The sequence below is a fragment of the Mycobacterium sp. D16Q13 genome, from assembly GCF_002013375.1.
Lineage (GTDB): Bacteria > Actinomycetota > Actinomycetes > Mycobacteriales > Mycobacteriaceae > Mycobacterium.
Window position 1 is genome coordinate 172,704 of the sequence record NZ_MAEW01000008.1, and the last position, 56,341, is coordinate 229,044.

Genomic DNA, 56,341 nt, shown 5'->3' on the forward strand with positions numbered 1-56,341 from the left:
GCGCGACCAGCACCGGGTGCGCGGCACGACGGCGTCTGCTGTCGATGCCGTCCGCAATCCTCCGGGCACGGGTGCGTACCTCCGGCTCGCGCCAGCAGAGGTCGACTCCGACGTTGCGGAAGTTGTTGCGTGCTAAAGATTCCCCAGAATCGGCGACGGTCACCTCCGCGCCCAGCCTGTCCGGAACCCACTGACCATGATCGCGCAGATACTGCGGCAGCGCCGTGGCGATCGCCGTCATGACGGCGACGGTCACACTGACATCGTCAGTGCGAAGTTCCTCGCGCGGCCGCACGATCATTCGGATCTCCCGGTGCTCATCGGGCCGGGCATTGAGCGAGATCAGCGGAAAACCTTGTGGTTCGGGCTCCAGCTCGCCCGCCGCGACGAGCTCTTGCTGCTGACGGTAGGCCAGATACCCAGCGCGGCTCGCACTCAGCAGCCGGCCCAGCTTCATCGGAAAACCGGTCAGCCCGCGCAGCGCGGCATACCCGGGCACGTCCGGCAGCGCGCCGCCCACCGCCACGTCATCGCCGAACAACGCCCGTGCGGCAGCGGTAGCCCGCTGACCATCGGCCAACGCATGCGATACCTGCAGTACCGCGACGAGAGCCTGGCCCGATGTCTGCGGGGCGCCATGCACCTCAGGAAAAAGATGTAAATGCCAAGGGCTTTCGCGGATGTCGACGGTACTCGTGAGCAGCGCGGCGATCGCCGATCGGCACTGCGGCCAACTGGACTCCGGCAGCGCGTGCACGGTCAACGGCACCTGAGATTCGTCGCGCGGCGCCCAGTACGGGTAGTCGAGGTGCCCGGCGACGTCGGCGGCCCGCACGCGCAGGTCCGCGATGTGGGTCGCACGTTCGGCGATCGTGTCCCGCACGGCGGCGACATCCATCGTCGGAGAGTCGAAGCAGAACAACAGGAACTGATCGTTCGGGATCCTGGTCGACATCCAGTACATCTGGGCGTCGCGGGGTGCCATCTGTTCGACGGATGAGCCGCTGGCGCGAAGAGCATTGAACATCGTCATGCGACGCCTACTTGTAGGTGCGCCAGGTGTCCCACAGCTGTTGCCACGGCACAATTCTGCCGTAGTAGCGATAGACGTGTGCCTCGTCCTCGTCGGGAGCATGCAACAGCTCGATCCGCTGCACCCCCTGGAAACCTTGAGCAAGTGCGGGATCCGGATCGTCGACGCCGATGTACATCATGTCCGTCATGGATTCCGGCGGCGTCCCAAAGTAGTAGTACCCGCGGTGGAAGCTGTAGGCACGGGACACTCCCTCACGTCCGGCTTCGACGTCATAGGCGGCGGCCATGGGATAGATCTGCAGCACCAGAGCCGTACGGTCGCGTACGTCCTGCGGCATCGAATCGTAGGTGTCGCGGGCCACCTGGCGCAGGCCCTCCGTGGAGTGATCGCCGCCGGCAAGCATGGTGGGCCCCATCTCGCCCGCCCAGGAAAACCAGCGTGCGGCAGTAGTTTCGGACACAATGGGCAGCCTGACGATCGCCATGATCACGGATGCGGCCGTCACCAGCCCCATGAACCCGTAGACCACGCCCCGCACCGCAGGCCGGGAAGGGCGCCACCGGGAAAGTCCCACCGCACCCGCGGCGATCAGCAGGGCGTACAGCCCCATGGCGTAATAGGCACGTCCGTGAGAGGCGAACATGAACGCTCCCACCAGGAGGGCGGCCACGCCCAGGTATCGGTAGGGCCGCAACGACGGCGCTGCCAGTAGCGCCACAACCCCGGCCAGCAGCAGCACCGGTCCGATGACCGCGGCGCCGACGAGCATGCCCCCCAACAGGGCCGCCCCGCGTTCGGACTCCGCCGCCACGATCCCAGCCATCCGCAGGTACGGCCACCCGTGGGTGGCCTGCCAGATGAGGGTCGGGAGGGTGGCCACGACGGTGAAACCCGCCCCGATCCACAATTGCCGGCGGCGCAGCAGCGCACGCGGCCCGAGGACCGCCGCACCCAGCAGCACCGCAATCCACAGCGCCGGGATCAGGAATTTGGTCTGCATGCTGATGGCGGTGACGATTCCCGCCCACAGCAACAGCCGATCGTCAGGCAGCTGTTCCCGGAGGCCGCGGGTCCAGCGCACCAGCAGCCAGCACACCACCGACCAGAGCGCCGGATCGATGGCCGGCGTCTGCAGCCAATGGGCCAGGATCTGGAACATCGCGGTGGCGTAGGCGATCGCCGACAGAGACTGTGTCAGGCGGCCCCCACCGAGCTCCGCCGCGATCAAGCCGCACATCAACGTCCCGATCGCCACCGCCGCGGTCGCGGCGAGGCGCAGCACCCACAACGACCCGGGCGCGATGTCGTCGGCCATGCCCGCGATGAACGGCACCAGTGGGGGTTGGTCGAAATATCCCCAGGACAGGTGGTCGCGTCCGGCGACAACGAAATAGGCCTCGTCGAAGAAGTACCCGTATCCCCTGCTGGCCCACCCGAACACGAGGGCCGTCAGCGCCGTAATCGCTGTCAGGTCGGCACGCGCGACCCGCACGGGCGGTATGCCGGGGATGTCGTTGCCGTCGTCGTACCGGGAAGTGACCGCCGCCATAGCGGATTCACCATAGCCCCCATGCCATAGACTTCCGCGGTGCCGAGCGCCAGTAAGTACAGCGATCCATTGACCCGCAACGATATTGGACTTTTTATTCTGCGTGTCGCGGTGGGAGTGACGCTGTGCTGGAATGGGCTGAACATCGTGTTCGCCTCCGGCCAGCTCGTGCAACTCGGCTCGTTACCGATCGACGTGCATCCCGATCTGCCGACCCGTGTGCTCGCAGGTATCTACAGCATCGGCGGCGCCATGCTGGTCGCCGGACTCCTCACTCCCTTCGGCGCCTGCGCGGTGCTCGGTTCGATGCTCTATGCCGCGGTCCAGACCTATTCGGTGCGAAACGACCTCTTTCCATCTAGTCCAGCTCTGCAGTTCCCCCTTATTCTCGGCGCGGCCGCACTGGCGGTTCTGCTGCTTGGCCCGGGACGCATTTCTGTGGACGGGCGATTTGGCCGCGACGAGTGGCCAGCAGCTGTCTCATCGGTGCTGGTCATAGCGGGAATCGGGGGCGCGATTGCGGCCTGGGTGCTCGTCAAGGGCACAAATCCATTTTCTTAAGAGTTCAGCAAGGCCGGTCATGGTCTATGACCTGGGCCGATGCGTCTAGCGAAAATTGCCAGACTTTTCCGATTCGTGACTCAATGATTTCTTAATAGTGACCCCTACTGTTCAGTACATGACGAACGAGGAATTCGGTGCCACGGTCATCGAGATCGACTTCGAAGCCATCTACAGCGGCGAGATGCTGGTTGAGGGCGACAACTCGGAGCAGACCGATGAGTGGTTCCCGCTAGCCGTATAACGGCAGGTAGGCGAACCCCAAAGGGGGGACGCATCGGCGAGGCGCGTAGCGCATCGCATGCCGGGCCCAGTCCCGGATGATTCTCACTCATCCATCCAGTTGTAGGCGAGGGCAGTCAGATGACTGCCCTCGCTTTTTTACGAGCCAGTCGTTAAGGACTGCGTCCCGAGCTATTCGAGCTCTTCGGCGAGCTCCATCCACTGCACCTCGGCCGCGTCCTTCTCGGCGACGACGGCATTGAGCTCGGCGGTCAAGGTCACCACCCGGTCCGGGTCGGTGGCGTGCTCGGCAAGCCGCGCGTGCAGCGCGGCCTCCCGCTCCCCCAGCTTGGCAACGGACCGTTCGAGTCGTCCGAGCTCCTTCTGCGCGTTCCGCAGTGCCGCGCCATCGCGACCGCGATCGGATACGGGTTTCGCCGGAGCGGCAGCCGGTTGGGCGTGCCGACGCAGATACTCCTCGATGCCTCCGGGCAGGTTGGTCAGCTTGCCGTCACCAAGTAGCGCCCACGTCGAATCGCAGACCCGCTCGATGAGATACCGGTCGTGGCTGACCACAACCAAGGTGCCCGCCCAGCCGTCCAGCAGATCCTCCACCTGCTGCAGGGTTTCGATGTCCAGGTCGTTGGTGGGCTCGTCGAGAAGAAGCACGTTCGGCTCGGCCATCAGCACACGAGTCAGCTGCAGGCGCCGACGCTCACCACCGGAGAGGTCGGCGACCGGTGTGCGTTGACGCGCCGGGCTGAACCCGAGCATCTCGGCTACCTGGGAGGCCGACATTTCCTTATCGCCCAGCACAATCCGGAGAGCGACCTCCTCGATCGCATCGAGCACCCGGATGTCCCCCGGCAAGTCGTCGAGTTCCTGGCGCAGCCAGCCGATGCTGACCGTCTTGCCTTCCTTGCGATGCCCGGCCGCCAGGGGCACGGCGCCTGCCAGCACGCGCAACAGGGTCGTCTTCCCGGATCCGTTGACCCCCACCAGGCCGATGCGCTCGCCCGGGGCCAGGCGCCAGGTCAGATCACTCACCAGCTCCTCACCGATGGGTGTGGTCACCGTCGCATCCTCAAGCTCGATGACGATTCGCCCCAGACGTCGACGCGCGAATGCGCTGAGCGCCACCGAGTCTCGCGGTGGCGGGACATCGGCGATCAAGGCTTCGGCCGCCTCGATCCGGTAACGGGGTTTGGAGGTGCGCGCGGGTGGGCCGCGCCGCAACCAGGCCAGCTCCTTGCGCGCGAGGTTGCGGCGACGTGCCTCCGCGGCGTCCGCCTGCCGGCCCCGTTCGGCACGCGCGAACGTCCAGTCCGCATATCCGCCTTCGTACGATTCGACGCCGCCGTCGACGACCTCCCAGGTGCGGGTGGCGACGGTATCCAGGAACCACCGATCGTGTGTCACCACCACCAGCGCGGTGCGCCGCGCCAGGAGGTGCTCGGCGAGCCACTGCACGCCTTCGACGTCCAGGTGGTTCGTCGGCTCGTCAAGAATCAATAGGTCAAGATCGCGAACGAGTGCGGCGGCGAGCCCCACTCGGCGCCGCTGGCCACCAGACAGCTGGTCTACGCGTCTGTCGAGCCCAAGGGCCGCAACCCCAAGCCCGTCGAGAATCGAACGGATCCGGGCATCCCCGGCCCATTCGTGTTCGGCGACGCCCAGGGGCGCGATCACCACATCGAACACAGTGGCGCCGACAAGGTCTTCGCGCTGGGTGACGACGGCCTGGCGCAGGTCCCCGGTCCGGCTCACTCTGCCCTGATCCGCCGGCTCGACGCCCGCGAGCACCTCCAGCAGCGTGGTCTTGCCTCCGCCGTTGAGGCCCACCACCCCGATGCGATCTCCCGCTTGCACCCCGAGGCTCACATTCGAGAGCAACGGCTTGACGCCGTACGACTTCGAGACGCTCTCGAGGTTGACGAGGTTGATGGCTTTGGCAGGGGAGGTCATGGCCTCCACAAACTACTCAGGCACTGGCAGCCGGCGCCACTTCGCTGCCGCGGTCGAGGAGCCCCGACCGCCGCAATGCGAACAATGCCGCGGCACACACCAGCCCAATACCGGTAAGCGATACCCACAGCAAGGCAGGCGTACCGTGCTGCTGGCTGTAGCCGAATATCGATCCGGTCAGCAGATTCCCCGCCAGAATGCCGACACCGACGATCGTGTTGTACAGCCCGTAGTGAGTGGCAACTAGCCGGTGACGCGCCAACCTGACGACGGTGTCCATCTCGAACGGGAAGGTCGCGATAGTGCCCACGGCCAGCAGGGCCGCCGCCAGCAGCAGCGCAGCGATCGCCGGGACTGATCCGGCCACTGCCCCCGTGGGGAGCAGTATCAGCGGCACAAAGGCTGCCGCGATGACCAGCATCCCGAGCACCAGGCTGCGACTGGGGCCGAACCGCGCGGACAACCACCCGGTGAGCCGCACTTGCCCGGCGATAGCCACCAGTCCGGAAACCACGAAGATGCCTGTCACCAAAACCGTTTCGGATTTCTTGTCGCTGGTCAGCAGCGCCGCCTGGAACGGCAACGCCAGGTACACCTGGAATGTCAGCACGTACGAGCCGATCATGGCGCCGGAGAACAACAGAAAGGCCTTGTTGGACACCACCGAGCGCCAGTCGGCGAGTACGGGCTGTCTGTCCGCATCCTGCTCGACGCGGTTCGGCGGCAGCGCCATCAATTGGATCACCGTCAGCACCGCGAAAACCGCTGCGGCGACGGCGCACGTGATCCGAAAATCCCACGCCGTCAATGCCAGACCGACGATCGGCCCGAAGAGGATTCCCGCCTGGTAGAAGACGTTGAAGACCGCGAACGCCTCCACCCGGCGCTCCCCCGAATCCGCCGCCAGGTAGGCGCGCACCGCAGGATTGAAGAGGGCACCCGCGAAACCCGTTGCCGCCGAGGCGATCAATATCGCCGGTAGAGAGCCGACGAAGGCCAGCATCAGGAATCCGGCAGTGCGCAACAGACATCCGGCCACAATCAGTGGCTTGTATCCGAATCTGTCGGCCAGGGTGCCGCCGACCAGAAACATGCCTTGTTGGGAGAAGTTCCGGACGCCCAGCACCAGCCCGACCATCCACGCCGCCAAACCCAATGGCCCGGCAAGGTATCCGGCGAGGTACGGCATCAGCATGTAGAAGCCCACGTTGATGGCGAATTGGTTCACCATCAGGATCTGGCTGGGGCGATCGAAAGACCGGAACTGCCGGAAGGTCTCGATCACGCGGGGCGTCCTATCGGGTCGATCACATGGGTCAGCCTGGTCCATCGGTCTACCACCCGATCCGACGGATCGTCGATCACATCGGGATCCTGCGCCGGTGGGCGATCCAACAGGTCGTGGTCACGGCAGTAATCGTCATCGTAAATGGTGCCGTGGTAGCGCATCGGGCCGTCGGGGAAGATGGCGGCGACGCGCGATTCGGGCGCCGACGTTCGCGCTACCCACCCCGCGACCAATGCCACCGCCCCGACGCTCCATCCACCGCTGGCATGGTAGGTGGAGGCCAGGGTGCGGGCCGCCCACACGGCCTCATTCGGTGCGACCCAATGAGCTTCGTCGAATGCGGTGTAATCGACATTGCCCGGGTAGATGCTCGATCCGAGGCCGCGCATCAGCCGCGAGCTGGCCGGCTGCCCGAATATCGTGGAGCCGATAGTGTCGACACCGACCAGTCGTAGGTTTGGATTATGTTCCCGCAGTACACGTCCCACACCTGAGGAGTGCCCACCGGTTCCCACCGAGCAGACCAGGGTGTCCACGGTTCCGAGCTGATCGATCAACTCTTCAGCGAGCCCGCGATAGGCGTCCACGTTGTCGGGGTTCTGGTATTGATCGGGGCACCACGAATCCGTTTCGGCGGCAAGTATTTCGGCGACACGATCCTTACGTGCCTGCTGCCAGCCCCCTATCGGATGCGGCTCGGTCACGGTGACCACCCGCGCACCATAGGCCGTCAGCATGCTGCTCACGATGGGCTCCAGACCCGGATCGGTGACGAGGGTGACCGGGTGTCGGTAAATGATTCCGGCTAGGGCCAGTCCCAGGCCCAGTGTTCCGCTGGTTGATTCGACGATCATGGCACCGGGCTTGAGTTCTCCGCGCGCCCTGGCCTGTTCGATCATGTGCAGCGCGGGCCGGTCTTTCATGCCGTTGGGGTTATGTCCTTCGAGCTTGGCCCAGAAGCCGGTGCCCGGCGTCGCGAACGGCTCCGATACCCACAGCACCGGGGTGTTGCCCACCAGCGTGTTGGGGTCGTGGAACTTCGGTCCTAAGTGTGTGCAGCTACGACGAGATGACAGAGCAATGCTGTTGTTCATGGAGAATCCCTGCGTGGGGGCCGCACGGCGCGGCCGGGAAGCTGATGACGGCGTGTGGGCATGGCGGAACTCCGCTTTACCCGAGGTGCCGATCAGCGCCGAATGACGCAGAGCTTGGTGAGAATGTCGCGGCCCGTTCGGGCCCCGTGATAGCCAACGGCAAGTGGCGGACCGCGCGAGAGTTGGGCGGCCACGGGCTGGAACACCAGCATGGCGAGAGCAAACGCAGCCAGCACGAAGAGAATCCGCAGTGGATTGAGACCCCTGGCCAGTGCAACCAGCCCGTCCGCGGTCTGACATGCCATCTCATGGACCGCGTTGTCGAGGTGTGCATGGGTAGCCGACGGCCCGTGCCCCTGGAGTGCGGCATGCGTTGCCTGATGGTGCGGCGCCTCACCGCCACCGTGACCGGCGGAAACACAGTGCAAGACCGGCAGGCTCGCGACCATGGCGACCAGGACTGCGACCAGCCACAGCCGCCCACGGCGACTCGTGCGGCGCACTCCGGTCAGCATGACGCGAGGTTAGCACGATTTTACATACCCTCATGGGGTATGTGACCTGATCGCTACCTACCTGTGCTCAGCAGTCCACGTTGACATGCATGACCCGATAGTCCAGTACCTGAACGAGCGGACTCGTGGGATCGGCCGAACGTACGCGCTGCCAGCGATACTCCGACCGCCCCTCACGCACGGAGGTCGCGACACATTCGGCCAGTGGCGCACTGCCGCGACGATTGATGACGACCCTGTCACCCCTGGCCTTCAGGGAGGTGATGACGAGGTCGGCATTCCCAAGGTCTTTGGGACCCGCGTCGGCATGCGGAGCACCAACAGCGAGGAGAGCACCAGCAGCGGCCGCGGCCATACAGAGGCCGCCGAGGCGGTGGAAGATGAGGCGTCCGTACATAACGATTCCCAACGTCTGCGCCACATCGGTGTGGCGAGTCTTCACTGACAGTCCCGACCACTCCCCATCGCCGAAGACGCACGTCGGCGCGGTGGCGTGCGCGTGACAGCCACCCGCACAAGGTGCAGCGACAAGAACAGGGGCACGATCAGCGCCGCCGCCCAGAGCATTCGGAATGCACCGCCGGATCGGATCTTTCCGGCGATCACGTCAAAGATCTGGCTAGAGAAGTTCACGGCTGCCCGCCCCATGCGCTGCCCTACGTCCTCAACTGAGCCGGGCACAGCAGCAGCGGAATGATGTGAGACGACCGGGGGCGCGGCGTCGGCCATCACCGTGCAGTGCAGAACTGGGAGGGCAGCGATCACGCCCGCGGCGAGCAGTGCAATCCATCGCCGTCTCGACTGGCGACGACTCAGCACGTCGATGCCCGCGCAAGAAACAGCCGACACGACGCAGCTTCGCCGCACCGGTTGCAGTTCGCCATCGGACGGCAACACATCGTGACCGTAGCACGCAATTGCCTTTATATACCCCTACGGGGTATATATGACGTCATGACAACGAGCAATTCACCACTGCTTGACCGCCGCGGACTCCTCCGTCTGGGTATGACAGTTGCCGCGGCAGGATTTCTCGCGTCCTGCACCAAGAACTCGCCCGCGGCCGCCATAGCGCAACGCATTAACCCTGATTCGGCCCGAGTCGGCGCAGTGGAAGCTGCCCGGCGGAGCCAGGGGGCTCCGGTCAGACAATTCGCCCTGAATGCCGGACCCGCCCAGATTGACCTTGCCGGAACCCGAGTATCAACATGGGCATACGGAGGACGGGTACCCGGTCAGGAGATCCGCGTCCGCAAGGGCGAAATCCTCCGCATGCAAACTGTCAACAACCTCCCGGCGCCCACCACAGTGCATTGGCACGGGCTCGCCCTGCGCAACGACATGGACGGTGTGCCCGGCCTCACCCAGCCGGAGATCCCGCCGACGGGGGTGTTCGACTACGAGTTCGCAGTGCCCCACGCGGGGACGTACTGGTTCCACCCCCATGTCGGTACGCAAATCGATCGCGGACTGTATGCACCGCTGATCATCGAAGACCCCGACGAGCGCACCGAATACGACGAGGAGTTGGTGGTGGCGCTCGATGACTGGATCGACGGTACCGGCACCGATCCCGACCAAGTGCTCGAAGGATTGCGTGCCAAGGGCATGCCCCCGATGGATCACTCCATGGGTGGCATGGGAATGGACCCGACCGCGCCACTGGGTATGGACGCCGGCGATGTGAAGTACCCCCACTATCTGATCAACGGGCGGGTGGCCGCCGATCCGCAGACCGTCACCTATCGCGCCGGACAGCGGGTGCGGCTGCGCATCGTCAACGCCGGCGGCGACACGGCGTTCCGGGTCAGCATTCCCGGCGTGCCGATGACGGTCACGCACACCGACGGCTTCCCGGTGCAGCCCTACCAGGCCGACACCGTCCTGGTCACCATGGGCGAGCGGGTCGATGCCGTCGTTACCATGCCGGGTTCCTCAGTGCCGCTAGTGGCCGTGCCCGAGGGGAAAAATGGCTTCGCACAATTGATTCTGCGTTCGGGCGATACTCCGGTGCGCGGGCGCGCCGAAGATGCCGCGATGCTGATGATGTCCCAGGTGCCACTGGACACCGCGACGCTCAGCGCTACCCCCGAAGTTCAACTGAGCCAGCGCAACGCGGACGTCATTCACGATGTGCGGTTGGCCGGTCCCGTCGGTAAGTACACGTGGACCATCAACGGCAAGACCTACGACCCGCGCGACGGGCTGCCGGTGCGCGAGGGGCAACGGGTACGTCTGCGTTTCATCAACGACTCGATGATGTTCCATCCCATGCACCTACATGGACACACCTTCTCGGTCCGGGATGCGAAGGGGGCCTTCCGCGCCCGGAAGGACACGGTCCTCGTGGCTCCCATGAAGACCGTCGAGGTCGACTTCGACGCCGACAATCCCGGGCAGTGGCTTACCCACTGCCACAACATCTATCACGGCGAAGCAGGAATGATGGCGGTCGTGTCCTACGTACAGGACTAACGCACGCAGGAGATTCCCGACACACCACGACGTGCCCGGCTATAAGCGACAACTCCGGTTGGTCGGTTAACAATGAGCTGGTGACGAATCGCTGGATGGGGCTAACGATCGACTGCGCGAACCCCGCGCGGCTCTCGTCGTTCTGGGGCGCGCTGCTCGAGCTCACACCCTCCACCGAGCATGGTGATGACCCGGATTGGGCGACGCTAGGCACACGCACCGGCGATCAACCGCGGCTTACCTTTCAGCGTGTGCCGGAGGCGAAGACCTCGAAGGTGCGCCTACATCTCGATGTTGAGGTCAATGACATCGTTGTCGCGCGCGCTGATGTCGAGCGCTTGGGTGGATCCTGGTCGGGCGATCGTCATGACCATGACGAGGGGGTTGTGCTCGTCATGTTCGATCCTGAGGGGAATGAGTTCCGCCTCGTCCAGTTCTACGACTGACGGCAGGTCATACTCCGAACTTGGCGCGCGCCGCGTCGCTGACCGGGGTGAACAGATTGACGAGATTCCCGTCGGGGTCCCGGAACAGCAAGGCGCGATTCCCCCACGGCATTGTTGTCGGCTCGGTGACCACCTCGGTGAGCTGCTGACGAAGCCTGGCATATTCGGCGTCCACGTCATCCACGATGAACTCCAGAATGGCTGTGCGGTTGGCCGCCGGCTCAGCAGATCCTTGCCCGAACAGCGGAACGGTTTTCTCGCTGCCGATCGCCAGCGTGCCGACTGGAGTCGGAATCTCCGCGAAGAGTTCGTTCCCCCAGACCGCCTCTGCTTCGGTGACCATCTCGTAGAACGTGACTAACCGATCGACATCGGCTGTGATGATCCGCGTCGAAACGAATCTCATGGGCAGACCTTCCTGGGGATGCCGCCGACGCTCGGCGGATTGCGCGCTGAGCCAGATGCTAGGTGCGCACCCCGACAAGTCCGGGACACTGGAAGCATCTGATCGAAGAAAGGTCGCCATGAACGACATGGATCTGCGAAGCGCGCTCGAAGCCCACTGGGCAGCCTCCGACGCGAACGACTTCGATACAGAACATCGTCTCTACCGACGTGATGCGGTTCTCGAGTACCCACAGTCCGGTGAGCGAATCCGGGGCCGCGCCAACATTCAAGCCTCGCGCGAAGCGCAACCGGACAAGAAACGGTTCACGGTGCGACGAATCACCGGTGGCGGCGATCTATGGGTCAGCGAGCTCGTCACGACCTACGACGCGAAACCCTTCCATGTGGTGAGCATCATGGAGTTCGACGACGGCGAGGTCGTGCGCGAAACGCAGTACTTCGGCGAGCCCTTCGAAGCGGGGCCATCCCGCCCTCAGTGGGTTGAACCCATCGGGTGATCAGACGTTGAGGCGGAACTCCACCACGTCGCCGCTCATCGACGAGTCGACCTCATCTCGCGAAGCCAACTGTGAGGCCAGCATTGCCCATTGGCGTGATAGGACCAGACATGGTCCAAGTCATCACGGATCTCCACCGTCACCGTATATCGCCACATACGGACTGCCGTCGGATCCGGTTCGAACCGCACGGATATCCCAGCGGCCACTACCCAATCGCTCGGGATGCGTCGAGCCTGCAATTGCCGGACTAACTGTCCGCCGTACTTACGGACCAACGGATCACCATCGAAATCGGCGCACAAATCTAGGTTGATACCGGGTGTCCCAGGCGTGCGGCAAAGCACGCCAATCCCCCACCAGCCAGCGATATCGTTGTTCCGGCTGCTGAAACTGGTCGCGATCCCTCGGCAAACGTCCCGAAGTTCACGACGTCGCGGCATCGCCCCACACCTCCCGCTGAAATGTCGACCTGGGACCTACCGCCGACGGAGCGTGTTCAGTGATCAGACATTAAAGCCGAAACCGACCACGTCGAACTTTATCGAACGAGTTTCCACCAGGTAGGCCGCCACCAGTAGAGGACGGTCATGTCGTCAGGCCAATCTGGCCTCGGCTCGGCTTCCCAAGCCTCGAAACGGTCACGCTCCTCGTCTATTGGCCGCCACCCGGCCTCGATCTCTTCGTCATCCCGCGGCAGGCGCACGTGCCGGATCAATCGGGATTCGCACGAACCAAACTCGCGATAGTTCGCTTGCCCCTCGACCAGCGACACCGTGTTCGCGCCGCCGCTGATGGCTGGCCAACGAAGCTGAACGGCATCGTCTTCCCAGAAACAGATCGGACAGATCTCGTAGTTGCCCGGCGGTCCCGAAGCCGTCAGGTGGCCGCAGCACACGCAGGGATACACCGATGGATGCCTACTACTTTGCCCTTGCTCCTAGACGTTGAAGCGGAACTCCACTACGTCGCCATCGACCATGACGTACTCCTTGCCTTCCATGCGGACCTTCCCCGCAGCCTTCGCCGCGGCCATCGAGCCGGCCTCGACGAGATCCTCGTAAGACACCACCTCGGCCTTGATGAAGCCCTTCTCGAAGTCGGTGTGGATGACACCGGCAGCCTTCGGCGCGGTGTCGCCCTGGTGAATCGTCCACGCCCGCGCCTCTTTTGGCCCGGCGGTCAGGTACGTCTGCAGCTTGAGCGTGTGGAAACCCGCATGCGCCAACGCATCCAGGCCCCGTTCGCTCTGCCCGATCGACTCCAGCAGCTCGGCAGCGGACTCCTCGTCCAGCTCCTGCAGCTCGGACTCGATCTTCGCATCCAGGAACACCGCGTCGGCCGGGGCCACCAGCTGCCGCAGCTGAGCGACCCGCGCCTCATCACCGAGCACGGACTCGTCGGCGTTGAACACGTACAGGAAGGGCTTGGTGGTCATCAGGTTCAGCTCGCGCACCACCGACCAGTCCTGTCCCGTGGAGAACAGCGTCTTGCCGCTGTCGAGCACCTCTTGCGCGGCCTTGGCGGCATCGGCAAGCGGCTGACGTTCCTTCTTGGTCTTGGCTTCCTTCTCCAGCCGCGGCACCGCCTTCTCTAGCGTCTGCATGTCGGCGAGAATCAGCTCGGTCTCGATCACCTCGATATCGGCGGCCGGATCCACCCGGCCATCGACGTGGACGACATCGTCATCGGCGAACACCCGCACCACCTGACAGATGGCATCGCATTCGCGAATGTTGGCCAGGAACTTGTTCCCCAGCCCCGCCCCTTCCGAGGCACCCTTGACGATTCCGGCGATGTCCACCAACGTGACGGTCGCGGGCAGCGTCCGCGCCGAGCCGAATACCTCCGCCAGCTTGTCCAGGCGCGGGTCCGGCAGCGGCACCACGCCCTCGTTCGGTTCGATGGTCGCAAACGGGTAGTTGGCCGCCAGCACGTTGTTGCGCGTTAGCGCGTTGAACAGCGTCGACTTTCCGACGTTCGGCAGACCAACGATTCCCAAGTTCAGGCTCACGAGATGGTGAGTCTACGGACCCCCGCAGATAAGAATGCTCAGGTGACCTTTTCCACCAAGCGGATCTACGAGACTCCCGACCCGTCGGACGGTTATCGCGTGCTGGTCGACCGGCTGTGGCCGCGCGGCGTGAGCAAGGCCGCCGCGCAGGTCGACCTCTGGTTCAAGGACATCGCACCGAACCCCGACCTGCGGGTCCGCTGGCATCACGCCCCCGCCGAGGATTGGGGCACCTACGCCGACGAGTACCGCGCCGAGCTGGCCGCCAACCCGGCGGTGGAGACCGCGCATGAGCTTGAACGCGAACACGGCACCGTCACGCTGCTCTACGCCGCAAAGGATCCAGAGCACAATCACGCGATCGTGCTGCTGGAATTCCTTAGTGGTTAGTCAGTGGCCGATCTCAGCAGGCGATGTCGACGTGCATGACCCGGTGATTCGACAGGATGGAGCCACCCCAGCTGGCTCCCGGCGCATTGATCGACGCCCCGGGCGCCAATAGCCGACCAGGACGGACGGCGGTCGCCTTGCAGTCGGCCATGGGACCGCTACCTACGCGGTTGACCACCACGATGTTGCCGCGTGACTCCAGGTCGGCGATCACGTCGGCGGCGCTCTCCCCATCGGGGCCAGCGTGCGCCGTCGGCGCGGTGAGAAGTGTCGCTGCGACAGCCAGCGCGGATACCGCAAAACGAGAAATCATGGATGCTCCTGTGTAGAACCGCGATATCGCGGCATGACTGATATGAGGTCGGGTTAGCCGACCCCGTCAGCACCGATTCACACAGCCTTTGAGTAGCAGCACCCGGCCACCTCGAGCGATAATTCGTTGCGACCCAGGCGATCCACGTGTCGCCGTGAACAGCAAGAAGACCACCACGAACGCCAGCACCACGAGCATCGCCCCCGCGGGGATACCCCGGCACATCTTGGCGATCTGTACGACCTGCGCGAAGGCATCGACCTGGGGCTCGTGCGCCGGCGAGGCATTCGCCCCATCTTCATCGAGGGCGTGTGCCGTGGCCCCCGATCCTGGCTGACCTACGACGCTTCCAGGGTTGACCCCCACGAAGCACAGCACTGCGGCGACAAGGACCAGCACGGTAACCCTTAGGGGGTAATCGTATGGCCGCATGCCCGCACACTAGCTCACGATTTGCCCCTGTGCCGAGATCTATACACCCGGTGGTTACGAAAAATTAACTTAACGCCCGCTGTCGGGCTCACTGCTCCCGCGGAATGAGGGCCCACAACACCAGGTAGGCCAGGACCTGTGGCCCTGGGAGCAGGATCGACGCGACCGTGAGCACCCGGACGATGGTCACGTCCCATCCGAAGCGCTGGGCGATTGCCGCGCACACCCCGCCGATCATCTTCCCGGCCTGGGGACGTCGCAGTGCAGTAGTCATGTCATCACGGTAGGCCACCGAAACACCGTGGCGCATCGGGGAAGTCCCTGATCTTTTCCTGGTCTTCGCGACTCAGCATTTCAGGTCCACGTAATAGGTTCCGTGATCCAGCGTCTTCTGAACCGACTTGCGGTGAGCGCCGACAGGATGCTCCTCTCGGTACACGGAAGTGCCCTGCCGCACTCCGGTCACCACGCAATCCTCCAATGGCCAAGTACCCGTTCGGTTCAGCATGACGTAATTTCCTTGTTCTTCAAGGGAACTGATCACAGTCTCGGGGTCGCCATAGTCCTGCGGACGCGCATGCGCAACGGCCGACAGTGCCACCGCCGCAATCGGGAACACCACGATGGCACCCAAAGCCTTTGTAAACCACACTGTTTTGGTCATACCCCAACGCTATGAATCAAGATCACGAGCCACATCAGGGATCGCCCCGATCTATCCCTGAACTTGAGCAGACACTCGATGTACGACAGGGCGCCACAGCGGGCACCTAAGGTAACGCGCATGGCCACTGATGCGGCGCAAGATCTGACTCCCCCACCCGGCGTCGAGCTGCTGCGCACCGACCCCGACCTCCCGCCCGTCGGCGTCGTCGACAACCGGGCGCCCTCGCCCACAGCGCGTGTGGTGCTGGTACTGGTGGCACTGCTGGGAGCCTTCGCCTGGACGATGATCGCGCTGTTGCGTGGGGAGCACGTCAACGCGGTGTGGTTCGTGGTCGCCGCGATCTGCACGTACCTGATCGCCTACCGGTTCTACGCCAAGCTGATTGAACGCAAACTGGTCAGACCGCGCGATGACCGCGCCACCCCCGCGGAGGCACTCGACAACGGTAAGGACTTCGTCCCCACCGACCGGCGGGTGCTGTTCGGTCACCACTTCGCCGCCATCGCCGGGGCCGGCCCCTTGGTGGGTCCGGTGCTAGCCGCCCAGATGGGGTATCTGCCCGGAATCATCTGGATCGTGGTCGGCGTCGTTCTGGCCGGGGCTGTTCAGGACTACCTGGTGCTGGTGATCTCGACCCGGCGCGGCGGTCGCAGTCTGGGCCAGATGGCCCGCGACGAGATGGGAACCGTCGGCGGAGTGGCGGCGATGGTGGCGATTTTCGTCATCATGATCATCCTGATCGCGGTGCTGGGCCTGGTCGTGGTCAACGCCCTCGGCGAAAGCCCGTGGGGTGTGTTCTCGATCGCGATGACGATTCCCATCGCACTGTTCATGGGTGTGTACCTGCGCTATCTGCGACCCGGGAAGGTCACCGAGGTCACCGTCATCGGTGTGGCACTCCTGCTCGCCGCCATCATCTCGGGCCGCTGGGTCGCCGAATCGGGCTGGGGCGAAACACTGTTCAGCCTCGACAAGACCACCATCGCCTGGCTGATGATGTTCTACGGATTCGCCGCGTCGGTGCTGCCGGTGTGGCTGCTCCTCGCTCCCCGCGACTACCTGTCAACCTTCATGAAGGTCGGGACCATCGCGATGCTGGCCGTCGGCATCCTGATCGCCCGGCCGGTGGCGCAACTACCGGCGGTCAGCCAGTTCGCCTTCAACAGTTCGGGACCGGCCTTCGCCGGATCGCTGTTCCCCTTCCTGTTCATCACCATCGCCTGCGGGGCGCTGTCGGGCTTTCACTCACTGATCGCCTCCGGTACCACTCCCAAGCTGCTGCAGAAGGAGAGCCAGGCCCGCTTCATCGGATACGGCGGCATGCTCACGGAGTCCTTCGTCGCCGTCATGGCATTGGTCACCGCGGCGATCCTCAATCAGCACTTGTACTTTGCGATCAATGCCCCTACCGCGGCAACCGGCGGTACCGCGGAGACAGCGGCGGCCTACGTCAACGCGCTGCCGATCGGCGGGCCAGACATCACCGGCGCGCAGCTGACCCAAACCGCCAAGGACATCGGCGAGACATCGATCGTCTCGCGCACGGGCGGTGCCCCCACCCTGGCCATCGGAATCTCACACGTCATGTCGGATGTATTCGGCGGCAGCGGTTTCAAGGCGTTCTGGTACCACTTCGCGATCATGTTCGAGGCACTGTTCATCCTCACCACCGTCGACGCCGGTACCCGGGTCGCCCGGTTCATGTTGTCCGACTCCCTGGGGAACCTGGGTGGGCCGCTGCGCCGCTTCAAGGACGCCTCCTGGCGTGCCGGGGCGTGGATCTGCTCGGCGATCGTCGTCGGTGGCTGGGGTTCGATCCTGCTGATGGGTGTCACGGACCCTCTGGGCGGTATCAACACCCTGTTCCCGCTGTTCGGCATCGCGAACCAGCTGCTGGCCGCGATCGCGCTGACGGTGGTGCTCACGGTCACCGTCAAACAGCGGCTCTACACATGGGCGTGGATTCCGGGCATCCCGCTGGCCTGGGACCTGATCGTCACCATGACCGCGTCCTGGCAGAAGATCTTCTCCTCGGACCCGGCCGTGGGGTACTTCACACAGCACCGGCTCTACGCGGCGGCCCGCGACGCGGGTTTGACGACGTTCAAGACCGCCAAGACGCCCGAAGCCATCGACGCCGTGATTCGCAACACGTTGATCCAGGGGACGTTGTCGGTTGTCTTCGCTTCGTTGGTGCTGGTCGTCGTTTCGGCCGGCGCCTGGACATGTCTACGCGCGCTTCGGTCTGGAGGTCTGCCCACGACCGAAGATCCGGCAGTGCCTTCCAGGCTCTTCGCACCCAGCGGCGTCCTGCCCACCGATGTGGAAAAGGAAGTCGAAAAACAATGGGCAGCGCGTGAACTGGCCGCGACCCGGACATGAAGGTGATCAAGGGGCTGGTGTGGTGGTTCACCTCACTCATGGGTGACCACGACTACCAGCGGTACGTCGAGCACCTGCAGCGCCGCCATCCAGGCAATCCGGTGCCCACCGAAGCCGAATTCTGGCGCGCGCGATACGCCGACGCCGACGCGAATCCCGCTGCGCGATGCTGCTGACACAAGCGCGCTGACGGGCACCGTTACCGAACATCCGGCTCGGCACCGGTACCTTTCAACATGTGACAGGTCAACGCGCCCGCTCATCGGTGGAAGCCGATCACCGGTCGGCGCACCCCGATATTCCGGGTGTGCCATGGTGGGGTGCCATCCTGATCGCGGTCGCTGGTACCGCTCTTGGTTTTGCGATTGACGCGATGACCAATGGCGAGAAGCTGACCGGCGCGTTTGCCGGATGCTACGCGGCGGGATGTGTCGTGGCGGTTTTCGCGGTGCGGTACTCATCGATTTTCACCGCCGTCGTGCAGCCCCCGCTCATCCTGTTCGCGAGCATTCCCCTGGCCTACATGGTCATGTCGCAGGCGCCACTATCCGGCGGAAAGTCGACGGCGATCACCATCGGGTACCCGCTGATCGAACGTTTTCCATTGATGATCAGCACGGCGCTGGGCGTGCTGATCATCGGGGTGGTGCGCTGGTACTGGGGGATTTTCACCGGCAGGCCCGCCAAGGAAAAGGCGGCCAAGCCCGCCAGGACGAAGACCACCAAGACCACCAAGGCGAGGTCTTCCGCGCGGACGCGGGTGCAGGCGCTGGTGGATGCCGACGCCGACGCAACCGGTAGGGCCGCGGGAAGTACCGCGCGGACCCGCCGCCCCCGCACTGACGAGGCCGCCACACGCACACGCCACGGACGGCATGAATCTGGAGTCCGTCGCCGTCCCCCACTCGATTCCGAGCCCGTCTCACGGCGGACGTCGGCGGTGGGCACACCGTGGGAGGACGAGCGCCCGATGCGGACCGAACGCCGTCCCGCGCGTCGGGCCCGCGACGAATATGACGAGTACGGATACGAACCGCGGCCCCGCTACCGGGAGCCTCTGGCGGAACCCACACGCGAACCGCACCGCCCGGCGGTCAGGTACCGAGACGAACGCCCGGCAGCGCCACGGCGTCGTCAGGACCGATACGACGACGCCTGGGACTACGACCGCTAGCTAGCGACGTGCCGCCCGCAGCTCTCGCGGCAGCGAGAACACCAGCGTTTCATTGGCCGTGGTGACCGGCTGCACCTCGCCGTAGCCGTACTCCGCGAGCCGATCCAGAACGCCGCGCACCAGTACTTCCGGTACTGAAGCACCCGAGGTGACCCCGACCGTCGTCACATCCTGAAGCCAGGCCGGGTCGATGTCTTCGGCGTAATCAACCAGGTACGAGGCGTGCGAACCCGCGCCGAGGGCAACCTCCACCAGGCGCACCGAGTTCGACGAGTTGCGCGAACCGACAACGATCACGAGCTCACATTCGGGAGCCATCGCCTTCACCGCGACCTGGCGGTTCTGGGTGGCGTAGCAGATATCGTCGCTCGGCGGGTCCTGCAGCGTCGGGAATCGCTCGCGCAGGCGCTGGACCGTCTCCATGGTCTCGTCCACGCTCAGCGTCGTCTGGGACAGCCAAATGACCTTGTTCTCGTCACGCACGGTGACCTTGTCCACCGAGCCGGGACCGTCGACCAACTGCACGTGATCGGGAGCCTCACCGGCGGTGCCGACGACCTCCTCATGCCCCTCGTGACCGATGAGCAGAATGTCGTAGTCGTCGCGCGCGAAACGCTTGGCCTCCTGATGCACCTTGGTGACCAGCGGGCAGGTGGCGTCGATGGTCTTCAGGTTGCGCGCCGCGGCGTCCACGTGGACGGTCGGAGCCACCCCGTGAGCGGAGAACACCACGATGGCTCCCTCGGGGACCTGGTCGGTCTCGTCGACGAAGATCGCCCCGGCCTTGGCCAGCGTGTCCACCACGTAGCGGTTGTGCACGATCTCGTGACGGACGTAGACGGGGGCGCCGTGTTTCTCCAGCGCACGCTCCACGGTCTCGACCGCACGATCGACACCCGCGCAGTAACCGCGCGGCTCAGCCAGCAGCACTCGCTTGCTCGTCGCCGGGCCGACGACGGCGCTCACCATCCCCGGAGTGCCCATATCGACTGCAGCCATGCTCACCAGCTTACGGCCCAGCCTTTCGCTGCACGACCGATGTAAGGCAAGCTTGGACCCATGATTCGTCCTCCGTTCGGCGTCCGGTTGCTTCTTGGGGTCGCCGCTACCGTTCTCGAAGAGACCCGCAAGCTGCCGCAGGCGGTACTGACCTATCCCATGACGGCCGCCAGCCAGACCGTGCAGAACTTCATGCGGTTCCAGCAGACGGTCACGGAATTGGCTATCAAGGGCGACGAGACCTGGGAAAACATCTTCCCGCCCACCGACGAGCAGCCGGAGTGGGCAACGTTCGACGAGGATCTGGACGAGCTCGACGCACCCGAACCCGACGAGACGCAGGCCAACGCCGTCTACGAGGACGCTGCCGAGCGGATGACGCAGGGGCGGTTTGCGCTGTACTCCTCGGAGCCCACGGCGCCGACGGCTGCCGAACCCGCGGCGGCGCCGCCGGCCGAGACCGAGCCGGAGATCACTGAGGCCGCACCGCGCAAGACGCCCGTGAAGAAGGCCGCCGCGAAGAAGGCCCCAGCCAAAAAGGCGGCACCGGCGGCGCCCGCCGAACCCGCGGATCCGAACGCCCCCGACGTCGTCGTCGAGCTGGGCTACCACGACCTGACGCTGGCTCAGCTGCGGGCGCGGTTGCAGTCGTTGTCGGTGAGCGAGCTCGAAGAGCTGCTGACCTACGAAGACGCGCACAAGGCACGGGCGCCGTATCAGACCCTGCTCGCGAACAGGATCACCCGCGCCGCAGCCCGTGGCTGATCCGGGTACCAGCCCCGAAAACCCCTGGCCGGTCCGGGCTGTCGCCACCCGGGTAGCCAAGTGGATCGACCGCCTGGGCCAGGTGTGGGTGGAAGGTCAGCTGACGCAGATCGACGTCCGGCCCGGCAGCAAGACCGTGTTCATGGTGCTGCGCGACCCGGCCGCCGACATGTCGCTGACCGTGACATGCCCACCCGACATGGTGCGCAACGCGCCGGTAAAGCTGACCGAAGGCACCCAAGTGGTGGTGTGCGGTAAGCCCACTTTCTACACGGTTCGTGGATCTTTCTCGTTGCGGCTCAGCGAGATTCGTGCTGTAGGCATCGGTGAGCTGCTGGCCCGGATCGAGCGGCTGCGTCAGCTACTGGCCGCCGAGGGATTGTTCGATGCCCGGTTGAAGCGCCCGGTTCCGTTTCTGCCTGCCCGCATCGGGCTGATCACTGGCCGCGCGAGCGCCGCCGAGCACGATGTGACCTCCGTGGCCTTGGCACGTTGGCCCGCAGTGCAATTCGAGGTCCGCAACACCCCGGTACAGGGCCCCCACGCGGTGGCCGAAATCGTGGCGGCGCTGCAAGCCCTGGACGCCGACCCGTCGGTGGATGTGATCGTGCTGGCCCGCGGCGGTGGCAGCGTGGAGGATCTGCTGCCGTTCTCCGATGAGACGCTGTGCCGCGCGATTTCGGCTTGCCGCACCCCGGTGGTGAGCGCCGTGGGGCATGAGCCAGACAACCCGTTGTCCGATCTGGTGGCAGACCTGCGCGCGGCAACACCCACCGATGCGGCCAAAAAGCTGGTGCCCGATGCGGCCGCCGAGCAGGCGCTGATCCTGGACTTGCGGCGACGTTCGGCCCAAGCGTTACGCAACTGGGTACAGCGCGAGCAGCGCGGATTGGACCAGGTGCGCAGCCGACCGGTGCTGGCCGACCCGCTCCGCATGGTGACGGCGCGCCACGACGAAATCAGCATTGCCCGAACAGCATTGCGCCGCGATATGAAGCGGCTGGTGGAATCCGAAACCCAACGGGTAGGCCACCTGTCTGCACAGCTGGCCACGCTGGGACCGGCCGCCACTCTGGCCCGCGGGTATTCGGTGGTGCAACGCGTACGCGACGATGGCACCGTGGAGGTTCTGCGCACGGTGGCCGACGCGCCCGCCGGGGCATCGCTGCGTGTGCGCGTTTCCGATGGTGCCGTGACCGCGACCGTGACAGGAGAACCGTCATGACCAACCCCGCCGAGCTCGGCTACGAGCAGGCGCGCGCCGAGCTGATCGACGTCGTGCAGCAGCTCGAACAGGGCGGGCTGGATCTGGACACGTCGCTGGCCCTCTGGGAGCGCGGTGAGGCACTGGCCAAACGCTGCGAGGAGCACCTGGCAGGCGCCCGTAAGCGCATCGAAGACGCGTTGGATTCCTGACCTGCACCGGCCTCCGTTAGTGTCACGTCATGTCTGACACGACGGCACACGACGGACTGGACAGTCTCGACACTCCTTTCCTGGCTGTCGATTTGGCAGTGATGGACCGCAATATCGAACGGCTCGCCGGACGCCTCCGCGACACTGGGGTCCAGCTGCGGCCACATGCCAAAAGCCACAAATGCGTGGAAATCGCGCAGCGCCAGATCGACAGTGGAGCGATTGGCCTGACCGTCGCCACGATCGGCGAGGCCGAGGTCTTCGCCGAGGCGGGATTCACCGACCTGTTCATCGCCTACCCGCTGTGGCTCACCCCGCAGAAGGCACATCGGCTGCGCCAGGTCGCCACCCGCGCGCAGCTCCGGGTGGCGGTGGATTCCGTTGTGGGTGCCCGGCAGTTGGCCGAGCACCTGGGCGACCTGCCCATCACCGTTGTCGTAGAGATCGATTCCGGACATCACCGCACCGGGGTAGCCCCGGCCGAAGCCGGTGCGGTGGCGGCAGCGGCGCGCTCGGCCGGGCTGAACGTCGTGGGTGTCTTCACATTTCCGGGACACGGCTACACCCCGGGACAACGTGCGGAAGTCGCCGCGCAGGAATCACATGCACTGGACGCGGCCGCCGGCAGCCTGCGCGCAGAGGGAATCGAACCTTCGGTGCGCAGCGGCGGCTCCACCCCCACCGTCGACTCCGCCGATAACACAGTGCTGACCGAGGTGAGGCCCGGCGTCTACCCGTTCAACGACGCACAGCAGTTCGAGTTGGACGTCTGCACGCTCGGTGACATCGCGCTCAGCGCCGTCACCACCGTGGTGCACACCCGGGGCAGGACCGCGATCGTGGATGCGGGCAGCAAGATCCTGGGCGCCGACCGGCCGGGTTGGGCCACTGGTTTCGGACGCCTGATCGACGATCCTGATGCCCGCATCGTGGCACTGTCCGAGCACCACGCGACCATTGAGTTCCCCAGCGCCGCACCATCTCCCGGCACCCGCCTGCGGATTGCGCCGAATCATCTATGCAACGCGGTGAACCTGGTCGACTCGCTGGTCATTGATACGGCGGACGGCCCGCGGCACTGGGCAGTGGCCGCACGCGGCACCAACACCTAGCCGATCAGCGCGACAGCGGCTTGGCCGTCTGTACCGCACGCGCGACGGTCTGGAAGGCCTCGGTGTTACCGGCCCCGGTGACGGCGACGGTCACCTTGTTGTCCAGCCGGGTGACCCACAGCGGTTCGGTACCTTCACCGCCCTCGTACGCGATCCAACGCACACCGTCCACATCCTCGGGTCCGCGCGGCACGAGTGCACTGTCCAGCTTCGGTACGAGCTTCTCCTCGGCGGCGCCGCTTTGCACCACCGCCATGTACGCACCCGACGGACTCAGGTATCCCACCCTGGTCAGCGGAACTCCCTCGACACTGTCTCGCCCCCCGGAATTCGCCCGCCAGCCCTCGGGCAGCAGCGGCTCCCGAACCGGGAACGAGAACTGCCGGGCATCGGCCTGCAGCGCGGCGTGCGCGTCATAGGAGGGCGGGTCACCGGCTGTCGGACCGTTGGGAGTGAAGGAGCACATTCCCAACAAGCCGGCCAGCACGATGCATGCGACCACCAGCGGAGCCATCGACCAGAACATGTCGCGGCCATCCTGGAACAGCCGCGGCTTGGCGGGCCGGGGTGCAGGCACGGCGATGCGATCGTCGGGTCCCGAATCTTGGTCCGGATCTGGTGCACCTCCCACGCCCCCATCCTTGCAGGCGCGCATGAAAGAATCACAACTCATGAGCCCGTCGCGCAGAGAAGCCCCGGACCGCAACCTGGCATTAGAGCTGGTCAGAGTCACCGAGGCGGGTGCCATGGCCGCGGGTCGATGGGTCGGCCGCGGTGAAAAGGAAAAGGGCGACGGCGCCGCCGTCGACGCCATGCGTGAGCTGGTCAACTCCGTTTCCATGCGCGGTGTGGTCGTCATCGGCGAGGGCGAGAAGGACAACGCCCCGATGCTCTACAACGGCGAAGACGTCGGCAATGGCGACGGACCGGACTGTGATTTCGCGGTAGATCCGGTGGACGGCACCACCCTGATGAGCAAGGGCATGCCGAACGCGATCTCGGTACTCGCGGTCTCCGAACGCGGCACCATGTTCGATCCGTCGGCCGTCTTCTACATGGAGAAGATCGCCGTCGGCCCCGACGCCGCGGATGTCATCGACATCACCGCGCCGGTTTCGGAAAACATCAAGCGCGTCGCCAAGGTGCGCAACTGTTCGGTCTCCGACATCACCGTGTGCATCCTGGACCGGCCCCGCCACGGCGAGCTCATCCAGAACGTCCGCGAGACCGGCGCCCGCATCCGCCTGATTTCCGATGGCGACGTGGCCGGTGCCATCTCGACGGCCCGCCCGAACTCGGGCACCGACATGTTGCTCGGCATCGGCGGCACCCCCGAGGGCATCATCGCCGCCGCCGCCATGCGCTGCATGGGTGGCGCCATCCACGGCAAGCTCGCCCCGCGCGACGACGAGGAACGCCAGAAGGCCATCGACGCCGGCTACGACCTGGATCAGATCCTCACCACCGAAGACCTGGTCTCCGGCGAGAACGTCTTCTTCTGCGCGACCGGCGTCACCGACGGCGATCTGCTGCAGGGCGTCCGATACTTCGGCGGCGGCTGCACCACACAGTCCATCGTGATGCGTTCCAAGTCCGGCACCGTCCGGATGATCGAGGCCTACCACCGCCTCACCAAGCTCCGCGAATACTCCGCGGTCGACTTCACCGGCGACGACGACGCCACCCATCCTCTCCCCTGATCACTCCCTCATCGACGACGGAAGGTATCCATGTCCGAGCAGCAGTACCGCATCGAGCACGACACCATGGGCGAGGTTCGCGTGCCCGTGGAAGCACTGTGGCGCGCGCAGACACAACGCGCCGTCGAAAACTTCCCCATCTCGGGGCGTGGCCTGGAGCGCACACAGATCCGTGCGCTCGGCCTGCTGAAGGGCGCCTGCGCCCAGGTCAACAAGGACCTGGGCCTGCTCGCGCCGGAGAAGGCCGACGCGATTATCGCTGCGGCACAGGAAATCGCCGACGGCAAGCATGACGACCAGTTCCCCATCGACGTGTTCCAGACCGGTTCGGGCACCAGCTCGAACATGAACGCCAACGAGGTGATCGCCTCGATCGCCGCCAACAATGGCGTCACGGTGCACCCGAACGACGATGTGAACATGTCGCAGTCCTCCAACGACACCTTCCCGACGGCCACCCACCTGGCCGCGACCGAAGCCGCTGCGCGCGACCTGGTTCCGGCGCTGGAGTACCTGCAGCAGGCGCTGGCCACCAAGGCCAAGGCCTGGAAGACCGTGGTGAAGTCCGGCCGCACCCACCTCATGGATGCGGTGCCGGTGACCCTCGGCCAGGAGTTCGGCGGTTACGCCCGCCAGATCGAGGCCGGCGTCGAGCGGGTCAAGGCCACCCTGCCCCGCCTGGGTGAGCTGCCCATCGGTGGCACCGCCGTCGGCACGGGCCTGAACGCCCCCGACGGCTTCGGTTCGAAAGTTGTTGAGGTACTGAAGAAGTCGACTGGCCTCTCGGAGCTGAAGACGGCCACGGATTCGTTCGAGGCGCAGGCCGCGCGTGACGGACTGGTCGAGGCTTCCGGCGCACTGAAGACCATCGCGACCTCGCTGACCAAGATCGCCAACGACATTCGCTGGATGGGTTCGGGCCCGCTGACCGGTCTCGGCGAGATCCAGCTGCCCGACCTGCAGCCTGGCAGCTCGATCATGCCCGGCAAGGTGAACCCGGTGCTGCCCGAGGCGGTCACCCAGGTGGCCGCACAGGTGATCGGTAACGACGCCGCTATCACCGTGGGCGGGCTGTCCGGCGCCTTCGAGCTCAACGTGTACATCCCGGTGATGGCCCGCAACCTGCTGGAGTCGTTCACACTGCTGGCCAACGTGTCTCGCCTCTTCGTCGACAAGTGCGTCGACGGCCTGATCGCCAACGAGGATCACCTGCGGACGCTGGCGGAGTCCTCACCGTCGATCGTCACCCCGCTGAACTCGGCCATCGGCTACGAGGAAGCGGCGGCCGTGGCCAAGGAAGCACTCAAGCAGCGCAAGACGATTCGCCAGACCGTCATCGACCGCGGCCTGATCGGCGACAAGCTGAGCATCGAGGAGCTGGACAAACGCCTGGACGTGCTCGCCATGGCAAAGGTGAAAGACTAATTAAGGCCCGGTTCGTCCGACTGACCCTCGTCATCGCCGGTATCTACCAGGCGGTGACGGGGGCATGGGCGATCGTGGCTCCGCAGTCGTTCTTCGACACACTCGGTGCATTCGGTGTGCGAAACGATCACTACCTGTTCGACTTTGGTTCGTTCGCAATCCCGTTGGGGCTGGCGCTGCTGGCCTCGGTGAGATGGCCGTCGTGGCGGGTACCGGCGCTGGCCATCGCCACCGGGCATTGGGTACTGCACACCGTGAGCCACCTGGTGGACACCAACCATCACCAGGGCCAGGCCTTGGGATTGCTCGAAGGTGTCGGCCTGTTGGTGACGGCAGCACTGTTGGCGCTGGCGCTGTGGTTCGCGGCCTCCGAGGAATCCGACTCCGAAAAGGCCTAGCGCGGCCGCGATATGGTCACCGTGGACACCGCCTCCGTGGCGACGTCACCGGCGGTGAAGGCCAACGGGCGCAGCTGCTCGGCGCTGAAGGCCTGGGCCCCCGCGTAGTACGCGGGGTTCTTCGAATCGTCCGGGTTTCCGTAGACCAGAAGGCCTTTCGCATCCGGCCCATCGGGGCCGTACTGCAATGCCATGATGAAGCTGTCCCCCTCTTGGATGGGATAGCCGTTGAACACCCCCGAGGGACTCGGGATGGCACGCAACTCCGTACCCGGTTCCAGTCGGTCCCCGGGATTGGGTTGCGGTTCAGAGCTGGTGCCCCAGGAGCAGCAATCCACGATATTGGCGGCTCCCTCGATATCTGTTCCACCACCGATCGGCAACAGACGGCCGGTGTGCACTTCGCGTTGCACATCCCCCAATGGCGCATCGACGGGGATACCGGCGCGCTGCAGAAGGCGCACGGCGGCAGCCAGTTCCGTGAGCCAGGGCTTGACATCGGCCGCCGGAACCGAGGGCGAATCAACGGGCTTGGCCGGATCGAATCCGTCCGCGAACAACCTGCCCCGGTCTTTGCGCTCCGCCGGGGTAAACCGGGAAAGCCATTCCCGGAACACGACGGCACCGCGCGCGGTCTTGGTGAACGTGCCGTCCCAGCCGGCCAGCGCGGAGCAGGCGGGCCCCAGGTCGACGCCATCGACCACCTTGGCCGCCATGCATGCCCGTACCAGCGGTACGCGCAGTTGATCGGCAAGGATCGCGCGATCGCTGAACAACGCGGCACTCACGTCGTCGACGGACCACTTGCCACTGTTGCCGGCGAGCAGCCGCGCGTTGGTCTTGGTCCGGGGTGACAGCATCCACCCCTCGCCACCCTGCTGGGGCTGATAGCCGGTAAGCAGCTGATCGGGATTCGCAAGCCACATACTGTCATTGGCGTTGAAGACGTAATCGCGCCGCTCCAGCTGCGGCATGTGGTCATATCCGATGAGCCCGGGAGCGGCGGCATTCTCATCGTCGGCCCAGTCGAAGAGCGACCGGGACCCGTCGAGCACCATCATTCCCGCGGAGCGATACGCGTCCCTGATCAGCCCCGGCTTCTCGCGGTCGCTCGCCCATGCGGCAAGGGCTTCCTGGGACAGGTTGGGAGTCGCCGAGCTATCGACGATCCAGGCGCGTCCGTCAGCGCTCGTCGAGACGGTATTCATCCATGGCACACCGCGATTAGCCCGGAACACATCCTGGAACTCGTCCATAGAACCTGCGGTGGCCATGCCCAGGTATTGCGACAACGTGGTGTTGGTGTCGGCGTTGGCATCGGCCATCGCGACGGCCTGGGCCCGTGTCCAGCCCACGGTGTCCACATCGGCCACCGGCCCGTGGTTGGTGGAGTAGAGGGTGCGGCTCATCGGCGCGATGCCGTGCTCACCGGCCACGTCAATGGTGATGGGGTCGGGCGTCATCACCTGGCGCCGGCCATCGATGTAGTAGGCGGTGGGGTCCGACGGATCCAGGTCGTAGCGGTACAGCGCGAAGCGGCGCCCGGCCGCCACGGTGGCCGTCCAGGCCACCGCATCGGTGAATCCGAGTTGCACCAAAGGCATTCCGGACAATCCGACACCGTAGACGTTGAGCTGTCCGGGAATGCTCTGGTGCGCCTCCCAGAGACGGTTCTCACCCGTCCACGGGTAGTGCGGGTTGGCCAACAACAGCCCGCCGCCGGTGCTGGAACGATCCGAGCCCAGGGCCCATCCGTTGCTACCCATCCGCGGCGGAGCGGGCAATGCGCCAGGGCGGGGTGCGGATGCACCTGAAGGCGGTTGTGCCCTGCCGATTTCGGTGATCATGGAGACGCTGGACACCGTCATCACGACATCGGAGAAATGCGCGTACAGGTCCTGCGCGGTGATCGGCGCTACCCACCCGGCGCCATCGCACCAGCCACCGTTCACGCCGTTGATCGACAATGACTCGTTGAACCCCGCGACGTAACCGTCGACCAGTTCGCGCACCCTGGCCGGCTGGTTGGCCCAGCGCTTGGGCGCGTTCTCCCACAGTTTCAGGTGGCGGTAGCCGAAGTCCATATCGACGTTCCGATTGTTGGCGCCCGGCCCGAGCCACTTACTGCGCTCACCGCGCACCTTCACAATCTGGTCGATCAGGGTGCAGGCACGATCCTCACCGAATGCGTAGCCGGTGCCGTAACCCAGTGAGCCCCAATCATCGGCGCTGACATGTGGGACACCCCGTTCGTCTCGGCTGATCGTCGCCGAATAGCGCTGCGGGGCGGGAAGCACGACGCTGGCAGGTCCGACAAGCAGTGCCGTGATCAACGCCAAAGCGACGAGGCGCACCCCTATTGCCCGACGGCCGGCCCACCCGCACCCTGGTTGGGCAGGTCGGTGATGGGGATATTTGTCGCGGGCAGCGGGGACGGCGTGTTCGGCAGCGGCGGAATCTCGGACGCCGGAATGTCTTTCAGGAGGTTCACAGGTGGACCGTTGTCCCGGCTTCCGTAACTGCTGCCGGGTTCACGCGGGCCGAGTAACTTCGTGACGGTCACCGCGTGGTAGCCGTTGGCCCTGAGCACCGGGAGGAACTGCTCGACGAGATCCACTGTGCTCGAATAAGTATCGTGGAAAAGCACCACGGATCCCGGCTTGATCTGTGACATCAGGATGGCCCGGCTGGCATCGGTGTTCGAATCGTTGGCCCAATCGAACGGGATGACATCCCAGTTGATATCGGCCAGGCCCTGCTTCTTGGCTTCGGCCAGCACCTGATCGTTGATCAGACCACCTGCGGTGCGGAACAGCTTGGGGCGCTGACCCGTGGCCGCTTCGATGGCGTCGCTGGCCTTACTCAGCTGACCCGCGATTGCCTCCGGCGGGATCGTCGTCATGTTGGGGTGTTCCCAGGTATGGCTGCCCAGCTCCATGCCGGCGTCCACGACCCGCTTGGCACCCGCCGGATCGCGCTGGACCTTGTTGCCGATTTCGAAGAAGGTCGAGTGCGCGCCATTGGCTCGCAGGATCTCCAGCAGCCGGTCGGTGAATGGGCTCGGCCCGTCATCAAATGTCAGCGCCACGCACTTCTCGCGTTGACAGTCCACCGGCGCGTCCAGGGCGCGCTGCTTGTCGGTGACGACGATCGCGGCCGCGATCAAACTTCCCACAGCGGCCGCGACCATCGTCCACCGAAAGACATCACGCTTGGATAGCACGCCCCACAGCGTAACCGTCAGTTCAGGAGGAGAGCCCGGGCCCGAACTCCTCCAGCATCTCTGTGACCAGCGCGGCGATCGGTGAACGCTCACTACGCACCAGCGTGACGTGCGCGAACAGCGGATGGCCCTTGAGCTTCTCGATCACCGCGGCCACACCGTCGTGACGACCGACACGCAGGTTGTCACGCTGCGCGACGTCGTGAGTGAGCACCACTCGCGAGCCGCTGCCCAGCCGCGACAGCACCGTCAGGAGCACATTGCGCTCCAGAGATTGCGCCTCGTCGACGATCACAAAGGAGTCATGCAGGGACCGTCCACGGATGTGCGTAAGTGGGAGCACCTCGAGCATGCCGCGGGAGAGCACCTCTTCGATGACCGCAGGTGACGCCAGTCCTTCGAGAGTGTCGAAGACGGCCTGCGCCCACGGGCCCATCTTCTCGCTCTCGCTGCCCGGCAGATAGCCCAGCTCCTGGCCGCCGACTGCGTACAGCGGACGGAACACCACAACCTTGCGGTGGCTACGCCGCTCGAGTACCGCTTCGAGTCCGGCGCACAGTGCCAGGGCCGACTTACCGGTACCCGCCTTGCCGCCGAGAGAGACGATGCCCACCGACTCGTCAAGCAGGATGTCCAGTGCCACACGCTGTTCCGCGGAGCGCCCGCGCAGCCCGAAGACTTCACGATCACCGCGTACCAGCTGTACCCGCTTCTCCGCGTTGACTCGGCCAAGTGCGCTCGAGGTGCCGCCCAGCAGCCGGATTCCGGTGTGGCACGGTAGATCTCGCGCCGCCTCCAGATCGACCTCACCGGCTTCGAAGAGCGAGTCGATGACGTCAGGAGCGGTGTCCAGCTCGGTCATGCCCGTCCAGCCCGAGTTCACCACGTCCTGAGCCCGGTACTCGTCGGCAGCCAAGCCCACCGCACCGGCCTTGACACGCAGCGGAATGTCCTTGCTCACCAACGTAACCAGCTTGCCCTCGGCGGCGAGGTTGAGCGCGCACGCCAGAATCCGCGAGTCGTTGGAGTCGGTGCGGAAGCCCACAGGCAGCACCGAGGGATCGGTGTGATTCAGCTCGACATGAAGCGAACCACCCTGTGTCCCAACAGGAATTGACTGATCGAGACGGCCATGCTCCAGCCTCAGATCGTCGAGCATCCGCAACGCGGTACGGGCGAACCAACCCAGCTCGTGATGGTGACGTTTGCCTTCCAGCTCACTGATCACCACCAGCGGGATCACTACCTCATGTTCGGCGAATCGGTTTGTGGCCCAAGGGTCAGACAACAACACCGAGGTGTCGAGCACATAGGTACGGATTGTCCCAGGGTTCATTGAAGCAGTCACCGAGCGCTCCTGACATCCGTGCGGCACCACACGCGATCTGTCGTGGACGCGGTCGGTACCGTGTGTGGACGCCTCATGAGACCGTCCACATCAGGACCGGGGCCGGTCCTGTCGTTTTCGCCACGATCAGTACCTCCCGGATAGCAAAGCATGTCGCTAGCCATCGCTTTTGACGCTACTCGCACCTACGCGTAGATGCCGCGCACCGAATCGAGCGTGTTGACTAACACCGGGTTAACGCCGGTTACAGGCGTGCGGCGGAGCCCTGAATGCGTCGAGCGCATACCAGGTGCACATGAATCCCCCGGATTCTGCGCGCGCGGTATGCGCTCGACGGACAGCTGGCTTAGTAATCAGAGCCGCTCGGTCACGCCCCACTTGTCGGTGAGTTCGCGAACCACGTCCTGCACGGTGACCTCGTCGATGATTCCGGCCTCGGCCACGGAGGCGACCTTGTCCTCGTAACCGTCGATGTCGGCGCCGATGACCTGCAGTTCCGCGGCGCGGGCTTTGATGGCCGCGATGGTGTCCTCGGGGTGCAGACGCAGGCATTCGAGCACGATGTTGCTGTAAATCTGCTCGTGACGGCGCTCGTCCTTCTCGATGTTCGCGAGCAGGCCCTTGAGCACGTCATCGTCGGTCAGCGCGGCGAGGTTCCGTACGAACACCGCGTGCATCTGCTCGAAGAACGCGTTGAACACCAGCGTCTCGATTTGGCTGTACGAGTCGGCCCGGTAGCCCTTCATGACGTGAGCCAGCCGGGTGTCCTCATCGCCGCTGGGATCGGCATTACGGGTCACCACGAGGTACTCGCGCAGCGTGATGGCGTGCAGGTTCTCTTCGGCGGTCCAGCGACCGATGAAATCCGCCCACGGGATGATCTCCAGCGAGAAATGCTCGACCATCTCGCGGTGATAACCCGCCAGGTTGTCCTTGGTGATCAGCAGGATCTGGAGGGCGTCGACGACAGCCTTGGGCAGCTTGACGTCAGAGGGTTCCCAGTCGCGTCCACCCAGGAAGGCGAAGTTCTCACCCTCGTCATACGGGACGTGCTCATGGGAGTACCAAAGCTCCGCCGTGTCGCGGTGGCGATCGATGTTCTCGGCGACGACATCCGTCAGCTCAAGAGTCAACGCATTGGGTACAGGTTTCTGTGCCATGCGGTAACAGTAACCGGACGCGTAGAAAATGTGAAATCGCCACGCGACCCTTAGCGGGCAGACGCAAAAGCCCCCGAAACACCAGCGTGCCGGGGGCTTTTACGTCTAGTCGTGGTGACTAAAGACCCTAGAGAGTGAGGCCCGGATAGAGGGGGTTCGCGGCCAGCAATTCGGCCGAAGCGGCCCTCACGCGGTCGGCGACACCGTCGGCAAGCGTGTACTTCGCCTTGGAAGAACCAGCGGTGCCTCCCGCAGGACTCGTGTTGGACAGCACGTCGACGACGAGCTCGGCCACCTTGTCGAACTCGTCACCGTTAAATCCGCGGCTGGTGAGCGCCGGGGTACCGAACCGGATACCGCTGGTGTACCAGGCGCCGTTGGGGTCGGCCGGGATGGCGTTGCGGTTGGTGACGACGCCCGCGTCGAGCAGGGCCGACTCGGCCTGCCGCCCGGTGAGCCCGAAGGACTGCACGTCGAGCAGCACCAGGTGGTTGTCGGTGCCGCCGGTGACCAGGCGGGCGCCCCGCTTCAGGAAGCCCTCGGCGAGCGACTTGGCGTTATCGGCGACGCGCTGCGCGTACGCCTGGAAGGAGGGCTGGCGCGCCTCGGCCAGGGCGACGGCCTTGGCGGCCATCACGTGCGACAGCGGTCCGCCCAGCACCATGGGGCAGCCCTTGTCGACGGCATCGGAGTACTCGGCGGTGGCCAGCACCAGGCCACCACGCGGGCCGCGCAGCGACTTGTGGGTGGTGGTCGTGGTGATGTGGGCGTGCGGCACCGGATCCTCGTCACCGGTGAACACCTTGCCGGCGACCAGGCCGGCGAAGTGCGCCATATCCACGAACAGGGTGGCGCCCACCTCGTCGGCGATCTCGCGCATCTTGGCGAAGTTCACCCGGCGCGGGTACGCGGAGTAGCCACCCACCAGCACCAGCGGCTTGAACTCGCGTGCGGCCGCAGCCAGCGCGTCGTAGTCCAGCAACCCGGTTTCCGGGTCGGTGCCGTAGCTGCGCTGGTGGAACATCTTGCCCGAGATGTTCGGGCGGAAGCCGTGGGTGAGGTGGCCGCCGGTGTCCAGTGACATACCCATCAGGCGCTGGTTGCCGTACTGATGGCGCAGCTCCTCCCAATCGGTCTCGGACAGGTCGTTGACGTTGCGCACACCCTTCTCGGCGAGCGCCGGCGCCTCGACCCGAGTGGCCAGGATTGCCCAGTAGGCAACGAGATTGGCGTCGATTCCCGAGTGCGGCTGGGCGTACGCGTAGGGCGCACCGAACAGCTCGCGGGCATGCTCGGCGGCCAGCGCCTCGACGGTGTCGATGTTCTGGCAGCCGGCGTAGAAGCGATGGCCGATGGTGCCCTCGGCGTACTTGTCGGAGAGCCAGGTGCCCATGGTGAGCAACACCGCGGGCGAGGCGTAGTTCTCGCTGGCGATCAGCTTGAGCGAATCGCGTTGGTCGGCAAGCTCTTTTCGGGTCGCGTCCGCGATCCGCGGTTCGATGGTCTCGATGACCTCCAGGGCCGAACGGTACGCGGCGCTGGCGGTCTCGGCGTACTGCGCGCCCTGCGCAATGTCGCTGGAAGCTGAAGTCGTCATGACCCTCAGCCTAGTAGGCGCCTACACCAAGGTGGACGCCACCAGGGGCTCGTCCAGCAGCCGCCCGAAGCGGGTCGTGAGGGACTGTTCGGGCGGACGACGATCCAGCCACCCCTTCAACAATTGATAGCCCTCGACGTAGGTCGAGATGTATGCCCGCCACAGCGGCGAGGACAGGAATTTGAGCATGTGCCGGGCACGCTCATCGGGGACCAACAGCCAGCATTTCAGGAATGCGATCACGTCTTCGACGTCGCGGTGCTCGTCATGGAGCATGAGCGCCGCGTCTTGGCGCACGTTGATCAGCCCTGCGCGCGCCCGCCCCATGGCCTGAGCCTGTTCGCCGTCGAAGCGCAGCCCGAGGTCGGCGTAGATCTCTTGGGCCCACAGCCCCCAGTCCTCGCCGACGGCGGCGTACAGGGCGAGGTCGGCGAGCCCCTCGGCCATCAGGCACTGTGGCGTGTTGACCAGGAAGATGGTTTGTTCCTGCTGGTCTCCGAGGTGCACCAGGCCGGCTTCCTTGCGGCAGTGCTCGGTGTGGTGCCCGGGGTAGGACTCGTGGGCGATCAGAGCGGGCACGTTGTTCAGATACTGCTTGAGATCGGAATTGACGGCGACCGTCGAGCGGTAGTTGCCCTCGTAGTAGTTGAACCCCGACCAGGGTTTGTCGCTGACGACCTCGTAGGTCACCGTCTCGGTGTCGGGCAGCGGAAACTCCGCACGCACCCGGTCACGCAGTGCGCTGGAGAAAGCGTCCACACATTCCTGCAGGCGGTTCGGGTCGATCTCCTGAGACCGGTCATAGGCGGTTTTCCGTTCCAGCAGCGAACCGCCCTCCGGCAGAACAGAATCGAGGGCCTCATGCGCTTGCTCATAGCGCTCCTCGTCGCCCTTCTCGATGCGCACATCGAAGTAGTCATGCACCTCGTCGACAAACCCGATGTCCTCGCCCGCGAACTTGCGCCCGGCGCAGGCCAGTGCCTTCAGGTGGGTGTCGATGAACGCCTTACGCGCCCCGTCCAGGTCGCTGGCGGCCAGCTCTCCGCGCAGCGCACTCGCCTGCCGTGCGAGGTCGGCCGGATTGGGAGTGGGCTCATTCTCGACACGCTGCCGCAGCGAGGGATCACCGGTGAACGAGTCGACGTATCCACTTTCGATGCGGTCAAATCGCAGCCCGAGCAGCAGGTATTCGGTTACGACACCATTCTTCGATGCGCCGTTATCGCCCATGTCACACAACCCTAGTGCCGCGTTCACGAAGGGTTCCTGCAAGACTTGCCACTATGAGTGTTGGTCTTCGCGCAAGCGGCCCATCCACGCACTCTTCCTTCTTGCGAGCGGCGCGTCGATGCCGCGGCTGAGCGAGCCGAGCCCCTATGTGGAGTTCGACCGGAAACAGTGGCGCGCGCTGCGTAAATCCACGCCGCTGGTCCTCACCGAGGAAGAGCTCATCGGCCTGCGTGGTCTGGGCGAACAGATCGACCTGACCGAGGTCGCGGAGGTCTATCTGCCGCTCGCTCGTCTCATCCATCTCCAGGTGGCCGCCCGGCAGCGCTTGTTCGCCGCCACCGCCACCTTCCTCGGGGATCAACACCCGGACCGTCTGGTCCCCTTCGTCATTGGAGTGGCGGGCAGCGTCGCGGTCGGCAAGTCGACAACGGCCCGCGTGCTGCAGGCACTGCTCGCGCGCTGGGACCACCATCCCCGGGTGGACCTGGTGACCACCGACGGATTTCTCTACCCCAATGCCGAGCTGTCTCGACGGAACATCATGCACCGCAAAGGATTTCCCGAGAGTTACAACAGGCGCGGACTGCTGCGATTCGTTACCGAGGTCAAATCGGGGGCGCATGAGGTCACCGCCCCGGTCTACTCGCACTTGCTGTACGACATCATCAAGAACGAGAAACACGTTGTGCAGCAACCCGATATCCTCATTCTTGAGGGCCTCAACGTACTGCAAACGGGCCCGACGCTGATGGTCTCGGACCTGTTCGATTTCTCGATCTATGTGGACGCACGCATCGAGGACATCGAACAGTGGTACATCTCCCGATTCCTGGCGATGCGCTCCACGTCGTTCGCAAATCCTTCCTCGCATTTCCATCACTACGCCAAGCTGTCCGATAAGCAAGCAACCCTTGCCGCACAGGAGATTTGGCATTCAATCAACCTGCCCAACCTGCTCGAGAACATCCTGCCGACCCGCCCACGCGCGACGCTGGTACTGCGCAAGGATGCCGACCACTCGATCAACCGGTTGCGCCTGCGCAAGCTGTAGACGGCCTTGCGCGAAGTAGACCGAAAGGTATATTCGCCTCATGATCAACAACGTGGTTGAAACCTGGCACGGCATCATTTCCGGCGCGACCCCGGAAGCACTCAACGACCTGCTGGCCGAGGATGTCGTCTTCTACTCCCCCGTGGTGTTCACCCCCCAGCGCGGCAAGGCGATCACCGCCATGTACTTGCTGGCCGCGTTCGCGACACTCGCCGGACCCGACGGCGACTTCCACTACGTCAAGGAAGTCCTCGATGGCAACACCGCGGCCCTGGAGTTCGAGTCGTCCATCGACGGCAAGTACGTCAACGGGGTCGACATCATCACCTGCGACGACGCCGGCAAGATCACCGAGTTCAAGGTCATGATCCGCCCGTTGCAGGCCATCACCGCGATCCACGAGAAGATGCGCGCGGCTCTAGAAGCTGCGTCCTGATTTACGGTGCGTCAGCGGCAACCAACCAGTAGGTTGACCGCATGGACTATGACTACGACGTGGTCGTCATCGGGTCCGGTTTCGGTGGGAGCGTTGCGGCCCTCCGCCTCACCGAAAAGGGCTACCGAGTCGGCATACTTGATATGGGAAAACGCTGGAAACGCGAGGATTTTCCCCCGAACAACTGGCACGTTCGCAAGGCGATGTGGGCACCCGCGCTCGGGTGCTTCGGACCGCAGCGACTTACCGTGTTGGGCAAGACCTTCATCGCCAGCGCGGTGGGCGTGGGCGGTGGATCGCTGATCTACGGCAACACGCTGTATGAACCGCTGGAGCAGTTCTACACCGATAAGCAGTGGGCGCATATCACCGACTGGAAGTCCGAACTGGCGCCCTATTACGACCAGGCCAGCCGGATGCTCGGAGTCGCGCAGACTCCGCACACCACCCCACCCGATGAGGTGCTACTCGCCGTCGCCAAGGACCTGGGCGTCGAGGACACCTACCACCCCACCAATGTCGGTGTCTTCTTCGGCGATGAGCCGGGCAAGACCGTGCCGGATCCGTTCTTCGGCGGCGCGGGGCCCGAGCGCGCCGGCTGCATCGGCTGTGCTGCCTGCATGACCGGCTGCAAGCACAACGCCAAGAACACCACCGAGACCAACTACCTGTATCTCGCGGAACACGCGGGCGCAGAAATACATCCGCTTACCGAGGTGCTCGATGTGCGGCCCCTGCAGGATCGTGAGGGCTATGCGGTCAGCACCAAACAGACCGGGCGGCTGGTACGCAAAAAGAAGCGCACGTTCACCGCACAGCATGTGGTGTTCTCGGCGGCATCGCTGGGCACCCAGCGGCTGCTGCACAAATTCAAGGATTCAGGGTCGCTACCCAACCTGTCGGATCGTCTGGGCGAACAGACACGCACCAACTCCGAATCCGTGCCCATCGTCTACTCCCCCACCCGCGATGACTTCTCGCAAGGCGTCGCCATTACCTCGTCGATCCACCCCGAACCGAACACCCATGTCGAGGTGGTCCGATACGGGGAAGGCTCGACCTTCCTGAGCATGTTGGGCACCAACATGGTTGACGGCGGCCCGTGGCGTTTCGCGCGCACCTGGCTGGCCAACGTGCGGCACCCCGCCATGGTGTTCCGCTCAATGTTCCCCTACCGCGCCGCGCAGCACTCCATCATCGTGCTGGTGATGCAGTCGTTGGACAACTCGCTGACCACCTATCTCAAGCGCGGGCTGTTCGGAAAGAAGATGACCACCAAACAGGGCTCGGGAGAACCGAACCCGGACTGGATCCCGGTCGCACACGATGTCGCACGGCGGATGGCCGACAAGGTCGACGGATACGCGGGCAGCACCCACCTGGATTCGATGAACATCCCGCTGACGGCGCATTTCATCGGCGGCTGCCCCATCGGCGATTCTCCCGAGACCGGCGTGATCGATCCGTACCAACGGGTCTACGGATATCCCGGGCTGTATGTCTCCGATGGTTCGGCGATCTCGGCCAACCTGGGGGTGAATCCGTCATTCACCATTACCGCCCAAGCCGAACGCGCAATGGCGTTCTGGCCCAACAAGGGTGAGCTCGATCCGCGGCCGGCGCTGGGCTCGCCCTACAAGCGCGTCTTCCCGGTGCAACCCAACCGTCCGACCGTTCCGGAGTCCGCACCCGGCGCGCTGCGCTTGCCGCTGACCCCGGTTTAAACATGAAGGTGCCGGGCCACCCAGTGGATGGCCCGGCACCGGCTCGCCGTCAGAAAGAGGCGAGCATGTGGGCGGCTACGCCGAGCGCAGGCGCCGTAGTCCGAGGAATTGGATGTCCGCCATGACGGCGGTGTAGATGCCGAATGCGATGGAAAGCGTCACCCCGGCGGTGGTCAGCGGTATCCATCTCACGACACCCGCTGCCACATAGAGCACGGTGGCCAGCAGGTTGCCGGCGATATAGGCGACGCCGATGGTTCCGAGCCTGGACCTGTCGGCCCGGCTCAGCACGAAGGCCAACACCCCGTATCCGATGAGAGCGGCGGCATGCGCCACCTGAAATCCCAGCGAGGGACCAAGCGGCCCGACAAGCCATTTCGCGGCGATCAGCAGGACGACAGCAACCGAACCGGTAACGATGCCGTCGAGGCCGATTCCGAATCGCAGGAGCGAGTCGGGTTGGGCGAATCGGGTGCGAAGTACTGAGGCGTTCTCTGAAGCTATGGACATTGGGGACTCCTTGTGTGAAAGCTCCGGGTGAAAGCTGACACCACCGACATTCCTCGGGATGTACTGCCATCTCGACATTCGGCACTGCCAATCCCTGCCAATTCACCGCGCGGTGTGCCATCATCTAAGGATGACAACAGCGGATGTCATCTCTACCGCGCCCGGTGCGCAGCTCGGCCGTCATTCACTGTTATGGCGCTGGGCTGGCGATATGCGCATCGCCTTCACCGGAGGCACGGCCGGGCTTCTGCAAACGATGGACCCCGCCATCGGTTATGCACTGATCGAGCACTCGAACTTCTTCGCAGACCCTGTGGACAGGGTCTTCCGCTCGTTACCCCCGATCCTCGGCACCGTGTACGACGATCCCGCGGCCGGTACTGGCATGAAGGTGCGGGACTTTCACCGCGACATCAAGGGGATCCAGCCCGACGGCGTCCGGTATCACGCACTGAACCCGACGACCTTCTGGTGGGCTCATGCGACGTTTCAGGTGATGGTCGAACAGACCATAGACAGGTACTCCCGTTACCGGCTCACCGACGCCGAACGAGAGCAGCTCTACCAAGAGGGCGTCGAATGGTATCGCCGATACGCGATGAGCGAGCAGCCGCTGCCACCGAATAGAGCTGCGTTCCAACGGGAGTGGGATCGATACTGCGACGAGGTGCTCGCCCCCAACCCCGCGGCCGACTATCTGATGAAGGTCATCGAGGGGCGTGCCGTGCCCGATATGAGCAAGTCCCCGTATTTACCGGTGGCGTCCTATTTGAAGCCGGCCGCCAGACTCGCTTTGCCCACCGCACCGATGCGCATGGCGTTGGCGCCACCGTTGAGACTCACCATCTACGGCGGCTTGCCGCCCCAGGTACGCAAGCGTTTTGGGATCCGCTGGAACCTTGCGGACGAGACGGCCTACCGCGCGCTTTTGCGCGCCGTGCCACTGGCGTGGCCCTTCATCCCGACATCGTGGAGATGGCATCCGGGCAGCCATGCCGGCTGGCGGCGGGAACGGGGACGGCTACCGCGAAACTGGTGATGAACCATTGGACACCGGGACGGTCTGTGCGCGCAGATCCGCGGCGATGAGTTTGGCCGCGGCGTTCTGCCAGTTGTGCAACGAACGCTGCGGCACCTCGGTGACCAGCCACTGCCACGCCTGACGCGATACCGGGTCCAGTCCCGCGGCGGTCGCACCCTGCGCGTATGCCCGCACGCCCATGACGTACGGAAAGTACAGCGCGTTGTAGTAGCGCCATTGATCGGTGGTGCCGAAATCCCCGTCCTCCCGGGGCTTGAGCCGTGAAATGGATTCGGCGAGCACCGCCCTGAGCTCGTTGGCACGCTCGACAGGCTGATCAGAGGCGCCACGATCGGTGAGGCGTTCATCGATGGCAGGCAGCGATGTCAGCGGGCTGGCGACGAGTTTGGCCAGGTCGCCGTAATGGCTCAGTGCCCGGCGGGTCAGGCGGGTGAACGTTTCGTCGTCGACGCCGTCGATGGGCGATGCCGATTTCAGCGGCAACGCGGCCTCGGTGTTACGCAGCTCGGAACGCTCGTGGCGCAGCTGGGGAGAGCGCGAGAACGCCAGGCGGTCAAGGAAGTCGGCGAAGGGGCCCGATTGCACCTGGATGCAGATGGCCAGGGCGACGCTGGTGAACAACAGGACCACCAGGGCGACCGATTGACCGACGACGGCGATGCCGATCATGGCCTGGGCGCCGAACAACGCCCCGACCAGAATGGAGGCGACGAACGAACGCAGCATGTCACCGCGCAGGGCCTGTCCCTCGTCGAAGGCGTCCCAGAGTGCAACCCCCAGACCGAGCAACACCAGATCGAAACCTGTCGACGCCAACGCCAGCCAGCTCGGCAGGATGCCGAGCGGGATGATCAGCTGCGCATCACCGAGGGTGAAGAACATGGTGGCGACCAGGACGACGCCCCGCGCCGAACCGGGTATCGAGGCACGTCGGCGGAACAACAAGATCGCCGCACCGATGGCGGCGGTCCCATTGGCACAGAACATGATCCAGTGCCCAAGTTGTGCGGGACCGGCGATGGTTCCGGCCAGCGACGCCCCCACCAGCAGTACGACCGCCAGGACGGCACCGGGGACAGCCATCGCGGCGCGATCACGCCACCGGTCGCCGGTATTGGTGAGTTCAAGCAGCACCAGCAGCCAGGCGACACTCGGGATGATCGCGGTGAAAACCTCGATGCGGCCCAGCAGCTCGGCATCGGATCCCGGAGTAACCCGGATGGCGTCGAGTGCGACGACAACGGAGTAACCAATCAGTCCGATCGCGGCGAGGACCAGGACGGGCTTGCGGGGGTTGCGCGCGAGCAGATACAGACCCAGCCACCAGCTGAGTCCGAAAACCAGTGCCGACATCGCCACCATTAGTAACAGTGTGACAGGTGCGCGTTGATCACATCCAGTGACCGCGACGAAGCGACCTAAGGGCGACGATCCTTACGAAGCCTCGACGGAGTTCGTAAGCGTCCCGATACGGTCGACGCTGACCTCGACGACATCTCCCGCCGCAAGGAACCGGTTGCTGAAGAGTCCAACACCCTGCGGAGAACCGGTGAGCAGCACATCTCCGGGTTCCAGGGTGAACAGCCGGGAGGCGAAGGCGATGAGTTCCGGGATCTGATGCAGGAACTCGCCGGTCGTGGCGTCCTGACGGAGTTCGCCGTTGACCGTGGTGCGGATCGCCAGATCCAAGCGCGGACCGAACTCGTCTGCCGTCACCAAACATGGTCCGAGCGGTTTGAAGGTATCGAAACTCTTGGCAAGTCCCATGGAAACCGTGAGATCCCCAGACATCGCCCTGCGTTGGATATCTCGGGCGCTGACGTCATTGGCCACCGTAAGTCCGGCGACATGCGACCACGCGTGGCGCTCGTCGACCGATGTGGCGCGCCGGCCGATCACAACAGCAATCTCACCCTCGTAGTCGACTGCGGATGGCGCGAAAGCAGGTAGCAGGATCGGAGCACCCGTCCCCACGACTGCCGAGCCAGCAGTGAGGTGGACGTTGGGTTCCGTTGGGAGGTCCGAAGGTTGGATGCCCATCGCCCCGACAACCTCGTCGAGATGGCTCTGATAGTTCAGGCCAACGATAGGCACCTTTCCCGGGCGGGGCACCGGCGCCATCAGGCCGCATTCCTGCAGCGCGAGATGCTTACGCACCCGCGCGGTGCGAGCCTCGTCGAGCGACCCCACCCGTAGTAACTCACCCAGGTCGGGCACATCCAGTTCCAGAAAGGCAAGCTCTCCGGGCCCGTCCTCACGGGCGATGCCGTCGGTCGTCGAATACAGGCGCATGGACATCTACCTCTTCTTTTGGTGTGGGCTGATCCAGACGATACGCATCTCTTGACTCATAGACAAGAGAATGAGATCTTGTCTCTTGACTAACGATCATGAGCCGGGAGGGTCTCGGCGCTACCGATCATCGAAGGGATCCACAATGGCGTCTCCCGCGAAGCTTGCCCATGTCGTTCTGCGCACCGCGCAGCACCGAACGATGCTGGACTGGTACAACCTCGTACTCGAAGGGCACACGGCCTACGTCAACGACGTGTTGGCATTCATGACCTACGACGACGAACATCACCGGATGGCGTTCCTGAACATGGGCGCCCAGGAGCATCCGACCTACCAGCACTGCGGGATGGACCACGTCGCGTTCACGTACGACAACCTGGGCGACCTGCTGGCCACCTATGTTCGACTCAAAGGCACTGGGGTAAAGCCACATTGGACGATCAATCACGGACCCACCACCTCGATGTACTTCCGCGATCCTGATGACAACCAGGTTGAACTGCAGATCGACAATTTCGCCACCGCACAAGAGGTTCAGGAATACCTGGACTCCGGCAAATTCCACGCCAACCCCATTGGCGTGGAATTCGATCCCGATGAGTTGGTGGCCCGCTTTGACGCCGGGGAACCCGTTGCTGAGCTCGTGAAGGTGCCGTGACCGCCATGTCCACATCGCCAGTTGCCATCATCGGAGCAGGACCAACCGGTCTGGCCACCGCATACGTATTGGGCCGCTACGGGATTCGCAGTGTGATATTCGAGCGATTCACGGGCGTCAACCCGCACCCGCGTGCCCATGTGGTGAACACGAGGACCATGGAACTTTTCCGCGCCTGGGGCATCGCCAACGCAGTGGAAGCGGATGCGATCGGCCATAACTTCATGCGTCACGTCACGTGGAAAAGCACCATGGCCGGCGAGGAGTTCGGGTGCATCGACCTTGATGACATGCCGCAGCCGGAGTTGACCCGCCGGGCGCACGCCTCCCCGACGCGCACGGTCTCCTGCGCCCAGGATCGCGTCCAAACGCATCTGCTCAATGCCCTACGTGTACAAGGCATGTCGGAAGTTCGGTTTGACACGTCAGTTATGGACGTGCAAGACCGCGGCGACACGGTAGCCGTCCATACCGATGGCGGTACCGAATACGCCGAATACGCGGTGGCGGCGGTGGGTGCCGGCGCCACGAGCTGCACCTGGCTCAATGTGGATTGGGGAGATCCGATATCTCTCGCCCACCACATCAACGTGTACTTCCACGCCGATATCGCCGCACGCGCCGGGGTTGTCCCGAGCATCCTGACCTGGGTCCTCAATACGGAGTCGGCGGGCGCACTCATCGCGATGGACGGAAAGCTCCGCTGGACATACAACTTCGGCTACGACCCTGCTGCCGAATCCCTGGCTGAGTTCACTCATGAACGCTGTCGCCAATTGGTGCGCAATGCCATCGGCATTCCCGGACTCGACGTCGACGTCAAGTCTGTGGGGGCTTGGAACCTGAGTCTGAGAACCGCGGCACACTACCGTGACGGTCGAATCTTGTTGGTCGGCGATGCCGCTCACCAATTTCCCCCGACAGGTGGCTACGGCATGAATACCGGTCTTGCCGACGCCGACAACCTCGGCTGGAAGCTGGCGGCCGTCATGAACGGGTGGGCGCCGCCAGAACTCCTGGACAGCTACGAATCCGAGCGCCGCCCCGTTGCCCTGGACAATGGCCGATTCAGCCTCACCAACGCGATCAAGATGACGGAAGCCGGTGTCGGACCCCAAACCCTGGAGGTGGCAGCACTATTGGAAAGTAGCGACCCGGAGGTCGCACAGTCGGCGCGAGAGGCTCTAGCGCGGGCGATTCCCGAACAACGCGAGCATTTCCGCTGCCTCGACCAGGAGATCGGATACGTCTACGGCAGCTCCGGGACCCCGCGGGCATCGGTGTTCCCGCCCGACCAGGGCGCGGTCGGGGGCCGCCTGCCGCACGCCTGGGTGCGCTGCCGCGGAGAGCGGGTGTCGACGTTGGACCTCGTGGTTCCGGGGCTCACGCTGATCGCGGGACCGGATGCGCTCTCCTGGCTTGCTGCCGGGAACCTCTACGGTGCTCCCGGCCAGGTGTTGCGTGTCGGAAAGGATCTTCATATCGAGGGCGAGGATCCGCTCGGCATCGGCCGCGACGGCGCCATTCTGGTGCGCCCGGACGGCCATATCGCCTGGCGCATAAGAGAGTCCGCAGGGATCTCGGAAAATGAAGTACGGAGTGTCCTGCACTCCGTACTGACCACAGGCTTGTGTCGTGAGGTGGTGGATGCGCTTCCATGAGTAGAGCAACTGACGAGCCTCCCATCAGCTGGCGTCCCACCGCCCTTCAGCGGCGTGACAGCCGTCTGTCCCGGTTCTTACAGTGGTTAGAAGACGAACGCGATCTCACCCTCGATGGCTACCGACAGGCCTGGGAATGGTCGGTGCGCGACCCTTCTGAGTTCTGGAGCTGTGTACGCGGGTATTTCGATGTCATCGGAGAAGGACTCGATGGCCCCGCGCTGGCGGTCGATCAGATGCCTGATGCCATCTGGTATCCACAGGCCCGGCTGAACTTCGCCGAGAACGTACTGCGCTACGCGCGGCTGCCCCAGCACGCCGACGACGCCGCCCTCTACGAGATCGACGAGGAGGACGCCACGCGGGAGATCAGTTGGCGCGAGCTGGAAACCCGCGTGGCCGCCCTGGCCGCGTCGCTGCGCGAGTTGGGGACCAAACCCGGCGATCGGATCGTGGCGGTGCTCCCCAACACTGCCGAGGCCATCATCGCGCAGCTGGCCACCGCAAGCATCGGCGCTGTGTGGGCCATCGTCTCCCCGGAGATCTCTGTGCAAGGGACGCTGGATCGTTTCGCGCAGCTGGAGCCCGTGGCCCTCATCGGGTCAATGTCCTACCAGTACAACGGCAAACATGTGGACTGCCAAGAACATCTGGCACAGATCCGTATGCAACTGCCGACGCTGCGGCACGCCGTACTGGTCACGGACACCGACGATAGCCCGGCGTGGCTCCACTTCGGTACTCTCTGCGAGGGCGACGCCAAGCCACATTACGATCGCGTCCCTTTCGATCATCCGCTGTGGGTGTTGTTCTCCTCGGGCACCACGGGCGTTCCCAAGGGAATCGTGCATGGGCACGGCGGAATCGTCTTGGAAGCGTGGAAAAGTGGCGCGCTCAACCACAACGTCGGGTACGCCGATGTCTACTACACCGCCGCCAGTACGTCGTGGATGATGTGGAATACGTTGTTAACCAACATGATGTGCGGTGCATCGGTTGTGGTCTATCCCGGCTCACCCACATACCCACGCATCGACCGACAATTCGAGATCGTCGCGCGCCTGGGCGTCACGCAATTTGCCACCAGTGCCGCCTATCTCAGCCGTGTCCAACAGGCCGGACTGAATCCGGGCCAGGATTGGGACCTGCGCAAGCTAGGGCATCTGATGTCCACAGGATCGCCGCTGCCCACCCCGACGTGGTCGTGGGTGCACGAGGCCGTCAAGGCCGACGTGCACCTCGCTTCGGTCTCAGGAGGAACCGACATCTGCAGCAGCTTCGTCGGATCCAATCCACTTGAGCCCACACGTCTGGGCGAGATACAAGGACCGGCCCTCGGGGTCGCGGTGCAGGCCTGGTCGGAACAGGGTGACAGAGTGATCGGTTCGGTGGGCGAAATGGTGATTACCCGCCCCATTCCGTCCATGCCCGTTGCATTCTGGAACGACCCCGAGGAGACCCGATACCGAGCCGCGTACTTCGAACGCTTCCCCGGCGTGTGGACCCACGGCGATTGGATCACCGAGACACAGCACGGCGGTTTCATCATCCACGGACGCTCCGATGCCACTCTCAATCGATTCGGCGTGCGCTTCGGTAGTGCGGATATCTACACCGCACTCGATGGCATGTCTGAAATCAAGAACTCGCTCGTGGTCGGCGTCGAAGAACAGGACGGCGGGTACTACCTGCCGCTGTTCGTCGTGTTGGCCGACGGACACACCCTCGACAACGACCTCAAAGAGCGGATTCGCGCCATCATCCGTCGCGAGGCCTCGCCGCGGCATGTACCGGACGACATCGTCGCCGCACCAGACATTCCTATGACCCACACAAACAAAAGGGCCGAGATTTCGGTGAAAAGGATACTGGCGGAAGGTAGCTCGGCAACCAGTACTGCAGCGTCCGCGCTGGCCAACCCGGATGCGCTCGATTGGTACACAGCGTTTGCCCACAGCCGTACCGGAGTACCCGCGAACGGACCGGCTACCCCTTGACTGAGCGTCAAGATGCTGTCCGGATGCCATATGGTCGATGTCGTGCCGAAAAACAATCAGGGGGTACCGAAGGCCCTACGCGAGGCAGCAGTCCTCGATGCTGCGAGCAAGCTGTTCACCACCCAGGGCTACCGGGAGACCAGCATCGCCGCGGTGGGTAAGGCCGTCGGCGTGGCACCGGCGGCGGTGCTCTGGTACTACCCGACCAAAGACGACCTATTCGCGGCATCACTGCACAAGATTTTCATCGAGAGCCGTCGACACATCGAGTCGAACCGCAAGATCGCCGGTGACCCCCATGCCGAATTGGCGGAATTGCTCGAACAGATGCTTCCGTTTCGCGGTATGCATCGCGAGGCCTATGAGCGAATGGCCGATTCGGAGGCCCTTCGCGAGGTCTACGGCGAGGTGCAACGGTGGCTTGAAGAACGGCTTCTGAAGGTCATCGACGCGCATGCGCCCTCCGATGTCGACCGAACGCTCGTGACCGACGTGGCACACATCTTCTTCGAGGGGATGCTCATCAGTGTCCGCGCGATCGACCGTCCCCTGACCGAATACATCGACATGGTCGTCGATGCGGCTATTGGCGTGGCGAGCGCGCGCAAGGCCAGACGCAAGTAATCACTTCACGGATTACCGCTCGTCAACCTCGCACCGCATGAGGCGGTGCCCAGCCAGGTGTGCGGATTGCGATCCCAGCACCATCCGAGCTTCGGGCGCCGATCGGATATCCAGATCGCAGGCACCCGCTGTCCTTTCCCCCGCGAGGCGGCCAGCGAGAAGCACTTGTTCTTGCGCAACATGTCCGGCCGCATCATCACCAGAATGATGCCCTCGTCGATCGTCAGCGGAGAGCGTCCGCGCGCGGTGATCGTCTCCAGTGCCCGCTCCGGCGTCACATCGCAGAACTCGCTCCCGGTGTCGATATCGGTGAGCAGGTAGACCCGACCCGGGATGTTCACGATCGGTTGGTACACCTCGGCGTCGCCGTCATCCATGACATGAAACCCGTTGCGCCCATTCAGGCTCATCAACGGCGCCGTCTGCTCATAGCTGAGTCCGGTGACGACCAGAACGAACGGAATGTGATCGCCGGGCTCGACGGTGGACGGTGGAAGATCAGCGATCCGAGTACGAAGCTCGACGGCGCTGTCGTCGACTGGGTATCCACGTTCAGTCAGATGGGCGAGCTGGCGGTCGAATTCATCCTGAGCAGCGGGCATTGACCGTCAACGCAGCGATCTCCCGGCAAGTTCCCGCGAGGACCGCTCAGGCTGCGCGGCTGAGATCGCGCCACAACTCCCGCTGCGCGCGATGCGGGTCCAGATCGATACGCCGATGGTGGTCGAACACCATGACGGCGTGCTCCGGCTCCCTGTAGACCGGCCATTCGGTGCCCGGGATGCCCGTGCGTGAGAACGCGAGCCAGCGGCTCTGAATGTCCTCGGTGAGCGCCAACGCGTCCTGCATATCTCTTTTCCCGGCCAATGCGGGCCAGCGCTTGAAGTGGCCGAACACCGCGAACAGTTCCGTCGCGTGCGCGGCCCCCGGCCCGAAACGCCGCAGCGGGCGCGGCGCATAGTCGTACCGGTAGAAGTAGACCGACGAGTGATGGCTGTGCGCCTGCGCCACGCGCCAGGCCTCCGAGCCGAACATCGCATCCCCCATGAGACGCACCACAGCAGTCTTGGACGGATAGCCCTCGTAGGAACTGATCACCCGCTTCGCGGCCTCCGGGCCGAGGGCACCGAGAGTTCCCGCGACAGCACGTGCGTCGAACCGGGACACCGACATCACCCGGGTCAGCAGTCGGTTGAACAACCGGACCTCTTCCGCGTTGTATCCGATGATGAGCGGGACCCGGTGCGCCTCACCGCGTTCCATCATCGCGATCGGGTCATCGGGTACAATCTCACCGTCGATGCTGGGGCCCACACCCAGCGAGAAGGCCGATTCCCGGGTTTTCGCGGTGAGCAGCCGGTGTGTCGCCCGCACGAGATCGCGCGGTCTGGCATTGATGACCGCCTCAGCGGAGCCGCGGCGGTCGACACCGAGATACTCGACGAGCTGGCGCGCTGTGGCCGCCGCCTCATCCCGGGTGTGGATCATTCCGCTGGCCGTGCTCTGGCAGATCGCGCGCTGGAACAGCCCGGCGGCCGCCGGAACGGTCACCAGCATCTGGACACAATGCGCACCGGCGCTTTCGCCAAAGATCGTGACACTGTTGGGGTCTCCGTTGAAGGCCGCTATGTTGTCGCGCACCCACCGCAGTGCCAGCACCAGATCGCGCAGGTACAGATTGCTGTCGATGGTGTGCCGGTCATCCGACAGGGAGGACAGGTCGATGGCCCCATAGGCCCCCACCCGATAGTTCACCGAGACGAAGACACAGCCACGCCGCGCAAGATCGGCGCCGTCGTATAAGGCCAGCGCGGAACTGCCCAAAACATAGGCGCCGCCGTGGATGTAGAACATCACCGGCAGTGCCTCCCCGGAGGTCTCATCCGGGACGGTGACGTTCACCGTCAGACAGTCCTCGCTGACCGCCTGGAACCTGTTGATCGAGAGCGGTACGTAGATACGTTTCTGCGGAGACGCCGATTTCCAGGAATCGCAGGGCAGCACCCCAGCCCAGGGTTTCGCGGGCGCCGGGCTGCGCAGGCGCAATGCACCCACCGGGGGCTCGGCGTACGGTATAGCGCGAAAACGATGCACACCGGTATCGCGGAAACCCTCCACCACGCCGTTCGCGGTCTGCACCCGCACCGGAACCCGCGCAACGTCTTTCGAGCCCTTTGTCATCGGCGCCTCACACCACGGTCAGAGGCAGTGATTTGCGCGTCTCGAAGACGAACCGCGATCCCCCGCTGACATTGGCGATCATCACCTCGGGCAGCTGTTTGTCCTCACCCTCATGCTCGACGAATGCGGCCACCCATTCCTCGGCATCTCCCGAAACCTCCGCGCCGATATGCGGATCGACCGCGGTCGCGATGGCCTGCAGCGGCCGCGTCTCGGCGGGACCGCACAGCGAGATCCAAGCCCGATCCTGGTGCGCGGGCGACTCCCACACATGGAGCTGACCTCCGGAGATTTCGGCGTTCACATATCCGACGGGATTCAACAGCGGGTGCACGTGGAGTACCTGCAGCACTCCATCGATCCCGTCGGGGACCTGCAACGCCTGCTTGATCCGCGCCGCGGCGACACCCGCAATACCGATGAGCTGCTGGGTACATACAGTGCGGGCCAGCTCGGCATCAGCCGCCCTCTTGCCTACCGCGATCGAGAACCCCAGAAACAGGAGATGCATCTGCAGACAGATCTCGTCGGCTATCCGCACCAGTGCCGAATGTGAGAACGCACCGAAGTCCAGGTCGGACAGTAGCGGTCCGGCGTAGTCGGAGGCTCCCGCGTCGGCCGGATCGATTCCGCCCAATTCCCAACCGGCAGCTATCGATGCACCGACGACATCCAGGGCCGGGATACCGGACACCGCCGGAAACGACTCGTCGATGGTCACCGTCCACGCGCAATGCGGATGCCGGTCGGCGGGCGTGCGCGGAGGCCGGTGAATCGGGCGTACCTGCGCATGCGGATTGGTGGCGAATGCCGTCGCATCGAAGGTGGGGTCCTCGATGTCGTGACACATACCCGTCACGTAATCGGGTCCAAGCGGTTCGACGTCGAGCAGCGCACCACAGTGGTCGAGGTGAAACTCCCCGTGCCACTTGTCATGCACGGTGTAACGGAAGTCCATGAACTGTGGCGGAGCCCCGATGTCGAGCTGCATACCCTTGAAGATGGTGATCACATCGTTGCCCTCGAACCGCAGCGCCTTCTGCATGCGACGGGTGTAGATCGGACTCGATGACGCCCACTCCTCGATGGCGACCTGCAGCATCTCCTCCCGCCCGAAATGCTGTATGCAATAGGCCATTCCAGATCGATCGATCAGCTGACCGATGAGCAGCAGCTCCGGAACCAGGACTGCCAACTGGCCCTGGGATAGCGCGGAGAATCGGCTAGTCACCCTTTGACTCTTTCGCGCGTTTGGCGATGGCCATCTCGACATGCTTATTGACCCGTTGCCCGAGTGGCCACCCCACGTAGTGCGTGATAAACAGCGCCACCTCCCGCAGCTCGGCATCGGTGAGCTCACCGTTCTTGAGCGCGGCACCCGTCTGGATCTCCAGAATCTCGTCGAGCCCCAGGGCACTTACCGCGCCCAGGAGCAGCAGTCGACGATCACGCATCGACAGCTCCGGGCGATCCCAAATAGTGCCGAAGAGATGCTCGGCGGTGTACTTGAAGTAGTCGCCGGGCAGGTCGGGCATGTCCCAGCCGTAGACCTCTTTCATCTTGTCCAGGCCCTTGCGGCGCGGCTCATCCATTACTTGCCCCTTCCTCGTGTGGCACACCAAGACTCGCGGCCAGTCGCTCACGAGCCAACGAGGCCAGCGGTAGCTGGACTGACTGCGCTTCGCCCAGCGCCAGGGCCAGGCTCAGGTCCTTCTCACCGAGACCGCGCACATGCGTGAAGATCGGGTGCCAGAAGCTGTCCGATGTCACCGGTTCGGTGGTATCGCGCAACATGATGGCGCCCGGCCCACCGGTGATGGCGTCCGTGTGACGCACCACCTTGCCCAGATCGGTGATATCCAGGCCACAACTTTCGGCCAGGCGCTGCGCCTCCCCTGCCGCGGTGAAGGCAACGAAATGTAGGAGGTTGCGCGCCAGCTTCATTCGGGTGCCCGCCCCCGGGGCACCGGCATGAATCACCAGCGACGCCCACTTCGAGAAGGGCTCCTTGACCCGTGCGAACGTCTCGTCGTCGGCGCCGACCATGGTGGCGAGCTCGCCCTTGTGGGCGCCGGGGGCGCCACCGCTCACCGGTGCGTCGATGACGTGAATCTGTTGGGGCGCAAGTTCCTTGGCGAGCTGCACCGCTGTCGCGTCACTGATGGTGGAGTGGATGGCGATGATGGTGCCCGGCTTGACTCTCGGCGCGAGTTCCCCAACCACCTCACGCACCTGCGCGTCGTCCAGCACGGTGACGCTGATGAGGTCGGCAGCGGCGACATCGGCCAGGTTGTCCGCGGCGCGCGCGCCGGCCTCGACGAGCGGCGTCATGGTCTCAGTCCGCAGATCGAAGACCGTCAGACCGCCGGGCCAGTCGACAAGTCGCTGAGCCATGGGCGCACCCATATTGCCCAGACCGATGTACCCCAGCGTGAGGGCAGACTGCGTCATGACCGGATGATCTGTCCGCCGTCGACGTTGAACACCTGGCCGGTGATCCAGGAAGCCTTATCTGACAACAGGAAAAGGCACATGCCCACCATGTCGTCGACGGTGCCCATGCGGCTCAGCGGGATGTTCTTGACGAGCTCACTGCGGAACTGCTCCGGCACGGTACCGCGGGTCGCCTCGGTGTCGGTGGGCCCCGGCGCGATGGCGTTGATACGGATCTTCTGCCCGCCCAATTCACGGGACAGCTGCTGGGTCAGCCCGTTGATGCCTACCTTCGCCAATCCGTAAAAGCCCGAGTACAGCCATGCCGCCGTGGAGGATTGGTTGACGATGGCGCCACCTCCGCGCTTGGCGATGTGCTTGTACACGGCCCGGGTGCAGACCAGCGCCCCGTCCTGGTTCACACTCATGAACTTCTTGTAGTAATCCCACGGCACCGATAGCAGCAGATCGAGCTTCATACCGCCGTAGATCGCCGCATTGTTCACCAGATAGTCAATGCCGCCGAACTCAGCGACTGCCTTGTCCGCCATGGCTATTGCCGAATCAGGGTCGGAAACGTCGACGCTCGCGAAGATGGCCTTGCCGCCGTCGGCCACGATTTGCTTGGCGACGCCCTCGCCCAACTCGGCGTTGATATCGGCGACGACCACCGCCGCGCCTTCGCGGGCCAGCGCATGTGCGTACGCCTCCCCGATGCCCTGCGCGGCACCGGTGACGATGGCGACCTTGCCCTCAAACTCTCCCATGAGATCTCCTCTATTTCACAGCCGTTGCAATGACTTTGGTCTCCAGGTACTCCTCGAAACCGGCTACGCCCATCTCCCTGCCGATACCCGATTGCTTGTACCCGCCGAAGGGCGCGTCGGCGGAGTACCAGACGCCTCCGTTGACATTCACCGTTCCCACGCGCAGCCGGGATGCCACTCGCGCCGCGCGCTCGTCGTCTCCGCTGAACACCGTCCCGGACAGTCCGTACGGTGAATCGTTGGCGATCCGCACGGCGTCGTCGTCGCCGTCATGGGCGATCACCACGAGCACCGGGCCGAAGATCTCTTCGCGCGCCACCCGTGCGTCGTTGGTCAGCCCGGTGACGACGGTGGGTTCGATGAAGAATCCGCGGTCCCTGTCCTCTGGCCGCCCGCCGCCACAGGCGAATGAACCGCCCTCGGCCACAGCAAGATCTAGGTACGACTGGACCCTGTCGCGCTGGCGGGCCGAGATCACTGGACCACAGATCGTTCCCGGTTTGGTGGGATCCCCCGGCTTGAGCGAGCCCATCGTCGCGGCAGCCGCGTGCACCGCCTCGTCGTATCGTTCGCGCGGTACGACAAGCCGGGTAGTGATCGCGCAGCCCTGGCCGGCATGCATGGCCGCGGTGAATCCGGCGACGGAGCATGCCGCAGCGATGTCGGCGTCATCGAGCACGACGAACGCCGATTTGCCGCCAAGCTCCAGGAACACCTTCTTGACAGTGGCGGCGGCGTCGGTCATGACCGCACGCCCGGTCGCTGTGGAGCCGGTGAAGGAGACCATGTCCACCCGGGGATCCGTCGACAGCTGCGCACCGATGCGGTGGTCGCTGGAGGTGACGATGTTGAAGACGCCCGGTGGAAAGTCGGTGTGCTCGGCGATTATTCGACCTAACACCGCTGCGCACCACGGGGTATCCGGCGCCGGCTTGAGTATCAGGGTGTTGCCGGCGGCCAGCGCCGGGCCCACCTTGGCGAGGTTGATCTGATGGGGAAAGTTCCACGGTGTCACCGCCCCGACCACCCCGACGGCTTCACGCGCGAGAGTGCGTCGAGTCTTGATACCCATAGGCGCGGCGATACCGAGATCGGTGTTCCAATCGAAGGATTCCGCGGTATCCGCGGCGAATCGCAGATCGTCCACCGGCCCCTCGAGCTGCGCGCCGGCGGTCAACATTCGAGGTGCCCCCACCTCGGCGATGGTCAGTTCTCGCAATTCCTCGATATGAGCTCTCATGCCATCACGCAGCTGACGGAGACACTGCACGCGCAGAGCCACATCCCGTGACCAGCCGGTTTCGTCGAACGCGCGGCGCGCTGCCTCGATGGCATGACTCATGTCGTCGATGTCGGCATCGGCCGCAGTGCCGAGCACCTCTTCCGTGGCCGGATTCACCGTCGGGAACCGCCCGGCACCTCCGGGAATCAACTTTCCGTCGATGAACAGATCACTGTCGCCATCGGCCAGGAGCGCCATGTCACCTCATCCCAAGAATCTGGACACTTGTCCATTCCATACCCGTGAACCATAACCATCAAAATCCCATCATGGCAAGACTGGAGCCAGGGAAGGCTTAGGAATTAGTGGTGGACAGCATTTTTCACGAGGCATCTTGTCCAGACTCAACGCGGACGCTAATCTGGACATGTGTCCAGTGAAGCTGTGGTGACCCTCACAAGTGAATCGCCCCGAAACCGGCGCCAGGAAGAGACGATTCGCAAGATCGTCACCGCGGGCCGGGAGATGCTCGGCGAGACCACCTACGCGGATATGACGATCCGCGGCGTGGCGGCCCGCGCCAAGGTCGCCCCCGCGACCGCCTACACGTACTTCTCCTCCAAGAGTCATCTCGTCGCCGAGATCTACCTCGACCTCATCCATGAAGCGCCCTACTTCACCGACGTCAACGACGGCCAGTCCGCGCGAGTCACCAAGACGCTGCGGAGCCTGGCATTGGTGGTCGCCGACGAGCCCGAGATCGCGACGGGATGCACGACCGCACTACTGAGCAACAACGACGAAGCCGTGCGCGCCGTCCGCGACAAGATCGGGCTGGAAATCCACCGCAGGATCCGTTCGGCGATGGGACCCGACGCAGATCCGCGCGTGGTGTCGGCCCTCGAAATGACCTTCTTCGGTGCCCTCATGCACGCGGGCAGCGGCACCTTCACGTATCACGAGATCGCCGACAAGCTCACGTTCGTCGTGGATCTGATGCTGGGAAAGAACGAATGACGGCCGCCTCGATGTCCTCACTGGTTTTCGACCCGTACGACTACGACTTCCACGAAGACCCGTACCCGTACTACCGGCGATTGCGTGACGAGGCGCCGCTGTATCGCAACGACGAGCTGAACTTCTGGGCACTGTCGCGACACCAGGACGTGTTGCAGGGCTTCAGGAACAGCGAGGCGTTGTCCAACGCGAATGGCGTCTCGATGGACAAGGCCTCCTTTGGGCCGCACGCCAAACTGGTGATGTCGTTCCTGGCGATGGACGACCCCGAGCATCTTCGACTGCGCACGCTGGTATCGAAGGGGTTTACCCCTAGGCGAATACGCGAGCTCGAGGGTCAGGTCGTCACGCTGGCCCGCACGCACCTGGATAAGGCGTTGCAGTCCGAGAGCTTCGACTTCATCGCCGATTACGCCGGCAAGCTGCCCATGGATGTCATCTCGGAACTGATGGGCGTGCCCGAACCCGACCGCACCCGCATCCGCGAGTTGGCCGACGGTGTCATGCACCGCGAGGATGGCGTCGCCGACGTACCGCAGAAGGCCATCCAGGCCTCCATCGACCTGATGACCTATTACATCGACATGGTTCGTGAAAGACGCCGAGCGCCTTCCCAGACCAACGATCTGACGTCCGCTCTCCTCCACGCGGAGATCGACGGCGATCGGCTCACCGACGAGGAAGTGCTCGCGTTCCTGTTCCTCATGGTGATCGCGGGCAACGAGACCACCACGAAGCTGCTGGCCAACGCCGTGTACTGGGGCCACCGCAACCCCGACCAGCTCGCCGCCGTGCACGCTGATCACGAGCGGATACCGCTGTGGGTGGAAGAGACGCTGCGCTACGACACCTCCAGCCAGATCCTCGCCCGCACCGTGGCAGAGGATATGACGTTCTACGACACCAAGATTTCCGCCGGTGA

General features: G+C 64.4%; 59 protein-coding genes (2 of these 59 only partly in view). 26 read left to right on the forward strand and 33 right to left on the reverse strand.

Going from position 1 to position 56,341, the window contains the following annotated elements:
• Positions 1 to 1,027, reverse strand: the 5' portion of a protein-coding gene (locus tag B4400_RS09540; protein WP_078309946.1) for a WS/DGAT domain-containing protein. It extends 335 nt beyond the left edge of the window; 1,027 of the gene's 1,362 nt are visible here — the first part of the coding sequence; the start codon lies at positions 1,025 to 1,027; the stop codon falls past the left edge of the window.
• A gap of 13 nt (positions 1,028 to 1,040) precedes the next feature.
• Complete coding sequence (locus tag B4400_RS09545; RefSeq protein ID WP_078309734.1) at positions 1,041 to 2,585, reverse strand: ArnT family glycosyltransferase; 1,545 nt, start codon at positions 2,583 to 2,585, stop codon at positions 1,041 to 1,043.
• Positions 2,586 to 2,624: 39 nt separating this feature from the next.
• Here B4400_RS09545 and B4400_RS09550 point away from each other — a divergent pair, with 39 nt between their 5' ends.
• Positions 2,625 to 3,146 carry a DoxX family protein gene (locus tag B4400_RS09550; protein WP_078309736.1) on the forward strand — a complete coding sequence of 174 codons (522 nt, stop codon included), beginning with the start codon at positions 2,625 to 2,627 and terminating at the stop codon, positions 3,144 to 3,146.
• 118 nt (positions 3,147 to 3,264) lie between these two features.
• Positions 3,265 to 3,390 carry a hypothetical protein gene (locus tag B4400_RS24880; protein WP_044104255.1) on the forward strand — a complete coding sequence of 42 codons (126 nt, stop codon included), beginning with the start codon at positions 3,265 to 3,267 and terminating at the stop codon, positions 3,388 to 3,390.
• A gap of 170 nt (positions 3,391 to 3,560) precedes the next feature.
• Here the strand turns inward: B4400_RS24880 and B4400_RS09555 are convergent, their stop codons facing one another.
• The 6 genes from B4400_RS09555 to B4400_RS09580 form a co-directional block, all read right to left on the reverse strand.
• Positions 3,561 to 5,342 carry an ABC-F family ATP-binding cassette domain-containing protein gene (locus B4400_RS09555; protein ID WP_078309738.1) on the reverse strand — a complete coding sequence of 594 codons (1,782 nt, stop codon included), beginning with the start codon at positions 5,340 to 5,342 and terminating at the stop codon, positions 3,561 to 3,563.
• Between the two features lie 7 nt (positions 5,343 to 5,349).
• Entirely contained in the window at positions 5,350 to 6,663 is a 1,314-nt protein-coding gene (locus B4400_RS09560; protein WP_078309741.1) for an MFS transporter, read from the reverse strand.
• Positions 6,615 to 7,640: a PLP-dependent cysteine synthase family protein gene (locus B4400_RS09565; RefSeq protein WP_078309950.1), complete on the reverse strand. Its 1,026-nt coding sequence runs from the start codon at positions 7,638 to 7,640 to the stop codon at positions 6,615 to 6,617. Before B4400_RS09565 ends, B4400_RS09560 begins: the two co-directional genes overlap by 49 nt.
• A 167-nt stretch (positions 7,641 to 7,807) precedes the next feature.
• Complete coding sequence (gene lpqS, locus B4400_RS09570) at positions 7,808 to 8,230, reverse strand: putative copper homeostasis (lipo)protein LpqS (RefSeq protein ID WP_139361339.1); 423 nt, start codon at positions 8,228 to 8,230, stop codon at positions 7,808 to 7,810.
• Between the two features lie 67 nt (positions 8,231 to 8,297).
• On the reverse strand, positions 8,298 to 8,672 hold the full coding sequence (locus B4400_RS09575) for a hypothetical protein (protein ID WP_078309743.1): 375 nt from the start codon (positions 8,670 to 8,672) through the stop codon (positions 8,298 to 8,300).
• Positions 8,669 to 9,127 (reverse strand): hypothetical protein, encoded by a 459-nt coding sequence (locus B4400_RS09580; RefSeq protein WP_078309745.1) that lies wholly within the window; start codon positions 9,125 to 9,127, stop codon positions 8,669 to 8,671. The genes B4400_RS09575 and B4400_RS09580 overlap by 4 nt, the downstream gene beginning before the upstream one ends.
• A gap of 57 nt (positions 9,128 to 9,184) precedes the next feature.
• On the opposite strand from B4400_RS09580, the gene B4400_RS09585 reads away from it, so the two are divergent.
• Complete coding sequence (locus B4400_RS09585; protein WP_078309747.1) at positions 9,185 to 10,705, forward strand: multicopper oxidase family protein; 1,521 nt, start codon at positions 9,185 to 9,187, stop codon at positions 10,703 to 10,705.
• 80 nt (positions 10,706 to 10,785) lie between these two features.
• Positions 10,786 to 11,151 carry a VOC family protein gene (locus B4400_RS09590; RefSeq protein ID WP_078309750.1) on the forward strand — a complete coding sequence of 122 codons (366 nt, stop codon included), beginning with the start codon at positions 10,786 to 10,788 and terminating at the stop codon, positions 11,149 to 11,151.
• 7 nt (positions 11,152 to 11,158) lie between these two features.
• On the opposite strand, the gene B4400_RS09595 is transcribed toward B4400_RS09590, so the two are convergent.
• The gene (locus B4400_RS09595) at positions 11,159 to 11,557 is read right to left on the reverse strand and encodes a VOC family protein (RefSeq protein WP_078309752.1); all 399 of its coding nucleotides are present in this window, start codon (positions 11,555 to 11,557) and stop codon (positions 11,159 to 11,161) included.
• A gap of 118 nt (positions 11,558 to 11,675) precedes the next feature.
• Here B4400_RS09595 and B4400_RS09600 point away from each other — a divergent pair, with 118 nt between their 5' ends.
• Entirely contained in the window at positions 11,676 to 12,056 is a 381-nt protein-coding gene (locus B4400_RS09600) for a nuclear transport factor 2 family protein (RefSeq protein WP_078309755.1), read from the forward strand.
• A 541-nt stretch (positions 12,057 to 12,597) separates the two neighbouring features.
• Here B4400_RS09600 and B4400_RS25045 read toward each other — a convergent pair.
• Together B4400_RS25045 and ychF are read right to left on the reverse strand one after the other, a co-directional pair.
• On the reverse strand, positions 12,598 to 12,966 hold the full coding sequence (locus B4400_RS25045) for a CPCC family cysteine-rich protein (RefSeq protein ID WP_078309757.1): 369 nt from the start codon (positions 12,964 to 12,966) through the stop codon (positions 12,598 to 12,600).
• Between the two features lie 30 nt (positions 12,967 to 12,996).
• Positions 12,997 to 14,070, reverse strand: coding sequence for a redox-regulated ATPase YchF (gene ychF / locus B4400_RS09615; RefSeq protein WP_078309759.1), 1,074 nt, complete (start codon positions 14,068 to 14,070; stop codon positions 12,997 to 12,999).
• Between the two features lie 3 nt (positions 14,071 to 14,073).
• On the opposite strand from ychF, the gene B4400_RS09620 reads away from it, so the two are divergent.
• Positions 14,074 to 14,460, forward strand: coding sequence for a DUF488 domain-containing protein (locus tag B4400_RS09620; protein ID WP_078309760.1), 387 nt, complete (start codon positions 14,074 to 14,076; stop codon positions 14,458 to 14,460).
• Between the two features lie 13 nt (positions 14,461 to 14,473).
• Here the strand turns inward: B4400_RS09620 and B4400_RS09625 are convergent, their stop codons facing one another.
• The 4 genes from B4400_RS09625 to B4400_RS09640 all read right to left on the reverse strand — a co-directional run bounded on the left by B4400_RS09625 (position 14,474) and on the right by B4400_RS09640 (position 15,869).
• Positions 14,474 to 14,773 carry a hypothetical protein gene (locus B4400_RS09625; protein ID WP_078309762.1) on the reverse strand — a complete coding sequence of 100 codons (300 nt, stop codon included), beginning with the start codon at positions 14,771 to 14,773 and terminating at the stop codon, positions 14,474 to 14,476.
• A 66-nt stretch (positions 14,774 to 14,839) separates the two neighbouring features.
• Positions 14,840 to 15,172, reverse strand: coding sequence for a hypothetical protein (locus B4400_RS09630; RefSeq protein WP_078309765.1), 333 nt, complete (start codon positions 15,170 to 15,172; stop codon positions 14,840 to 14,842).
• Positions 15,173 to 15,293: 121 nt separating this feature from the next.
• The gene (locus B4400_RS09635) at positions 15,294 to 15,515 is read right to left on the reverse strand and encodes a PspC domain-containing protein (RefSeq protein WP_078309769.1); all 222 of its coding nucleotides are present in this window, start codon (positions 15,513 to 15,515) and stop codon (positions 15,294 to 15,296) included.
• A 36-nt stretch (positions 15,516 to 15,551) separates the two neighbouring features.
• Positions 15,552 to 15,869: a hypothetical protein gene (locus B4400_RS09640; protein ID WP_078309771.1), complete on the reverse strand. Its 318-nt coding sequence runs from the start codon at positions 15,867 to 15,869 to the stop codon at positions 15,552 to 15,554.
• A 120-nt stretch (positions 15,870 to 15,989) separates the two neighbouring features.
• Here B4400_RS09640 and B4400_RS09645 point away from each other — a divergent pair, with 120 nt between their 5' ends.
• The 3 genes from B4400_RS09645 (at position 15,990) to B4400_RS09655 (ending at position 19,428) form a co-directional block, all read left to right on the forward strand.
• Positions 15,990 to 18,254, forward strand: a complete 2,265-nt coding sequence (locus B4400_RS09645) for a carbon starvation CstA family protein (RefSeq protein ID WP_078309773.1) — start codon at positions 15,990 to 15,992, stop codon at positions 18,252 to 18,254.
• Complete coding sequence (locus tag B4400_RS09650; RefSeq protein WP_078309774.1) at positions 18,251 to 18,430, forward strand: YbdD/YjiX family protein; 180 nt, start codon at positions 18,251 to 18,253, stop codon at positions 18,428 to 18,430. Before B4400_RS09645 ends, B4400_RS09650 begins: the two co-directional genes overlap by 4 nt.
• A gap of 62 nt (positions 18,431 to 18,492) precedes the next feature.
• Complete coding sequence (locus B4400_RS09655; RefSeq protein WP_212566642.1) at positions 18,493 to 19,428, forward strand: DUF6542 domain-containing protein; 936 nt, start codon at positions 18,493 to 18,495, stop codon at positions 19,426 to 19,428.
• On the opposite strand, the gene B4400_RS09660 is transcribed toward B4400_RS09655, so the two are convergent.
• The gene (locus B4400_RS09660; protein WP_078292878.1) at positions 19,429 to 20,427 is read right to left on the reverse strand and encodes a 4-hydroxy-3-methylbut-2-enyl diphosphate reductase; all 999 of its coding nucleotides are present in this window, start codon (positions 20,425 to 20,427) and stop codon (positions 19,429 to 19,431) included.
• A 60-nt stretch (positions 20,428 to 20,487) separates the two neighbouring features.
• On the opposite strand from B4400_RS09660, the gene B4400_RS09665 reads away from it, so the two are divergent.
• Genes B4400_RS09665 through B4400_RS09680 form a run of 4 tightly spaced genes read left to right on the forward strand, consistent with a single transcriptional unit; the run spans position 20,488 to position 23,720 of the window.
• Positions 20,488 to 21,192 carry a lipid droplet-associated protein gene (locus B4400_RS09665; protein ID WP_078309778.1) on the forward strand — a complete coding sequence of 235 codons (705 nt, stop codon included), beginning with the start codon at positions 20,488 to 20,490 and terminating at the stop codon, positions 21,190 to 21,192.
• On the forward strand, positions 21,185 to 22,417 hold the full coding sequence (gene xseA, locus B4400_RS09670; RefSeq protein WP_078309780.1) for an exodeoxyribonuclease VII large subunit: 1,233 nt from the start codon (positions 21,185 to 21,187) through the stop codon (positions 22,415 to 22,417). Before B4400_RS09665 ends, xseA begins: the two co-directional genes overlap by 8 nt.
• Positions 22,414 to 22,608, forward strand: coding sequence for an exodeoxyribonuclease VII small subunit (locus tag B4400_RS09675; RefSeq protein WP_078292881.1), 195 nt, complete (start codon positions 22,414 to 22,416; stop codon positions 22,606 to 22,608). Before xseA ends, B4400_RS09675 begins: the two co-directional genes overlap by 4 nt.
• Positions 22,609 to 22,637: 29 nt before the next feature.
• Complete coding sequence (locus B4400_RS09680; protein ID WP_078309783.1) at positions 22,638 to 23,720, forward strand: D-TA family PLP-dependent enzyme; 1,083 nt, start codon at positions 22,638 to 22,640, stop codon at positions 23,718 to 23,720.
• A 4-nt stretch (positions 23,721 to 23,724) separates the two neighbouring features.
• Here B4400_RS09680 and B4400_RS09685 read toward each other — a convergent pair whose 3' ends face one another.
• A complete protein-coding gene (locus B4400_RS09685) occupies positions 23,725 to 24,297 on the reverse strand; it encodes a DUF4245 domain-containing protein (RefSeq protein WP_078309962.1) in 573 nt (190 codons plus the stop codon).
• Between the two features lie 94 nt (positions 24,298 to 24,391).
• Here B4400_RS09685 and glpX point away from each other — a divergent pair, with 94 nt between their 5' ends.
• The 3 genes from glpX to B4400_RS09700 are packed head-to-tail and all read left to right on the forward strand — an operon-like array spanning position 24,392 to position 27,243.
• Positions 24,392 to 25,420, forward strand: a complete 1,029-nt coding sequence (gene glpX / locus B4400_RS09690) for a class II fructose-bisphosphatase (RefSeq protein ID WP_078309785.1) — start codon at positions 24,392 to 24,394, stop codon at positions 25,418 to 25,420.
• 30 nt (positions 25,421 to 25,450) lie between these two features.
• A complete protein-coding gene (locus tag B4400_RS09695; protein WP_078309788.1) occupies positions 25,451 to 26,845 on the forward strand; it encodes a class II fumarate hydratase in 1,395 nt (464 codons plus the stop codon).
• A gap of 53 nt (positions 26,846 to 26,898) precedes the next feature.
• On the forward strand, positions 26,899 to 27,243 hold the full coding sequence (locus tag B4400_RS09700; RefSeq protein WP_286151188.1) for a hypothetical protein: 345 nt from the start codon (positions 26,899 to 26,901) through the stop codon (positions 27,241 to 27,243).
• Here the strand turns inward: B4400_RS09700 and B4400_RS09705 are convergent.
• The 6 genes from B4400_RS09705 to B4400_RS09730 all read right to left on the reverse strand — a co-directional run bounded on the left by B4400_RS09705 (position 27,240) and on the right by B4400_RS09730 (position 35,801).
• Positions 27,240 to 29,597: a penicillin acylase family protein gene (locus B4400_RS09705; protein WP_078309791.1), complete on the reverse strand. Its 2,358-nt coding sequence runs from the start codon at positions 29,595 to 29,597 to the stop codon at positions 27,240 to 27,242. The genes B4400_RS09700 and B4400_RS09705 overlap by 4 nt on opposite strands.
• A gap of 2 nt (positions 29,598 to 29,599) precedes the next feature.
• Positions 29,600 to 30,466: a polysaccharide deacetylase family protein gene (locus B4400_RS09710; protein WP_139361343.1), complete on the reverse strand. Its 867-nt coding sequence runs from the start codon at positions 30,464 to 30,466 to the stop codon at positions 29,600 to 29,602.
• A 22-nt stretch (positions 30,467 to 30,488) separates the two neighbouring features.
• On the reverse strand, positions 30,489 to 31,802 hold the full coding sequence (gene phoH2 / locus B4400_RS09715) for an RNA 5'-3' helicase PhoH2 (RefSeq protein ID WP_078309795.1): 1,314 nt from the start codon (positions 31,800 to 31,802) through the stop codon (positions 30,489 to 30,491).
• A 365-nt stretch (positions 31,803 to 32,167) separates the two neighbouring features.
• Positions 32,168 to 32,974: an acyl-ACP desaturase gene (locus tag B4400_RS09720; protein WP_078309797.1), complete on the reverse strand. Its 807-nt coding sequence runs from the start codon at positions 32,972 to 32,974 to the stop codon at positions 32,168 to 32,170.
• Positions 32,975 to 33,101: 127 nt separating this feature from the next.
• Positions 33,102 to 34,571, reverse strand: a complete 1,470-nt coding sequence (locus B4400_RS09725) for a glycine hydroxymethyltransferase (protein WP_078309799.1) — start codon at positions 34,569 to 34,571, stop codon at positions 33,102 to 33,104.
• A gap of 21 nt (positions 34,572 to 34,592) precedes the next feature.
• The gene (locus B4400_RS09730) at positions 34,593 to 35,801 is read right to left on the reverse strand and encodes a DUF885 domain-containing protein (protein WP_078309801.1); all 1,209 of its coding nucleotides are present in this window, start codon (positions 35,799 to 35,801) and stop codon (positions 34,593 to 34,595) included.
• A gap of 118 nt (positions 35,802 to 35,919) precedes the next feature.
• Between B4400_RS09730 and coaA the strand changes: the two genes are divergently transcribed.
• Genes coaA through B4400_RS09745 form a run of 3 tightly spaced genes read left to right on the forward strand, consistent with a single transcriptional unit; the run spans position 35,920 to position 39,012 of the window.
• A complete protein-coding gene (coaA, locus tag B4400_RS09735) occupies positions 35,920 to 36,852 on the forward strand; it encodes a type I pantothenate kinase (RefSeq protein ID WP_078309803.1) in 933 nt (310 codons plus the stop codon).
• Between the two features lie 40 nt (positions 36,853 to 36,892).
• The gene (locus tag B4400_RS09740) at positions 36,893 to 37,288 is read left to right on the forward strand and encodes a nuclear transport factor 2 family protein (RefSeq protein WP_078309805.1); all 396 of its coding nucleotides are present in this window, start codon (positions 36,893 to 36,895) and stop codon (positions 37,286 to 37,288) included.
• 41 nt (positions 37,289 to 37,329) lie between these two features.
• Positions 37,330 to 39,012 (forward strand): GMC oxidoreductase, encoded by a 1,683-nt coding sequence (locus tag B4400_RS09745; protein WP_078309807.1) that lies wholly within the window; start codon positions 37,330 to 37,332, stop codon positions 39,010 to 39,012.
• Positions 39,013 to 39,087: 75 nt separating this feature from the next.
• Here B4400_RS09745 and B4400_RS09750 read toward each other — a convergent pair whose 3' ends face one another.
• Positions 39,088 to 39,522: a hypothetical protein gene (locus B4400_RS09750; RefSeq protein ID WP_078309809.1), complete on the reverse strand. Its 435-nt coding sequence runs from the start codon at positions 39,520 to 39,522 to the stop codon at positions 39,088 to 39,090.
• A 130-nt stretch (positions 39,523 to 39,652) separates the two neighbouring features.
• Here B4400_RS09750 and B4400_RS09755 point away from each other — a divergent pair, with 130 nt between their 5' ends.
• The gene (locus B4400_RS09755; RefSeq protein ID WP_078309811.1) at positions 39,653 to 40,561 is read left to right on the forward strand and encodes an oxygenase MpaB family protein; all 909 of its coding nucleotides are present in this window, start codon (positions 39,653 to 39,655) and stop codon (positions 40,559 to 40,561) included.
• Here the strand turns inward: B4400_RS09755 and B4400_RS09760 are convergent.
• Positions 40,544 to 41,926 carry a hypothetical protein gene (locus B4400_RS09760; RefSeq protein WP_078309813.1) on the reverse strand — a complete coding sequence of 461 codons (1,383 nt, stop codon included), beginning with the start codon at positions 41,924 to 41,926 and terminating at the stop codon, positions 40,544 to 40,546. The genes B4400_RS09755 and B4400_RS09760 overlap by 18 nt on opposite strands.
• A 72-nt stretch (positions 41,927 to 41,998) precedes the next feature.
• Positions 41,999 to 42,862: a fumarylacetoacetate hydrolase family protein gene (locus B4400_RS09765; protein ID WP_286151191.1), complete on the reverse strand. Its 864-nt coding sequence runs from the start codon at positions 42,860 to 42,862 to the stop codon at positions 41,999 to 42,001.
• A 139-nt stretch (positions 42,863 to 43,001) separates the two neighbouring features.
• On the opposite strand from B4400_RS09765, the gene B4400_RS09770 reads away from it, so the two are divergent.
• Genes B4400_RS09770 through B4400_RS09785 form a run of 4 tightly spaced genes read left to right on the forward strand, consistent with a single transcriptional unit; the run spans position 43,002 to position 47,799 of the window.
• Complete coding sequence (locus B4400_RS09770) at positions 43,002 to 43,517, forward strand: VOC family protein (RefSeq protein ID WP_078309815.1); 516 nt, start codon at positions 43,002 to 43,004, stop codon at positions 43,515 to 43,517.
• A 5-nt stretch (positions 43,518 to 43,522) separates the two neighbouring features.
• Complete coding sequence (locus tag B4400_RS09775; protein WP_078309973.1) at positions 43,523 to 45,178, forward strand: FAD-dependent monooxygenase; 1,656 nt, start codon at positions 43,523 to 43,525, stop codon at positions 45,176 to 45,178.
• Positions 45,175 to 47,175 carry an acetoacetate--CoA ligase gene (locus tag B4400_RS09780; RefSeq protein ID WP_078309817.1) on the forward strand — a complete coding sequence of 667 codons (2,001 nt, stop codon included), beginning with the start codon at positions 45,175 to 45,177 and terminating at the stop codon, positions 47,173 to 47,175. The genes B4400_RS09775 and B4400_RS09780 overlap by 4 nt, the downstream gene beginning before the upstream one ends.
• Positions 47,176 to 47,217: 42 nt before the next feature.
• Positions 47,218 to 47,799, forward strand: a complete 582-nt coding sequence (locus B4400_RS09785; protein WP_286141875.1) for a TetR/AcrR family transcriptional regulator — start codon at positions 47,218 to 47,220, stop codon at positions 47,797 to 47,799.
• A gap of 5 nt (positions 47,800 to 47,804) precedes the next feature.
• On the opposite strand, the gene B4400_RS09790 is transcribed toward B4400_RS09785, so the two are convergent.
• Genes B4400_RS09790 through B4400_RS09820 form a run of 7 tightly spaced genes read right to left on the reverse strand, consistent with a single transcriptional unit; the run spans position 47,805 to position 54,660 of the window.
• Positions 47,805 to 48,401 carry a DUF5701 family protein gene (locus tag B4400_RS09790; RefSeq protein WP_078309821.1) on the reverse strand — a complete coding sequence of 199 codons (597 nt, stop codon included), beginning with the start codon at positions 48,399 to 48,401 and terminating at the stop codon, positions 47,805 to 47,807.
• Between the two features lie 46 nt (positions 48,402 to 48,447).
• Entirely contained in the window at positions 48,448 to 49,944 is a 1,497-nt protein-coding gene (locus tag B4400_RS09795) for a carboxylesterase/lipase family protein (RefSeq protein ID WP_078309977.1), read from the reverse strand.
• 43 nt (positions 49,945 to 49,987) lie between these two features.
• Positions 49,988 to 51,211, reverse strand: a complete 1,224-nt coding sequence (locus tag B4400_RS09800) for a hypothetical protein (protein ID WP_078309823.1) — start codon at positions 51,209 to 51,211, stop codon at positions 49,988 to 49,990.
• Positions 51,204 to 51,572, reverse strand: a complete 369-nt coding sequence (locus tag B4400_RS09805) for a carboxymuconolactone decarboxylase family protein (RefSeq protein WP_078309825.1) — start codon at positions 51,570 to 51,572, stop codon at positions 51,204 to 51,206. Before B4400_RS09805 ends, B4400_RS09800 begins: the two co-directional genes overlap by 8 nt.
• Complete coding sequence (locus B4400_RS09810) at positions 51,565 to 52,431, reverse strand: NAD(P)-dependent oxidoreductase (protein ID WP_078309828.1); 867 nt, start codon at positions 52,429 to 52,431, stop codon at positions 51,565 to 51,567. Before B4400_RS09810 ends, B4400_RS09805 begins: the two co-directional genes overlap by 8 nt.
• Complete coding sequence (locus tag B4400_RS09815) at positions 52,428 to 53,180, reverse strand: SDR family oxidoreductase (RefSeq protein ID WP_078309830.1); 753 nt, start codon at positions 53,178 to 53,180, stop codon at positions 52,428 to 52,430. The genes B4400_RS09810 and B4400_RS09815 overlap by 4 nt, the downstream gene beginning before the upstream one ends.
• Before the next feature lie 10 nt (positions 53,181 to 53,190).
• Positions 53,191 to 54,660 carry an aldehyde dehydrogenase gene (locus B4400_RS09820; RefSeq protein ID WP_078309832.1) on the reverse strand — a complete coding sequence of 490 codons (1,470 nt, stop codon included), beginning with the start codon at positions 54,658 to 54,660 and terminating at the stop codon, positions 53,191 to 53,193.
• A gap of 171 nt (positions 54,661 to 54,831) precedes the next feature.
• Between B4400_RS09820 and B4400_RS09825 the strand changes: the two genes are divergently transcribed.
• Positions 54,832 to 55,419 (forward strand): TetR/AcrR family transcriptional regulator, encoded by a 588-nt coding sequence (locus tag B4400_RS09825; protein ID WP_078309834.1) that lies wholly within the window; start codon positions 54,832 to 54,834, stop codon positions 55,417 to 55,419.
• Positions 55,416 to 56,341, forward strand: partial view of a cytochrome P450 gene (locus B4400_RS09830; RefSeq protein WP_078309836.1) — the 5' portion only. 286 nt of this gene lie beyond the right edge of the window; 926 of the gene's 1,212 nt are visible here — the first part of the coding sequence; the start codon lies at positions 55,416 to 55,418; its stop codon lies beyond the right edge, outside the window. Before B4400_RS09825 ends, B4400_RS09830 begins: the two co-directional genes overlap by 4 nt.

Bases quoted from the DNA above. Each gene is read 5' to 3' on its own strand.
- B4400_RS09725 (WP_078309799.1), bottom strand. From the start codon at position 34,571: ATGACGACTTCAGCTTCCAGCGACATTGCGCAGGGCGCGCAGTACGCC.
- glpX (WP_078309785.1), top strand. From the start codon at position 24,392: ATGAGCCCGTCGCGCAGAGAAGCCCCGGACCGCAACCTGGCATTAGAG.
- B4400_RS09665 (WP_078309778.1), top strand. From the start codon at position 20,488: ATGATTCGTCCTCCGTTCGGCGTCCGGTTGCTTCTTGGGGTCGCCGCT.
- B4400_RS09815 (WP_078309830.1), bottom strand. From the start codon at position 53,180: ATGGGAGAGTTTGAGGGCAAGGTCGCCATCGTCACCGGTGCCGCGCAG.
- B4400_RS09805 (WP_078309825.1), bottom strand. From the start codon at position 51,572: ATGGATGAGCCGCGCCGCAAGGGCCTGGACAAGATGAAAGAGGTCTAC.
- B4400_RS09810 (WP_078309828.1), bottom strand. From the start codon at position 52,431: ATGACGCAGTCTGCCCTCACGCTGGGGTACATCGGTCTGGGCAATATG.
- B4400_RS09780 (WP_078309817.1), top strand. From the start codon at position 45,175: ATGAGTAGAGCAACTGACGAGCCTCCCATCAGCTGGCGTCCCACCGCC.
- B4400_RS09650 (WP_078309774.1), top strand. From the start codon at position 18,251: ATGAAGGTGATCAAGGGGCTGGTGTGGTGGTTCACCTCACTCATGGGT.
- B4400_RS09760 (WP_078309813.1), bottom strand. From the start codon at position 41,926: ATGGTGGCGATGTCGGCACTGGTTTTCGGACTCAGCTGGTGGCTGGGT.
- B4400_RS09660 (WP_078292878.1), bottom strand. From the start codon at position 20,427: ATGGCTGCAGTCGATATGGGCACTCCGGGGATGGTGAGCGCCGTCGTC.
- B4400_RS09790 (WP_078309821.1), bottom strand. From the start codon at position 48,401: ATGCCCGCTGCTCAGGATGAATTCGACCGCCAGCTCGCCCATCTGACT.
- lpqS (WP_139361339.1), bottom strand. From the start codon at position 8,230: ATGCTGACCGGAGTGCGCCGCACGAGTCGCCGTGGGCGGCTGTGGCTG.
- B4400_RS09635 (WP_078309769.1), bottom strand. From the start codon at position 15,515: ATGCGCCACGGTGTTTCGGTGGCCTACCGTGATGACATGACTACTGCA.
- B4400_RS09545 (WP_078309734.1), bottom strand. From the start codon at position 2,585: ATGGCGGCGGTCACTTCCCGGTACGACGACGGCAACGACATCCCCGGC.
- B4400_RS09730 (WP_078309801.1), bottom strand. From the start codon at position 35,801: ATGGGCGATAACGGCGCATCGAAGAATGGTGTCGTAACCGAATACCTG.
- B4400_RS09750 (WP_078309809.1), bottom strand. From the start codon at position 39,522: ATGTCCATAGCTTCAGAGAACGCCTCAGTACTTCGCACCCGATTCGCC.
- coaA (WP_078309803.1), top strand. From the start codon at position 35,920: ATGCCGCGGCTGAGCGAGCCGAGCCCCTATGTGGAGTTCGACCGGAAA.
- B4400_RS09770 (WP_078309815.1), top strand. From the start codon at position 43,002: ATGGCGTCTCCCGCGAAGCTTGCCCATGTCGTTCTGCGCACCGCGCAG.
- B4400_RS09595 (WP_078309752.1), bottom strand. From the start codon at position 11,557: ATGAGATTCGTTTCGACGCGGATCATCACAGCCGATGTCGATCGGTTA.
- B4400_RS09755 (WP_078309811.1), top strand. From the start codon at position 39,653: ATGACAACAGCGGATGTCATCTCTACCGCGCCCGGTGCGCAGCTCGGC.
- B4400_RS09740 (WP_078309805.1), top strand. From the start codon at position 36,893: ATGATCAACAACGTGGTTGAAACCTGGCACGGCATCATTTCCGGCGCG.
- B4400_RS09675 (WP_078292881.1), top strand. From the start codon at position 22,414: ATGACCAACCCCGCCGAGCTCGGCTACGAGCAGGCGCGCGCCGAGCTG.
- B4400_RS09600 (WP_078309755.1), top strand. From the start codon at position 11,676: ATGAACGACATGGATCTGCGAAGCGCGCTCGAAGCCCACTGGGCAGCC.
- B4400_RS09620 (WP_078309760.1), top strand. From the start codon at position 14,074: ATGGTGAGTCTACGGACCCCCGCAGATAAGAATGCTCAGGTGACCTTT.
- B4400_RS09680 (WP_078309783.1), top strand. From the start codon at position 22,638: ATGTCTGACACGACGGCACACGACGGACTGGACAGTCTCGACACTCCT.
- B4400_RS09640 (WP_078309771.1), bottom strand. From the start codon at position 15,869: ATGACCAAAACAGTGTGGTTTACAAAGGCTTTGGGTGCCATCGTGGTG.
- B4400_RS24880 (WP_044104255.1), top strand. From the start codon at position 3,265: ATGACGAACGAGGAATTCGGTGCCACGGTCATCGAGATCGACTTCGAA.
- B4400_RS09645 (WP_078309773.1), top strand. From the start codon at position 15,990: ATGGCCACTGATGCGGCGCAAGATCTGACTCCCCCACCCGGCGTCGAG.
- B4400_RS09585 (WP_078309747.1), top strand. From the start codon at position 9,185: ATGACAACGAGCAATTCACCACTGCTTGACCGCCGCGGACTCCTCCGT.
- B4400_RS09625 (WP_078309762.1), bottom strand. From the start codon at position 14,773: ATGATTTCTCGTTTTGCGGTATCCGCGCTGGCTGTCGCAGCGACACTT.
- B4400_RS09775 (WP_078309973.1), top strand. From the start codon at position 43,523: ATGTCCACATCGCCAGTTGCCATCATCGGAGCAGGACCAACCGGTCTG.
- phoH2 (WP_078309795.1), bottom strand. From the start codon at position 31,802: ATGAACCCTGGGACAATCCGTACCTATGTGCTCGACACCTCGGTGTTG.
- B4400_RS09720 (WP_078309797.1), bottom strand. From the start codon at position 32,974: ATGGCACAGAAACCTGTACCCAATGCGTTGACTCTTGAGCTGACGGAT.
- B4400_RS09560 (WP_078309741.1), bottom strand. From the start codon at position 6,663: ATGGACCAGGCTGACCCATGTGATCGACCCGATAGGACGCCCCGCGTG.
- B4400_RS09695 (WP_078309788.1), top strand. From the start codon at position 25,451: ATGTCCGAGCAGCAGTACCGCATCGAGCACGACACCATGGGCGAGGTT.
- B4400_RS09745 (WP_078309807.1), top strand. From the start codon at position 37,330: ATGGACTATGACTACGACGTGGTCGTCATCGGGTCCGGTTTCGGTGGG.
- B4400_RS09820 (WP_078309832.1), bottom strand. From the start codon at position 54,660: ATGGCGCTCCTGGCCGATGGCGACAGTGATCTGTTCATCGACGGAAAG.
- B4400_RS09765 (WP_286151191.1), bottom strand. From the start codon at position 42,862: ATGTCCATGCGCCTGTATTCGACGACCGACGGCATCGCCCGTGAGGAC.